Source organism: Aeromonas enterica, from assembly GCF_054052465.1.
Genome location: NZ_JBSTYL010000009.1, coordinates 114447 through 159028 on the forward strand (window position 1 = coordinate 114447; position 44582 = coordinate 159028).

Annotated in this window: 50 protein-coding genes and 4 tRNA genes (1 of these 54 only partly in view); 38 read left to right on the forward strand and 16 right to left on the reverse strand. The window is 58.2% G+C overall.

Features of this window, described 5'->3' with window-relative positions:
* A protein-coding gene (gene deoD, locus ACW5XD_RS12025; protein ID WP_043139789.1) for a purine-nucleoside phosphorylase crosses the window boundary here: on the forward strand, positions 1-521 show its 3' portion. Its footprint begins 193 nt before the window's first position; only the last 521 of its 714 coding nucleotides appear in the window; its start codon lies beyond the left edge, outside the window; its stop codon occupies positions 519-521.
* A 98-nt stretch (positions 522-619) separates the two neighbouring features.
* On the opposite strand, the gene ACW5XD_RS12030 is transcribed toward deoD, so the two are convergent.
* The gene (locus tag ACW5XD_RS12030) at positions 620-1237 is read right to left on the reverse strand and encodes a YtjB family periplasmic protein (protein ID WP_456495079.1); all 618 of its coding nucleotides are present in this window, start codon (positions 1235-1237) and stop codon (positions 620-622) included.
* Between the two features lie 120 nt (positions 1238-1357).
* On the opposite strand from ACW5XD_RS12030, the gene serB reads away from it, so the two are divergent.
* Positions 1358-2374, forward strand: coding sequence for a phosphoserine phosphatase SerB (serB, locus tag ACW5XD_RS12035; protein WP_456495080.1), 1017 nt, complete (start codon positions 1358-1360; stop codon positions 2372-2374).
* A gap of 35 nt (positions 2375-2409) precedes the next feature.
* Entirely contained in the window at positions 2410-3315 is a 906-nt protein-coding gene (locus ACW5XD_RS12040) for an alpha/beta fold hydrolase (RefSeq protein ID WP_456495081.1), read from the forward strand.
* Between the two features lie 146 nt (positions 3316-3461).
* Here the strand turns inward: ACW5XD_RS12040 and ACW5XD_RS12045 are convergent, their stop codons facing one another.
* Entirely contained in the window at positions 3462-5840 is a 2379-nt protein-coding gene (locus tag ACW5XD_RS12045) for a PilZ domain-containing protein (protein WP_456495082.1), read from the reverse strand.
* Positions 5841-5940: 100 nt separating this feature from the next.
* Here ACW5XD_RS12045 and radA point away from each other — a divergent pair, with 100 nt between their 5' ends.
* A complete protein-coding gene (gene radA / locus ACW5XD_RS12050; protein WP_456495083.1) occupies positions 5941-7305 on the forward strand; it encodes a DNA repair protein RadA in 1365 nt (454 codons plus the stop codon).
* Between the two features lie 97 nt (positions 7306-7402).
* Here radA and ACW5XD_RS12055 read toward each other — a convergent pair whose 3' ends face one another.
* Together ACW5XD_RS12055 and rsd are read right to left on the reverse strand one after the other, a co-directional pair.
* A complete protein-coding gene (locus tag ACW5XD_RS12055) occupies positions 7403-7783 on the reverse strand; it encodes a PilZ domain-containing protein (RefSeq protein WP_456495084.1) in 381 nt (126 codons plus the stop codon).
* Positions 7784-7884: 101 nt separating this feature from the next.
* Positions 7885-8367, reverse strand: a complete 483-nt coding sequence (rsd, locus tag ACW5XD_RS12060) for a sigma D regulator (protein ID WP_456495085.1) — start codon at positions 8365-8367, stop codon at positions 7885-7887.
* Between the two features lie 98 nt (positions 8368-8465).
* Here rsd and ACW5XD_RS12065 point away from each other — a divergent pair, with 98 nt between their 5' ends.
* The 3 genes from ACW5XD_RS12065 to ACW5XD_RS12075 all read left to right on the forward strand — a co-directional run bounded on the left by ACW5XD_RS12065 (position 8466) and on the right by ACW5XD_RS12075 (position 9509).
* A complete protein-coding gene (locus tag ACW5XD_RS12065; RefSeq protein WP_456495086.1) occupies positions 8466-8651 on the forward strand; it encodes a hypothetical protein in 186 nt (61 codons plus the stop codon).
* 58 nt (positions 8652-8709) lie between these two features.
* Positions 8710-8982 carry a nucleoid-associated protein HU-alpha gene (gene hupA, locus ACW5XD_RS12070; RefSeq protein ID WP_005305063.1) on the forward strand — a complete coding sequence of 91 codons (273 nt, stop codon included), beginning with the start codon at positions 8710-8712 and terminating at the stop codon, positions 8980-8982.
* A 101-nt stretch (positions 8983-9083) separates the two neighbouring features.
* The gene (locus tag ACW5XD_RS12075) at positions 9084-9509 is read left to right on the forward strand and encodes a hypothetical protein (RefSeq protein WP_456495087.1); all 426 of its coding nucleotides are present in this window, start codon (positions 9084-9086) and stop codon (positions 9507-9509) included.
* Between the two features lie 80 nt (positions 9510-9589).
* On the opposite strand, the gene ACW5XD_RS12080 is transcribed toward ACW5XD_RS12075, so the two are convergent.
* On the reverse strand, positions 9590-9739 hold the full coding sequence (locus ACW5XD_RS12080) for a hypothetical protein (RefSeq protein ID WP_456495088.1): 150 nt from the start codon (positions 9737-9739) through the stop codon (positions 9590-9592).
* A gap of 2 nt (positions 9740-9741) precedes the next feature.
* Complete coding sequence (dusA, locus tag ACW5XD_RS12085) at positions 9742-10728, reverse strand: tRNA dihydrouridine(20/20a) synthase DusA (protein ID WP_456495089.1); 987 nt, start codon at positions 10726-10728, stop codon at positions 9742-9744.
* A gap of 137 nt (positions 10729-10865) precedes the next feature.
* On the opposite strand from dusA, the gene zur reads away from it, so the two are divergent.
* From zur to ACW5XD_RS12100, 3 genes are read left to right on the forward strand one after another with little or no spacing between them, the layout of a single operon-like run.
* The gene (zur, locus tag ACW5XD_RS12090) at positions 10866-11324 is read left to right on the forward strand and encodes a zinc uptake transcriptional repressor Zur (RefSeq protein ID WP_456495090.1); all 459 of its coding nucleotides are present in this window, start codon (positions 10866-10868) and stop codon (positions 11322-11324) included.
* Positions 11314-11775 carry a chemotaxis protein CheX gene (locus tag ACW5XD_RS12095; RefSeq protein ID WP_016351979.1) on the forward strand — a complete coding sequence of 154 codons (462 nt, stop codon included), beginning with the start codon at positions 11314-11316 and terminating at the stop codon, positions 11773-11775. Before zur ends, ACW5XD_RS12095 begins: the two co-directional genes overlap by 11 nt.
* Before the next feature lie 4 nt (positions 11776-11779).
* A complete protein-coding gene (locus ACW5XD_RS12100) occupies positions 11780-12010 on the forward strand; it encodes a hypothetical protein (protein ID WP_456495091.1) in 231 nt (76 codons plus the stop codon).
* A 71-nt stretch (positions 12011-12081) separates the two neighbouring features.
* Here ACW5XD_RS12100 and brnQ read toward each other — a convergent pair whose 3' ends face one another.
* Positions 12082-13344, reverse strand: coding sequence for a branched-chain amino acid transport system II carrier protein (gene brnQ / locus ACW5XD_RS12105; RefSeq protein WP_456495120.1), 1263 nt, complete (start codon positions 13342-13344; stop codon positions 12082-12084).
* Positions 13345-13580: 236 nt separating this feature from the next.
* Positions 13581-14291, reverse strand: coding sequence for a tRNA1(Val) (adenine(37)-N6)-methyltransferase (locus ACW5XD_RS12110; RefSeq protein WP_456495092.1), 711 nt, complete (start codon positions 14289-14291; stop codon positions 13581-13583).
* 128 nt (positions 14292-14419) lie between these two features.
* Between ACW5XD_RS12110 and srmB the strand changes: the two genes are divergently transcribed.
* A complete protein-coding gene (gene srmB, locus ACW5XD_RS12115; RefSeq protein ID WP_098982293.1) occupies positions 14420-15643 on the forward strand; it encodes an ATP-dependent RNA helicase SrmB in 1224 nt (407 codons plus the stop codon).
* A 190-nt stretch (positions 15644-15833) separates the two neighbouring features.
* Here srmB and yaaA read toward each other — a convergent pair whose 3' ends face one another.
* From yaaA to tapT, 3 genes are read right to left on the reverse strand one after another with little or no spacing between them, the layout of a single operon-like run.
* Entirely contained in the window at positions 15834-16607 is a 774-nt protein-coding gene (gene yaaA, locus ACW5XD_RS12120; protein ID WP_456495093.1) for a peroxide stress protein YaaA, read from the reverse strand.
* 31 nt (positions 16608-16638) lie between these two features.
* Entirely contained in the window at positions 16639-17748 is a 1110-nt protein-coding gene (gene tapU, locus ACW5XD_RS12125) for a type IVa pilus ATPase TapU (RefSeq protein WP_456495094.1), read from the reverse strand.
* Positions 17749-17776: 28 nt separating this feature from the next.
* Complete coding sequence (gene tapT, locus ACW5XD_RS12130; RefSeq protein WP_456495095.1) at positions 17777-18811, reverse strand: type IVa pilus ATPase TapT; 1035 nt, start codon at positions 18809-18811, stop codon at positions 17777-17779.
* 39 nt (positions 18812-18850) lie between these two features.
* On the opposite strand from tapT, the gene ACW5XD_RS12135 reads away from it, so the two are divergent.
* From ACW5XD_RS12135 to ACW5XD_RS12155, 5 genes are all read left to right on the forward strand, one after another.
* Positions 18851-19552, forward strand: a complete 702-nt coding sequence (locus ACW5XD_RS12135; RefSeq protein ID WP_456495096.1) for a YggS family pyridoxal phosphate-dependent enzyme — start codon at positions 18851-18853, stop codon at positions 19550-19552.
* A 90-nt stretch (positions 19553-19642) separates the two neighbouring features.
* The gene (gene proC, locus ACW5XD_RS12140; protein ID WP_456495097.1) at positions 19643-20467 is read left to right on the forward strand and encodes a pyrroline-5-carboxylate reductase; all 825 of its coding nucleotides are present in this window, start codon (positions 19643-19645) and stop codon (positions 20465-20467) included.
* Positions 20468-20495: 28 nt separating this feature from the next.
* The gene (locus tag ACW5XD_RS12145; RefSeq protein ID WP_456495098.1) at positions 20496-21047 is read left to right on the forward strand and encodes a YggT family protein; all 552 of its coding nucleotides are present in this window, start codon (positions 20496-20498) and stop codon (positions 21045-21047) included.
* Positions 21047-21346 carry a DUF167 family protein YggU gene (gene yggU / locus ACW5XD_RS12150; RefSeq protein ID WP_456495099.1) on the forward strand — a complete coding sequence of 100 codons (300 nt, stop codon included), beginning with the start codon at positions 21047-21049 and terminating at the stop codon, positions 21344-21346. Before ACW5XD_RS12145 ends, yggU begins: the two co-directional genes overlap by 1 nt.
* Before the next feature lie 17 nt (positions 21347-21363).
* Entirely contained in the window at positions 21364-21783 is a 420-nt protein-coding gene (locus ACW5XD_RS12155) for a DUF4426 domain-containing protein (RefSeq protein ID WP_456495100.1), read from the forward strand.
* A 70-nt stretch (positions 21784-21853) separates the two neighbouring features.
* Here the strand turns inward: ACW5XD_RS12155 and ACW5XD_RS12160 are convergent, their stop codons facing one another.
* Both ACW5XD_RS12160 and ACW5XD_RS12165 read right to left on the reverse strand, forming a co-directional pair.
* Entirely contained in the window at positions 21854-22153 is a 300-nt protein-coding gene (locus ACW5XD_RS12160) for a hypothetical protein (RefSeq protein WP_456495101.1), read from the reverse strand.
* A gap of 115 nt (positions 22154-22268) precedes the next feature.
* A complete protein-coding gene (locus ACW5XD_RS12165) occupies positions 22269-23873 on the reverse strand; it encodes a peptide ABC transporter substrate-binding protein (RefSeq protein ID WP_456495102.1) in 1605 nt (534 codons plus the stop codon).
* A 181-nt stretch (positions 23874-24054) separates the two neighbouring features.
* Here ACW5XD_RS12165 and ACW5XD_RS12170 point away from each other — a divergent pair, with 181 nt between their 5' ends.
* Both ACW5XD_RS12170 and ACW5XD_RS12175 read left to right on the forward strand, forming a co-directional pair.
* Entirely contained in the window at positions 24055-24762 is a 708-nt protein-coding gene (locus tag ACW5XD_RS12170; protein ID WP_456495103.1) for a ParB-like protein, read from the forward strand.
* A gap of 534 nt (positions 24763-25296) precedes the next feature.
* Entirely contained in the window at positions 25297-25725 is a 429-nt protein-coding gene (locus ACW5XD_RS12175; RefSeq protein ID WP_456495104.1) for a DUF2753 family protein, read from the forward strand.
* 3 nt (positions 25726-25728) lie between these two features.
* Here ACW5XD_RS12175 and ACW5XD_RS12180 read toward each other — a convergent pair whose 3' ends face one another.
* On the reverse strand, positions 25729-26478 hold the full coding sequence (locus ACW5XD_RS12180; RefSeq protein WP_456495105.1) for an enoyl-CoA hydratase-related protein: 750 nt from the start codon (positions 26476-26478) through the stop codon (positions 25729-25731).
* A gap of 89 nt (positions 26479-26567) precedes the next feature.
* Between ACW5XD_RS12180 and ACW5XD_RS12185 the strand changes: the two genes are divergently transcribed.
* From ACW5XD_RS12185 to ACW5XD_RS12195, 3 genes are all read left to right on the forward strand, one after another.
* The gene (locus tag ACW5XD_RS12185; RefSeq protein WP_447827888.1) at positions 26568-27008 is read left to right on the forward strand and encodes a copper chaperone PCu(A)C; all 441 of its coding nucleotides are present in this window, start codon (positions 26568-26570) and stop codon (positions 27006-27008) included.
* A 92-nt stretch (positions 27009-27100) separates the two neighbouring features.
* Positions 27101-27730, forward strand: coding sequence for a TIGR04219 family outer membrane beta-barrel protein (locus ACW5XD_RS12190; RefSeq protein ID WP_456495121.1), 630 nt, complete (start codon positions 27101-27103; stop codon positions 27728-27730).
* A gap of 31 nt (positions 27731-27761) precedes the next feature.
* Positions 27762-28442: an SDR family oxidoreductase gene (locus tag ACW5XD_RS12195; RefSeq protein ID WP_456495106.1), complete on the forward strand. Its 681-nt coding sequence runs from the start codon at positions 27762-27764 to the stop codon at positions 28440-28442.
* 96 nt (positions 28443-28538) lie between these two features.
* Here the strand turns inward: ACW5XD_RS12195 and ACW5XD_RS12200 are convergent, their stop codons facing one another.
* Together ACW5XD_RS12200 and ACW5XD_RS12205 are read right to left on the reverse strand one after the other, a co-directional pair.
* Positions 28539-30263 (reverse strand): proline--tRNA ligase, encoded by a 1725-nt coding sequence (locus ACW5XD_RS12200; protein WP_456495107.1) that lies wholly within the window; start codon positions 30261-30263, stop codon positions 28539-28541.
* 136 nt (positions 30264-30399) lie between these two features.
* Positions 30400-32409, reverse strand: coding sequence for a methyl-accepting chemotaxis protein (locus tag ACW5XD_RS12205; protein WP_456495108.1), 2010 nt, complete (start codon positions 32407-32409; stop codon positions 30400-30402).
* Positions 32410-32648: 239 nt separating this feature from the next.
* Here ACW5XD_RS12205 and ruvA point away from each other — a divergent pair, with 239 nt between their 5' ends.
* The 17 genes from ruvA (at position 32649) to ACW5XD_RS12290 (ending at position 44572) form a co-directional block, all read left to right on the forward strand.
* Complete coding sequence (gene ruvA, locus ACW5XD_RS12210) at positions 32649-33263, forward strand: Holliday junction branch migration protein RuvA (protein WP_456495109.1); 615 nt, start codon at positions 32649-32651, stop codon at positions 33261-33263.
* Between the two features lie 8 nt (positions 33264-33271).
* Positions 33272-34282 carry a Holliday junction branch migration DNA helicase RuvB gene (gene ruvB, locus ACW5XD_RS12215; RefSeq protein WP_456495110.1) on the forward strand — a complete coding sequence of 337 codons (1011 nt, stop codon included), beginning with the start codon at positions 33272-33274 and terminating at the stop codon, positions 34280-34282.
* 935 nt (positions 34283-35217) lie between these two features.
* Positions 35218-36774 carry a cytochrome ubiquinol oxidase subunit I gene (cydA, locus tag ACW5XD_RS12220; RefSeq protein WP_456495111.1) on the forward strand — a complete coding sequence of 519 codons (1557 nt, stop codon included), beginning with the start codon at positions 35218-35220 and terminating at the stop codon, positions 36772-36774.
* A gap of 12 nt (positions 36775-36786) precedes the next feature.
* Complete coding sequence (gene cydB / locus ACW5XD_RS12225; RefSeq protein ID WP_456495112.1) at positions 36787-37923, forward strand: cytochrome d ubiquinol oxidase subunit II; 1137 nt, start codon at positions 36787-36789, stop codon at positions 37921-37923.
* A 14-nt stretch (positions 37924-37937) separates the two neighbouring features.
* On the forward strand, positions 37938-38054 hold the full coding sequence (cydX, locus tag ACW5XD_RS12230) for a cytochrome bd-I oxidase subunit CydX (protein WP_005304933.1): 117 nt from the start codon (positions 37938-37940) through the stop codon (positions 38052-38054).
* The gene (locus tag ACW5XD_RS12235) at positions 38041-38352 is read left to right on the forward strand and encodes a cyd operon YbgE family protein (protein ID WP_456495113.1); all 312 of its coding nucleotides are present in this window, start codon (positions 38041-38043) and stop codon (positions 38350-38352) included. The genes cydX and ACW5XD_RS12235 overlap by 14 nt, the downstream gene beginning before the upstream one ends.
* A gap of 105 nt (positions 38353-38457) precedes the next feature.
* Positions 38458-38865, forward strand: a complete 408-nt coding sequence (ybgC, locus tag ACW5XD_RS12240; protein WP_456495114.1) for a tol-pal system-associated acyl-CoA thioesterase — start codon at positions 38458-38460, stop codon at positions 38863-38865.
* Complete coding sequence (gene tolQ / locus ACW5XD_RS12245; RefSeq protein WP_042036136.1) at positions 38855-39544, forward strand: protein TolQ; 690 nt, start codon at positions 38855-38857, stop codon at positions 39542-39544. Before ybgC ends, tolQ begins: the two co-directional genes overlap by 11 nt.
* Complete coding sequence (gene tolR, locus ACW5XD_RS12250; protein WP_456495115.1) at positions 39544-39990, forward strand: protein TolR; 447 nt, start codon at positions 39544-39546, stop codon at positions 39988-39990. The genes tolQ and tolR overlap by 1 nt, the downstream gene beginning before the upstream one ends.
* Positions 39991-39995: 5 nt before the next feature.
* Positions 39996-41141 carry a cell envelope integrity protein TolA gene (gene tolA, locus ACW5XD_RS12255; protein WP_456495116.1) on the forward strand — a complete coding sequence of 382 codons (1146 nt, stop codon included), beginning with the start codon at positions 39996-39998 and terminating at the stop codon, positions 41139-41141.
* Between the two features lie 95 nt (positions 41142-41236).
* Positions 41237-42562, forward strand: a complete 1326-nt coding sequence (gene tolB, locus ACW5XD_RS12260) for a Tol-Pal system beta propeller repeat protein TolB (RefSeq protein WP_456495117.1) — start codon at positions 41237-41239, stop codon at positions 42560-42562.
* Positions 42563-42611: 49 nt separating this feature from the next.
* Entirely contained in the window at positions 42612-43136 is a 525-nt protein-coding gene (pal, locus tag ACW5XD_RS12265; protein ID WP_005304908.1) for a peptidoglycan-associated lipoprotein Pal, read from the forward strand.
* Positions 43137-43222: 86 nt separating this feature from the next.
* Positions 43223-44023, forward strand: a complete 801-nt coding sequence (gene ybgF / locus ACW5XD_RS12270; RefSeq protein WP_456495118.1) for a tol-pal system protein YbgF — start codon at positions 43223-43225, stop codon at positions 44021-44023.
* Positions 44024-44197: 174 nt separating this feature from the next.
* Positions 44198-44273 (forward strand) — tRNA-Lys (locus ACW5XD_RS12275).
* A 30-nt stretch (positions 44274-44303) separates the two neighbouring features.
* Positions 44304-44379: transfer RNA gene (locus ACW5XD_RS12280), tRNA-Val, on the forward strand.
* A 24-nt stretch (positions 44380-44403) separates the two neighbouring features.
* A tRNA-Lys gene (locus ACW5XD_RS12285) sits at positions 44404-44479 on the forward strand.
* Positions 44480-44496: 17 nt separating this feature from the next.
* Positions 44497-44572: transfer RNA gene (locus ACW5XD_RS12290), tRNA-Val, on the forward strand.
* Positions 44573-44582 lie beyond the last annotated feature (10 nt).

Here is a 44582-nt window from a genome sequence, read left to right on the forward strand (position 1 = left end):
TGGGCATCCCGTCCTGCTCCATCTATGCCAAAGAGCTGATCACCGACTACGGTGTGAAGACCCTGATCCGCGTGGGCTCCTGTGGCGCCGTGCGTGAAGACGTGAAACTGCGTGATGTGGTGATCGGCATGGGTGCCTGCACCGATTCCAAGGTCAACCGTCTGCGCTTCAAGGATCACGACTTCGCCGCCATCGCCGACTTCGGTCTGGTTGCCAATGCCGTGCAGGCCGCCAAGAACAAGGGCGTTGCCGTGCGCGTCGGCAACATCTTCTCCGCCGACCTGTTCTACACCCCGGACCCCTCCATGTTCGACGTCATGGAAAAGTACGGCATCCTGGGTGTCGAGATGGAAGCCGCCGGCATCTACGGCGTGGCCGCAGAGTACGGTGCCAAGGCACTGACCATCTGCACCGTCTCCGACCATATCCGTACCGGCGAGCAGACCACCTCCGAAGAGCGTCAGCTGACCTTCAACGACATGATCGAAATCGCACTGGACTCAGTGCTGCTGGGCGACTGATCCGCAGCCTGGACTCCATGCAAAACGGCGACCCCAGGGTCGCCGTTTTTTTATGGTTCGTGGCCGCAGCGCCGCAGCGGGCCTAGAACCCTATGGGATCAGGCGCTCGGTGCACCCGATGAGGGCGGGCTCTTCTTCTTGTGCTTGCGCACCCGCATGTAGTTGCGGCGCACACCGTAGGAGATGAGCAGGCCGGCCAGCAGCGCCACCAGCAGCATCAGCCGCTGTTTCTCCTGTATCACCTTGAGCCGGGTGTCCTTGTCCGCCAGCAGCTGCTGCTCTTCCAGAGTGATGCGCAAATACCCTAAGGTTTGTTCTCCATCCAGGATCTCCTGCACAAACTGGATGCGGCCCTTGCCCTGCTCCGGCACCGATTTGTTGTTGTCGCCGATGGGTAGCAGGCTGTCCAGTGGCACGGCGGAGTCCGATTGGGCGAGGGGGATGCCACGGGCGTCATAGAGGGTGGCATCGAGGATCTCGGGCTCGGCAGCCAGATCCTGGGCCAGCCGTTCCAGCTCGCTGTTCTTGTCCTCCTTGATCCAGCGCTTCATGTCGCGGGCGGCATAGGCGACCAGCGCCTGGGCACGGTTGCGCGCCTCGCTGTGTAGCGAGGCCTGGCTCTCGCCCTGCATATGGATGAGCACGGCGAGCACCCAGAGGCCGAGCAAGATGCCGGCACCCAGACTGAGAACACGTTTGATGGGAAGATGACGCAAGCGTTGAGCCTCCTGACGACGAGCGGTGGCGGGATCTTGGCGCTTGCCTGTACAAAAAGCAATACGCTACTCTGGGCCAGCTTTGTTAATCCCATGATCACCAAGGAAGGCTCTATCTCTATGCTGTTGTCCCAATTACCTGCGGCCTTGTCCGAGTGGCCAGAGTGCCTGCCCAGTGCCCCCTGGTGGCAATTGACGCCGCAGGCGTTGCTGCCCGTTGCCAAACCGCTGGATGGCGCCTGGCTGGTGCTGTTTGGCAAGTCCCTTGCCGCCCGCCATCTGGCGCGCCTGGCCGAGTCGCTGGCTGCGCAGGATATGCGGGCCCAGCTCTATCCGCCGAGCAGCCCGGCCGGGGTGCCCTTGCTGTTGTTGGGAACGGACAGGTTCTCCCCCGAGCTGGTGCAGTGGCTCAAGGCCGAGGAGTGGGACATCGACATCTGCCATCTGCCCGCGCTGCCTACCCTGAGCGAGCCCGGCTTGCTGGTGATGGACATGGACTCGACCGCCATCCAGATCGAGTGCATCGACGAGATCGCCCGTCTGGCGGGAGTGGGCGAGCAGGTGGCCGCCGTGACGGCCGCGGCCATGCAGGGCAAGCTGGAGTTTTCCGATAGCCTGTGCAATCGGGTCGCCCTGCTGGCGGGGGCGCCGGTCACCATTCTCGACGAGGTGGCGGCCCAGATACCCTGGATGCCGGGCCTGCAATTGATGGTCGATACCCTCAAGCAGTCAGGTTGGAAGATGGCGATCGCCTCGGGGGGCTTCACCCGTTTCGCCGGTGAGTTGCAGCAGGCGCTGGGGCTGGACGCCATCTTCGCCAACGAGCTGGCTGTCGAGGGGGGGCGGCTGACCGGCAAGGTGAGTGGCCGCATCGTGGACGCCAGCGTCAAGGCCGAGGTGCTGCAACAGCTGGCGAGTGACTTTGGTATCGCCGCTGACCAGACAGTGGCCATCGGCGATGGTGCCAATGATCTCAAGATGATGGCGGTGGCTGGCCTTGGTATCGCCATCCACGCCAAGCCGCTGGTACGGGCCCAGGCGGCTGCCACCCTCAACCATCATGATTTGGAAGGGGTGATCTGCCTGCTCGGCGCCCTTGCCTGTCGCGATCGCCGTTGGGATAGTCACGGATCCTGAGTTATCCACCCCACATCATGGAACCTTGCATAGCGATGGAACTGTTACAGCAATCCCTGTTTATTCCCTGTGGTGAGCACCAGCTGCACGTACGCCACATCCAGCCACGGGTCGCCGTACATGCAGAGCCGATCCTGATGGTGCACGGCGCCATCGAAAACGGCCGCATCTTCTACACCGAATCGGGCAAGGGGCTGGCCTGCTTTCTGGCACGCCACGGCTATCAGGTCTATGTGGCCGACCTGCGCGGCCGGGGCCTGAGCACCCCGGCCATCGCCATGCAAGCCGAGCATGGCCAGCACGAGCTGATCACCGAGGATTTGCCGGTCTTGCACCGCTGGATTGCAGCGCGCCATGCCGGCTTCAAGCTGCACTGGATGGCTCACTCCTGGGGCGGTGTCATCATGGCATCGACTCTGGTGCGTTTTCCGGAATTGGCCGGGCAGATCGCCAGCCTGGTGTTCTTTGGTACCAAGCGTGGCGTCTCGGTGCAGAACCCGGAGCGCTGGTTGAAGGTGGATCTCATCTGGAATCGGCTGGCGCCCTGGTTGGCGCGACACCGTGGTTTTCTGGCGGCCCGCCGCCTTAAAATGGGGGCAGATGACGAGCCGCTGCGCTACCTGCAGGAGACGATTCCCTGGGTCAAGTGCGGGCCCTGGCAGGATCCGCACGACGGCTTTGCCTATGACGAAGCGGCAGCCAGGGTCAACTGGCCGCCGCTCTGGATGATTTCAGCCAAGGCTGACAAGGTATTGGGGCACCCGACCGACGTGCGCCGCTTCAGTGCCGAGATGGGCTCCGCCACACGCCACACCCGGCTTGGCAAGGACAATGGCAACCGGCTCGATTACGATCACATCAACATGCTGACGGCGCCACAGGCACAGGAGGATCACTTCCCGCAGATCCTCGAATGGCTGCTCAACCCGCATGCCGCGTGATGGAGACAAGGTTGGCGGGTGATGCCCCTTATCCTGATGTGTTGATTTAGGGAGAAAATAATGGCGGGCCATGGCCCGCCATTATTTTCTTGCCGGTTTGCCGTCGACATCAGTGGTTGAGCCGGTTCGTTGGCATGAGTCGCCGCTCAGTTGATGGGCGGGGTTATGCCGAGCCGGAACAGGGTGGCCTGACTGGTATCGGTCAGCTCGCCCACCCCCACCACGCTCCACAGTTCCTCCTCCAGCTTCTTGGCCTTGTGAATGGCAAATTTGGCGATGTAATCCAGTTCGTTGGCGATGAAGTTGGTATCGGGTCGGCCGGTGCGGGAGATACCGACCAGCACCGAATAGAACTCGCCCTGACGCAGCGCTTGTTCAATGAAGCTGCGTTTTTCCGCCATGTCCTGAAAACTGCTGGCCAGTCGGCTGGAGAAGACGGGCAAGCCTGCCGGTGTGTGCAGGCTGGCGATGTAGACCTCCTCTTCTTGCGGCTTGTCTTCCCGTTCGATGGCACGCAGCGGGTTCATGATCAACTGCTTGAGCAGCTCTCCCTGGAACAGGGGATAGAGGTTGTCCTGATCTCCCAGCTCGGCGCAGGCTCGCAGCAGACGTGACAGGCTGCGATCCTGGGGGGCATGGCCGACCGAGGCCGGTTTTGGGGCCCCCTTCAGCTTGTTGATATAGACCGGGGTGCTGAAAATGTGGTGGGTGTAGATGTTGCGCAGCGCCCTGGCCATGCCGCGATAACGGCGCTGCTCCTGCGCCGCCTTGAGCTTGTTCTGGTTGCTCTCGATCAGCAGGCTGAAGAACTGGCGACCGGTGTGGCGCTCCGGATCCCCCTCGATGCACAGATGCAGCACGGTCCGGGTCAGGTTGATGCTGACCAGCCGGTAGGGGAGGCGTTGCAGATCCATGCTCTTGGAGAGCTCCTGCAGGCGGGGCAGTGCCAGAGTGACTATGTCATCCTTCTCCCCCTCGAACGCCTCTTCCAGCTCTATTTGCATGCCGTGGGCCGAGATGTCGCGGGTCCAGCCAAGCCAGGCCCGTCCGTTGTGCTTGATGGCAACGGCCGTCTTGTGGATGTAGCGTGCCTCTTTGCGCAACTGCACATAATGCAGCGTCTCTATCTCGAAGGGCGCGGCCCCGAGATCATGGCCGAAGCGCTGCAGCTCGTTGGCGTTGTGCTGCACGCTGGCATCGTAGTGAAACTCTTCCCGCTGGCTGTCGAGGCCGATATCTTGCAGCAGGCCGACGTAGTTTATCTGCTTGAGCCGCTCCTGCAGCAGCATGTCCTGCAACTGGAGGTTGTCCTGGCTCTGCTGGCTGGCGAGATCGGCCTCGTGCAGATCGCAGCGCTCCAGGCTGAACTTGTACACGCGCCAACTGGGGCGGCGGGCCCCAACCTGGAAAAAGAGGGACATCAGACCGCTCTGTTGCAACTCCTCCCGGGTGGCGGAGAAAAAGTAGAGATGGCTGCGCACCGAATGGGTGAAGCAGTAGATCAGGGTTTCCCGCAAGGTGCCCGGAGCCGGTAGCAAGGATTGCATGCGAGCCGCCGAGAACAGGCTGGCAAGCATGTCGCGGTTCTTGGCATCGCGCCAGTATTCGAGGATGTGCTGATTGTTCTCGGTACGCAGGGCTATCTCCAGGCTGGGGCTGTCTCCCGTGCCGAAGAACAGCGGCATGCCGGTCATGCGTGGCAGGTAGAACTGCTCGTACCCCTTGATGATGGCAGCAGACAGCAGATAATCCACACTGACCCGATAGCGGCTTTTGTTGCTTTCAATGAACTCGGCCAGAAAACGGTCAAAGTCGGTGTGCTCGCCGGTTTTGAGCAGCCTCAGCCAATACTTCCCCTCTTTGCTCTCTTCTCCCAAAATCTGGTAGCTGACCGAATGGTGCAATATGGGGTTGGGGTGGTCCCGCTCCAGCCCGGTGAAGAAGACTTCGACCTGGGCGCCGGTCTGGTAGTTGGGCAGATAGGGAACCGAGACCCGGATCCCGCCGAGAGAAAGGTCCGAACTCTTGGCAAAAAGTTTGTCCCCATCGGCAAATTTGATCACCACGGGAGAGCTGAAATGCATTCTCTCCTGGCGCCGGCCATAGTAGCTGGCGAAGGGGATCGGATTGACATCGTATTGGCGAAACGGACTGGCAGGGGGCTGAAGTGGACCATCGGCCCTGCTTTGGTGGTGTTTTTGCCAATATAGCAGCGCTTCATAGACTCCCAGTGTATAGGTATCTTTATAGAGATAGCACTGGGACTGGAACAGACCGATGGCTTCGGCTGGCATGAAGTGGGTGACCCCTTCAAACTCATGGATCAGGCACTCTTCCCCCTGGTCGTCGCGCATGTCGATGACTCGACGACAAGGGGTGCATTTGCGCTTGATCTCCATTTTGATCAGGAAACGGCTGTTGCTGTTTTCGTCCTGAGTCAGGCGATTGAAGAGGTCATCGAAATCCTTTTCTCTGAGCAGAGGAATAAGTTGTTCAATCAGGTGCTGTTGTTGTTCTGAATCCATGTGTTCCTGCCACGGAAAGTCACTTTTCCGATTCTGGGTTTGATCTGTCGGTCGCAAACAAGTATATCAAGCAGGAATTCATCCTGTCCCCGAGTTATCCATGGCCAAAAATAAAACTGCCTATGTTTGTACCGAATGTGGTGCCGACTTCACACGCTGGCAAGGTCAGTGCGGCGAATGCAAGGAGTGGAACACCATCACCGAGGTGCGGCTTGGCTCAGTGACGCCGGGCAAAAATGCCCGCTACACCGGCTATGCCGGCGCCGTCGGCAGTCAGGTTCAGACGCTCGCGGAGATCGCCACCACCGAGATCCCCCGCTTTTCCTCCGGTTTCAAGGAGCTGGATCGGGTGCTTGGCGGTGGTGTGGTGCCAGGTTCAGCCATTCTTATCGGCGGTAATCCGGGGGCGGGCAAGTCCACTCTGCTGCTGCAAACCATGTGCGGTCTGGCCGAGCGGATGAAGACCCTCTATGTTACGGGGGAAGAGTCGCTGCAGCAGGTGGCGATGCGTGCCAGCCGGCTGGGGCTGCCCACCGACAAGCTGCGGATGCTGTCCGAGACCAGCGTCGAGCAGATCTGCATCATAGCTCAGCAGGAGCAGCCGCAGATCATGGTCATCGACTCCATCCAGGTGATGCATGTGGCCGATGTGCAGTCATCTCCAGGCTCTGTCTCTCAGGTGCGGGAGGCCGCAGCCCTGTTGACCCGTTACGCCAAGCAGAATCATGTCGCCATCTTCATGGTGGGCCATGTCACCAAGGACGGCACTCTGGCGGGTCCCAAGGTGCTGGAGCACTGTGTCGACTGCTCAGTGCTGCTCGATGGTGCCAATGACTCGCGTTTTCGTACCCTGCGCTCCCACAAGAACCGCTTCGGTGCCGTCAACGAACTCGGTGTGTTTGCCATGACGGGGCAAGGCATGCGAGAGGTGAGCAACCCCTCTGCCATCTTCCTCAGTCGGGGTGAAGATCAAGCGCCAGGCTCCATCGTCATGGTGATCTGGGAGGGCACCCGGCCGCTGCTGGTGGAGTTGCAGGCGCTGGTAGATTACTCCCAGCTATCCAACCCACGTCGGGTGGCGGTGGGGATGGATCACAACCGGCTCGCCATGCTGCTGGCTGTGCTGCATCGTCACGGCGGGCTGCAGATGGCGGATCAGGATGTCTTCATCAACGTGGTGGGGGGCGTCAAGGTTGAAGAGACCAGTGCGGATCTGGCGCTGTTGCTGGCCATGGTTTCCAGCTTTAGAGATCAGGCCCTGCCCAAAGATCTGGTCGTGTTTGGCGAAGTGGGCCTGTCCGGCGAGATCCGTCCCGTGCCATCTGGGCAAGAACGGTTGCAGGAGGCCGCCAAGCATGGTTTCCGCCGGGCCATAGTGCCCCACGCCAACGCGCCCAAGCATCCCATAGAGGGAATGGAAGTGGTGCCGGTGAAAAAACTGGCCGATGCGCTGGAAGCCTTGTGATCATTGAGGCAGCTGCACTCTAAAACGTAGCTTTAACTGATTCCCGACAATAAAAGGAGCGCCATCGGCGCTCCTTTTATTGCATCTGGAGGGGGCCTCAGGGGTGAGGGTGTTCCAGATGTTCGTTCAGAAGTTGCTCCAGTTCACGGTGCAGCAAGTCTTCATCTCCGACGTTGAGCTCGATCATCCGTTTGAGATGGGTCGCGCTGTCAATATCTATGTGGTGACAGTAGAAACCCAGTTTCTTGCTGGCCTCATGGGTCAGTACAACTTGCATCTTGATCTCAATGTCGCTGCCGCTCAGGACAAAACCGAGCTCGTACTCCTTGTTATCATTGCTTTCCCAGTCATTGGGCCGGATCAACAGCGCGCCCTGCAGGGAGACATCGACCAGTTGGGTCCGCCATTTCTTATCGCCCTGGACGAGGTCGGCCATGGTCAAGTAGAGGATCCGTGAAAAACGGCGACGCTCGGACATTCTCATCTCCTGTCAGCAATAGAGTTTGATGCTAAAGGTCATGACATAGAGTGTAATGCACCTTGCGCATCAGGATCTTGAACTGGCTCCGAAATTGGTTATCAAACCTGTTGGGTGCTGAGTGACTCTACCACTTGCAACGCCTTGACCAGTCGATCCTCTTGTTTGAAGCGATCCTCCAGCACAGGGCCTAGTTGATTCAAGTCTTCGTCCAATAGCAGCAACTGAGCCTCATCAGCGTTGCTGTACTTGTCGTTGAATTCCAGAGCACATTCGGTGCATGCCCGAATATGGGGATAGATACGCTTGGCCAGTTCCAGTTTGTCGCCGCTGGCTTTTTCGAAGGCAGTAACGACATGGTTGTAGATCTCGAAGTGGCCGGCACTGACGTAGTCAACCAGCTGTTCACAGAAGCGTTGCAGTTCGACATGACCGGGGAGCGAACGTTGCTTGGTGCGGGCGGGAGTCAGGCCGGCCAGCCGCATGTATTCGACCAGCAGAGCCTGTCTGGCATCCAGCCAGTCATCGATAGCTCTGTGTTTTCCTGCCAATGCGCGTTTGGTTTGTTCCAGTTCAGTTAACATAATCCCTCCGTGGGGCATAGGCATGGAGTGCTATCGTTACAGGCCTCCGGCCTTTCTTATTGACTGACGACACCCTCCTATAACTAGGGAAAATCCAGTTGACCGTCAATAGGGGCGTGGGGATATTGTTATACCAGATGGTGTTTCGGCTACAAGACGCCATCATTTTCTTTTCTCTTCCTGTCAATCACGATAACGAAGGGACAAGATATGTGACTATTTCCGCAGATCTTGATGAAAACCCCAGCATTCAAGCCAATCTGGCTGATAAAGCCTTTGCCTGAGTGTTTTTTTTTGAATAGAGTGACCCAGTGCTAAATGCCCGATCATAAAGGAAATGTTATGAACAAAGCTCAACTTGTCGATGCAATCGCAGCCAAAGCAGATCTGAGCAAAGCTCAGGCCAAAGTTGCTCTGGAAGAGATCATCAATGGTATTACCCAGAGCCTGAAAGAAGGCGATGCTGTGCAGTTGGTGGGTTTTGGTACCTTCAAGGTGAACCATCGCGCTGGCCGTACCGGCCGTAACCCGCAAACTGGTAAAGAAATCCAGATTGCAGCCGCGAATGTGCCGTCCTTTGTGGCAGGCAAGGCGCTCAAAGACGCCGTCAAGTAATCCCCCAAAACCCGGCGCCAGCCGGGTTTTTTATTGCCATCGTCAGCGGAAATTGTTTCAGATACACTCAAGATATGGCGTGCGCCGTAGTGAGGTGGATGATGGAACAAAAAAATGCCATTCGGCAGGTTGCCGTACCTTGGGCTCCGTCCCGCCAACTCCCTCCAGGCCTGGTTGTGGCCGAACTTCATCAGGATATCTGGAGTGATTCCCTGACCGTCATGCTGGGTCGGGCGCGCAGCATAGATCTGCCGCCACAGATCCTGTGCCGGGTCTATTTTCGCCATATCTTCGCCGTGCGGGTGATGGAGGACTGTGATCTGTCGGAAGGCAAGGAGAGCCATTCTATCGAGGAGCAGATCCAGCTCATCACCCCGTCCCGTTTTGCCAGCTGGTTCCATCAAGAGTCGGAAGGTCTGCATCTGGATGAGGATCTGCAGCACTATCGCATCTCGACCTGGGACTACTGTGCCGACGTGTTGACTTCATTTGCGCCCGAACTGCAGTTTGTGGACAAGGGGGAGTAGCGTCAGCGCGATGACCACGCATAGAAAAGCCGGTAACACCTAGTGTTACCGGCTTTTTCATTGGTGAGCGGGGACAAGGATCAGCCCAGCAACTGTTCCCTGTGCAGGCCCAGCACGATCAGCAGCCCAATAAAGTAGAAGGCGCTGAGCTTGAGACCGAGGATAGCGAGCAAGCCCGCACAGAGCCGGACCAGCGCCTTGTGCAGCCATGAACCAGTGAAGCGATACATGATTACTCCACCGACTCGGCGTTGGCGAATTCCGGCACTTTGGCCATGGCATCCAGCACGACCTGAATGCCGGCACCCGGCTTGCAGGCATTCTCGCTCAGGTGACGACGCCAGGCGCGGGCACCCTGCATGTTCTGGAACAGCCCCAAAATGTGGCGGGTCATGTGGGAGAGGTAGTTGCCCTTGGCCAGCTCCTGCTCCATGTAGGGCAGCATCATCCGTATCACCTCATGACGGCTCGGAATGGCGTTGTTCTGGCTAAACACCAGATTGTCCACCTGCGCCAGAATGTAGGGGTTCTGATAGGCTTCGCGTCCCATCATGACGCCATCCACCTGCTGCAAATGCTCGAGGGTCTGCTCCATGGAGGTGACACCGCCGTTGAGGGCGATGGTCAGCTCGGGGTAATCCTGCTTGACCCGATAGACGCGGGGATAATCAAGGGGCGGGATTTCGCGGTTCTCTCGCGGGCTCAGACCGCTCAACCAGGCCTTGCGGGCATGAACGATAAAGGTATCGCAACCGGTATCGCGCACCTGCTCGATGAAGGCCTGCAGAAATTCGTAGGAGTCCTGATCGTCGATGCCGATGCGGGTCTTCACTGTCACCGGAATATCCACCACGTCGCGCATCGCCTTGACGCAGTCGGCCACCAATGCAGGTTCGCCCATCAGACAGGCGCCAAAGCGGCCGTTTTGTACCCGATCGGAGGGACAGCCGACATTGATGTTCACCTCGTCATAGCCGCGCTCCTGTGCCAGTCTGGCGCAGTGGGCGAGATCGGCCGGGTTGCTGCCACCCAGCTGCAGGGCGATAGGGTGCTCCTGCTCGCTATAACCCAGATAATCTCCCTTGCCGTGGATGATGGCACCCGTGGTCACCATCTCGGTATACAACAAGGTCTGGCGAGTCATCAGACGATGGAAATAACGACAATGCCGATCGGTCCAGTCCAGCATGGGGGCGATGGAAAAACGCTGCGCCTGCATAAAAATCATCCGGGTTGGCTAAACAAAGGGGGCGGATTTTACCACAACGTGAGGCAGCCCCAGAAAATGAATTTTGTCACCGCGCCAAAGGGGGCCCTGTGATAGTATCCGGCTAATAAAAAGGGTATCGCGTGATCATGAATCAAGACCAACTTTTACAACGAGCCGAGCGACTCTGCGAACAACGCGGGATCCGATTCACCCCTACTCGGCGCCAGGTATTCACTCTGCTGGCTGCCCACGGCAACGCCATCAGCGCCTATGATTTGTTAGCCCAGCTGCAGCAAACCGAGGCTCATGCCAAGCCGCCAACTGTCTATCGGGCGCTTGATTTTCTGCTCGAACAGGGTTTTGCCCACAAGGTGGAGTCGCTCAACGCCTTCATATTCTGTTGTCACTTTGACCATGCTCATCCCATGCAACTGCTGATCTGTGATCGATGTGGCGATGTGGTCGAACTCCATGACACGGCGATCGACAGCGCGTTTTCCGAGCAGGCCCATCAGCATGGTTTTACTATTACCAATAAGACGATAGAGGCACATGGCCAATGTGCGCGCTGTACGCCCACCGTAGGACATCAACATGAAGGCTGATTTTGTAAACCCGTTCCTGCTTTCCCTGCTCAATGTGCTCTCAACCATGGCGCAGTTGGAGCTGAAACCGGGTAAACCCAAGCGCAAGATGGATGAACTGGCGCGAGGCGATGTCTCCGGCCTCATCGGCATGGTGGGCCCGCAGACCCGTGGCTCGCTTTCCATCAGCTTCGAGAAGGGGTTGGCGCTGGAGATCATGCGTCGCATGCTGGGGGAGGCTCCCGCCACCATCAATGAAGAAGTGACCGACATGGTGGGCGAGATCACCAACATGGTCACCGGTGGTGCCAAGCGCATGCTGGGAGAGAAAGGTTACGAGTTCGACATGGCGACCCCCATCATAGTCTCGGGCCCTAACCACACCATCACCCACAGGGCCGATGGCACCAAGATCATGATGCCGTTTGAGTCAGATTACGGCCGGGCCACCATCGAAATCTGCTTCGAGTAACTCTATGTGGAAAGCGCTGAAGTGGTTCTTCATCGGCTGGGCTCTGTTGCTCATCCTGTCTGATATCCAGATCAACACCTCGCTCTACAAGTACAACGACAACAAGGTGGTGGTGAGCTTTCCACGCTGGCAGGCAGACAGACCCTGGTGCACCTTCCTGTGGCACGCCGGTCGGGTCGAGACCCACTGGTATGGCTTGGAAGGCAGACCCAAACCGGTAGAGTCCCTGCTGTGAAATCGACGACAAATCAAAGAAACAAAAGAGGCCAGCATATGCTGGCCTCTTTTTTATTGGTTTGAGAGTGGTCAGGCGGCTTCAACAGCCAGCTTCTCGCTGGAACGCACCACAACGCCAAGGCCACAGGCCAGCAGGGTTGGCAGCAACCAGGCCAGGCCCTTGTCAAACAGCGGCAGGAAGGCAAAGGCATCCATCTTCATGCCGGCAGCGCCCAGACCATCCAGGCAACCGAACAGGAATGCCACCATCAAGACGGAGCGGAACACCAGACGAGGACGACCGAAGTAACCTTTCAGGAAGGTGACCAGCACCAAAGCCACAGCGACCGGATAGATGGCGACCAGCACCGGAATGGAGAGGCTGATGAGCTGGCTCAGACCCACGTTGGCGACGACGGCACAGATGGCACCCAACAGCACGACCAGCTTCTTGTAAGCCACACCCGTGAGGTTGTGGAAGAAGTCGGAGCAGGCGGAGATGAGACCAACGGCCGTAGTGAAGCAGGCCAGGGTGATGATGGCCGCCAGGATGAACTGACCCGGCTGGCCGAACAGGCTCAGCACGTAGGCGTTGACGATGGCACCGCCATTGCTGACATCGGTGGCCACGCCGGCTGCGGTGTTACCCAGCTGGAACAGGGAGACATAGACCACGGACAGACCGATGGCCGAGATGATGCCGGCGATGGCCAGATATTTGAACTGGCTCTTGTAGTCGTGGATGCCTTTTTGACGCAGCAGATCGACGATCAGGGCGCCAAACATCAGAGATGCCAGGGTGTCCATGGTGTTGTAGCCTTCCAGGATCCCTTTCACGAAGGGACCATTCTGGTAGTCACCGGACGCGGCTGGCATGGTACCTTGCGGCGCGACGAACACACCCACGGCCAGGGTCAGCAGCAGCAGCATCAACACCGGGGTCAGGTACTTGCCGATGGCATCCATCAGCTTGCCCTGATTCATGGAGACCAGGATGGCCACACCGAAGAAGATCACAGTGTAGGCAGCCAGACCGGCCTGGCCCATGTCACCAATGAAGGGCTTGAGGCCCATCTCGTAGGCCACCAGGCCGGTACGGGGAGCCGCAAAGGCGGGGCCAATGATGATGTAGATGGCGACCGCCAGTGCGGTTGCCAATCCGGCAGGCAGCAACTTGGTCATGCCGGCCCAGCCATTGCCCGCCTTGGCGACGGCGAGGATGGTGATGAGGGGCAGGCCCACGGCGGTCACCAGGAAGCCCAGCATGGCCAGGGAGAGGTGCTCGCCTGCCATATAGCCAGCCAGCGGCGGGAAAATGATGTTACCGGCGCCCAAATAGAAGGCAAAGGTCATGAAGCCCAATCCGAGTACATCGGATAATGTGAGTGATTTCGTCAAGTTCAACCTCGTCTGTCTTGTAAACTATTGCTTGTTATAGTTTTTTATTGGTCAGTGACCGGCGTTGTTCAGGGGTAAAAAAAAGGAGCCCCGCGTGTTTTTTCATCATAACCAGTGGTTTGAGCTGGTCTGGAGCGGGCGCTCGTTTGAGAGTCAGCATAATGGCGTGAAAAAATAGTTCAAGACGAAATTTACATCTTCAAATAGAAGGGGTGGGTCAGTTGGATGTATCTGTCGGAATAGGCTCCATCAGCAGAATGGATCACAATCTCACCCTGCTCACACCTGTTTAATCCTCTGCCAAGTACCAATAAAACACGATTTGCCTCTTTACCTGCTCTGGTGATAACAGCTGTATAACAAACGCCATGCAGATCATAATCCGTCGAGGCGCATAAAATTTCATCGGCCATGGCGGTCGGAACGACCAGTGCGACCTGACCATCGGGGGCCAGCAGCCGGTCGCAGGCGGCCAGCAGATCCCGGCTGCCGAGTGATCCCGTATGGCGGGCCAGCGCCCTTGCCGGATCGCTGAATGACTGGCCCGCCACGAAATAGGGCGGGTTGGAGACGATGAGATCGTAGGGAGAGGCCTGATAATCCTGAATAGCGTTTTCCACTATGTTGACCCGTGAGGCCCAGGGGGAGGCCGCCACGTTCTCGCGCGCCTGCGTCGCTGCATCCATATCCAGTTCTACCCCATCGATGAGGCAGTCGGATCGGCTGCGCTGGGCCAGCATCAGGGCAATCAGGCCGCTGCCGCTGCCAATGTCCAGTACCCGGCGGGCGTCGGCAACCGGTGCCCAGGCACCCAGCAGTATGCCGTCCGTGCCGACTTTCATGGCGCAGCGGTCGTGCTCGACGTGAAACTGTTTGAAGGTAAAACCACTATTTCGTCCCATCTGACCCCCACCATATGCCGGCTACACAGAAAATGGTCGGCGATTATAGCGACTAAGCCACAGTCACCATAGGAGCCGACGACATAATCGCCTATAATCTGCCGTTTCCTTAATGACCGAGTATTGCCATGAGCCAGTCCTTTGATGATTTCGACCTGAATCCAGCCCTCAACCGGGCCTTGGCCGAGATGGGATTCACCCGCCCCACCACCATCCAGCAGATGGTGCTGGAGCCAGCCCTGGACGGCCGCGATATTCTGGCATCCGCTCCGACCGGTACCGGCAAGACGGCCGCCTTCCTGCTGCCCGCCCTGCAACATCTGCTGGACTTCCCGCGCCGCAAGCCAGGCCCGTGCCGCATGCTGATCCTGACTCCGACTCGCGAACTGGCCCTGCAGGTCACCGCCCACGCCAAGGCGCTGGCGGTGCACACCAACCTCAGCATCGAAACCATCATCGGCGGCGTCAGCCACGACGAGCAGCTGCCTGCTCTGACCAAGACCACTGACATAGTGGTGGCCACCCCGGGTCGTCTGCTTGAGTACATCGAGAAAGAGGAGTTCGAGAGCCACGACATCGAGGTGCTGGTGCTGGATGAAGCGGATCGCATGCTGGACATGGGTTTCATCAAGGACGTGAACCGCATCGTGGCCGAGGCGCGCTATCGCAAGCACACCATGCTGTTCTCCGCCACTCTGGAAGGAGCCGGCCTCGAGAAGTTTGCCAACGAGATCCTCAACGAGCCGGTGGAGCTGCATGCCGAACCGCCCCGCAGCGAGCGTCGTCCCATCACCCAGTGGGTGCATCTGGCCGATGACGCCGCCCACAAGCTGGCCCTGTTGGTGCATATCCTGAAAGATCCCGAGACCCAGAAGGCCATCGTCTTCGTCAGAACCCGTGAACGGCTGGCGGAGCTCTCCGGCCAGTTGCAGGCGGCCGGCGTTTCCTGCGCCTGGATCCGGGGCGAGATGGAGCAGAGCAAGCGCATCGAATCGATCCGCAAGTTCCACGCTGGAGAAGTGCCTTTCCTCATTGCCACCGACGTTGCCGCCCGTGGCATTGACCTGCCCAACGTCAGCCATGTCATCAACTACGACATGCCTTATGGCACCGACGTGTATGTGCACCGCATCGGTCGGACCGGCCGCGCGGGCAACCGTGGTTGTGCCATCAGCCTGGTGGAAGCGCACGACATGGGCATGGTCGCCAAGATAGAGCGTTACACCGAGGAGCGCCTCAAGCGTCGGGTGATCGACGAACTGCGTCCCAAGCACAAAGAGGCGCGGGTACCGGTGAAGAAGAAAAAGCCGAAGGATGGCAAGAAGAAGAGTGCCAAGAAGAAAAAGAAATAAGCTCATGCCTGCTGCAACGGCCATCCTCGGATGGCCGTTTTGCTTGCTACCTACGGCGAATGTGGCTGTGTTCGCGGATTGCGCGCAGAAAAAAGCCGACGCATAAACGTCGGCTGATAAAAAGTGCTTACAACAGAGGATTCACGTATTCAGACTCGGGGATCCTGAATTTGGTTCCCTCTTTCTGTAATTAATTTTCGGCGCGTTTAAACATCAGGGTCTGAGCATCAGACTCTTCTGGCACGAAGTAGTAACCCTCAACGTTGAAGCCGGTCAATTGTTCCACTTCGGTCAGCCGGTGCTTGATGATGTGACGGGCCATCATGCCGCGCGCCTTCTTGGCGTAGAAGCTGATGATCTTGAACTGGCCGTTCTTCTCATCCTTGAACACGGGGGTGACGATCCGCCCTTGCAGGCGCTTGGGTCGTACCGACTTGAAATATTCGTCGGAGGCCAGGTTGATCAGCACATCATCCCCTTGCGCCACCAGCGCCTGATTGAGCCGCTCCGTGATGATGTCGCCCCAGAACTGATAGAGATCCTTGCCACGGGCGTTATCGAGCCGGATCCCCATCTCCAGCCGATACGGCATCATGAGATCGAGCGGGCGCAGCATGCCGTAGAGGCCGGACAACATGCGCAGGTGCCCTTGGGCAAAATCGAGATCCGCTTCGCTGAAATCCTCCACTGCCAGACCCGTGTAGACATCCCCCTTGAAGGCCAGCAGCGCCTGACGAGCGTTGGCCGGAGTGAAATCCGGCTGCCAATCGGCAAACCGGGCGGCGTTGAGACCGGCCAGCTTGTCGCTGATCTTCATCAGGCTGGCGATCTGATCCGGCGTCAGCTGGCGGGCGCGGCCGATCAGTTCGGCGGAGTGGTCCAGCAGCTCGGGTTGGGTGAAACGGGAAGTCACCAGCGGCGACTCGTAGTCCAGCGTCTTGGCCGGGGAAACCACAATCAACATAACGATCCTTTATAGCGGTGACATACGCCCCTCATTCATCCAGGGTGACGTTGTCGAGTGTGCCTGCACCCATCTGCTCACGGCCGGACAGCTTGATCAGCAGTCTCAGGTCGTTGGCCGAGTCGGCATGGGCAAGGGCCTCACTGTAGCCAATTTGGCCGGCACAGAACAGGGTGAACAACGCCTGATCGAAGGTCTGCATGCCGAGCTCGGTGGACTTGGTCATCACCTCCTTGAGGCGATGCATCTCCCCCTTGCGGATGATGTCGGTGATGAGCGGGGTGTTGAGCAGCACCTCGAAGGCCGCGAAACGGCGGCGACCGTCCACGCTCGGCAGCAGTTGCTGGGCCACGATGGCGCGCAGGTTGAAGGAGAGATCGAACAGGAACTGGCGGTGCTTCTCCTGCGGCACCAGGTGAAGGATGCGATCCAGCGCCTGGTTGGCATTGTTGGCGTGCAGGGTGGCGAGACAGAGGTGACCCGTCTCGGCAAATTGCAGCGCAAACTCCATGGTCTCCTGGCTGCGGATCTCGCCGATCAGGATCACGTCCGGCGCCTGGCGCAACGAGCTCTTCAGCGCCACGTCGAACGACTCCGTGTCTATCCCCACCTCCCGCTGGGTGATCAGGCTGCGGCCGTGCTGGTGCACGAACTCCACCGGATCTTCCACCGTCAGGATATGTCCATCGGCGTGCTGGTTGCGAAACCCAATCATGGCTGCCTGGGTGGTGGACTTGCCAGCGCCGGTGGCGCCGACGAACAGCACAAGCCCGCGCTTGGCCATGGCCACCTCCTGCAAGATGGGGGGCAGGGTCAGCTCGTCGAAGGTCGGGATCCGGGTCTCGATACGTCGCAGCACCATGCCGGGCAGATCCTGCTGCCAGAAGGCGCTGACCCGAAACCGGCCAAGATCCTCGCGGTGGATGGCGTAGTTGGCTTCCTTGGTGCGGATGTAACGCTCGAAGTGCTCCTGGCTTAATGTCTCCTTGACCAGAGTCAGGGCGCTCTTCTTGTCGAGAGGTTCTGCCCCCAGAGACTGCAGATGGCCGTTCACCTTGAGGGTGGGGGGCGTACCGACCGTGATGAACAGATCCGAACCTTTGCGTGCGACCAGTTCGGTCAACAGAGCATCCAGACTCATAACGACTCCTTCCTTAGGTCCGTTGTGCTTAAACGCTATTGGGGTCGACCGCCTTGGCCTTGGCATCCAGCGAGGCCACCACACCACGGCTGACCAGCTGCTTGAGGCTCTGATCCATGGTCTGCATGCCGTGGGTCATCCCGGTCTGGATCACAGAGTAGAGCTGGGCGATCTTGTCTTCCCGAATGAGGTTGCGCACCGCGGGTATGCCCATCATGATCTCATGCGCCGCCACCCGGCCACCGCCGATCCGCTTGAGCAGGGTCTGGGAGATGACGGCCCGCAGCGATTCGGAAAGCATGGAGCGCACCATGTCTTTTTCCGCACCGGGGAAGACGTCGATGATACGGTCTATGGTCTTGGCCGCCGACGAGGTGTGCAGGGTGCCAAACACCAGGTGGCCCGTCTCGGCCGCCGTCATGGCCAGGCGTATGGTCTCGAGATCGCGCATCTCACCCACCAGAATGATGTCGGGGTCTTCCCGCAGTGCCGAGCGCAGGGCGTTGCTGAAGCTCTTGGTGTCGCGGTGTACTTCCCGCTGGTTCACCAGGCAGCGCTTGTTCTCGTGCACGAATTCGATGGGGTCTTCGATGGTGAGTATGTGGTGGTGGAAGTTCTCGTTGATGTAGTTGACCATGGCCGCCAGTGTGGTCGACTTGCCCGAGCCGGTCGGGCCTGTCACCAGCACCAGGCCGCGGGGGTATTCGGCAATCTTGCGAAAGATCTCGGGGGCATCGAGATCCTCCAGACTCAGCACAGTGCTGGGGATGGTACGAAACACGGCGCCCGAGCCGCGCGCCTGCTGGAAGGCGTTGACCCGGAAGCGGGCCAGGTTGGGTACCTCGAACGAGAAGTCCACCTCGAAGTTCTCCTCCAGCTCCTTGCGCTGGTGGTCGTTCATAATGTCGTAAATGAGGGCATGCACTTCCCTGTGCTCCAGGGCGGGCAAATTGATCTTGCGAACCTCGCCATCAACCCGGATCATCGGGGGAACCCCGGCCGAGAGGTGTAGATCCGAGGCTTTATGCTTTACACTGAAAGCCAATAACTCTGTGATATCCATAGATTTGTCATTCTCCCATCACAAGATCACTAACGAAATATGAGCCAGATTGCCGAGCACCTGCTTCAGGTCAAGGAACGTATTGTACAAGCCGCGAGCCAGTCGGGTCGTTGTGTCGATCACATCCACCTGCTTGCGGTCAGCAAAACCAAGCCACTTGAGGCCATTCGTGAGGCCTATGTCGCCGGCCAGCGCCGCTTCGGTGAATCTTATGCCCAGGAAGCGGCCACCAAGATAGATCTCCTGCGCGAACAGGCCGTCTGTGCAGACATAGAGTGGCACTTTATCGGTCCGCTGCAATCAAACAAATCCCGGCTGGTTGCCGAGCGGTTCGACTGGGTACAGAGCGTGGACAGAGACAAGCTGATCGAGCGCCTCAACCACCAGCGTCCTGCCGGGTTGGCACCGCTAAATGTCTGTCTGCAAATCAATATTAGCGGAGAGAGCAGCAAATCCGGAACGACTGAGCAAGAGATTTTCCGCCTCGCCGCGCTGGTCTCCCACAGCGAACGGCTGGTATTGCGGGGGCTGATGGCCATCCCGGAGCATACCAGTGACGAAGTTGTATTGGCCGCCCAGATGGTGCGCATGCAGACTCTGTTCACCGAGCTTGCGCGACAATACCCGAGTGTCGATACCCTTTCGATGGGCATGACTGAGGATCTTGAGCTGGCGATCGCCCATGGCAGTACTATGGTGCGGGTCGGTACCGCCATCTTCGGTGCCCGTGACTATTCATAGGCAAGACCACCTGATGCAATATGGAACCCGCGCCGTTATCGGCGCAGGCAGTGCAGGTGTTTGCAGCCATTTCATCCACAGGAGTGTTTGATGCAGCAGAGAATCCTCGCCTTTATCGGCGCAGGCAACATGAGCCGCAGTATCATTGCCGGCCTGATCCAGGCGGGTTATCCGGCCGAACGTATCATAGCCGCCAATCCCAGCCGTCCCAAGCTGGATGCGCTGGCGAGCGACTACGGTATTCGCATCACCCAGAATAATGCCGAGGCGGCCCGTGAGGCTGACGTCATAGTGCTGGCGGTCAAGCCTCAGTTGATGGCTGGCATGCTGAGTGCGCTGGTTGATGAGTTGGGGTTGCTGGCGGGCAAGCTGCTCATTTCCATCGCCGCCGGCATCAAGGTGGCACGCCTTGCCGAGATGGCGGGCGGTCACGCGCGCATCATTCGCACCATGCCCAATACCCCCTCGCTGCTGGGGCTGGGCATGACGGGTCTCTACGCCCCTGAGCATATTACCGCCAGTGATCGTGACGTTGCCGAGCAGATGATGCAGGCCGTTGGCAAAACCCTCTGGGTAGAGCAGGAGTCTGGCATCAACGGCGTCATCGCCGCAGCGGGCAGTGCTCCGGCTTACTTCTTCCTGTTTATGCAGGCGATCGCGGAGGAGGCGCAAGCCATGGGCTTCAGTCCGGAGCAGGCGCGCCTGCTGGTGCAGCAGACGGCGCTGGGTGCCGCTGCCATGGTGGAGCAGAATCCTGATCTGTCGCTGCAAACCCTGCGTGAGCAGGTGACCAGCAAGGGTGGCACCACAGCCGAGGCCATCAAGACATTCCAGGAACAGGGGCTGATGCCGCTGACCGCTCACGCCATGCAGGCGGCCGTCACACGGGCCGCCGAGATGGAAACTCTTTTCTGAACACTCTCTTCGTAGACCAGGAGCTCAGATGAATACCGCTTACTTTCTGATTAACACTATTTTTGATCTCTACCTGATGGTGGTGCTGTTGCGCGTCTGGTTGCAGTGGGCCCGCGCCGACTTCTACAACCCCATGAGCCAGATGGTGGTTAAGGTGACCAATCCGCTGGTGATACCGCTGCGCCGGGTCATTCCGGGCTTCGGCGGGCTGGACATGGCCTCGGTGCTGCTGGCGCTGATCATCGCCTTCGCCAAGCTGGCGCTGCTCAAGAGCATGAACGTGCTGCTGGCCGACTGGCTCACCCTCAGCCTGTTTGCCGCCTTGACCGTGCTGAAGAAAGCGGGCTCCATGATCTTCTGGGTGCTGCTGGTTCGCGCCATTCTGAGCTGGGTCAGCCAGGGGCGCAATCCCATCGAATACGTGATGCACCAGCTGACCGAGCCCTTCCTGGCCCCAATTCGTCGTATCCTGCCGGCATTGGGCGGACTGGATCTTTCCGTGCTGGTCGCCTTTATCGGGCTGCAGGCCATAAACTATCTGTTGGGTGATCTGTTCGGCCAGCTGTGGTGGATGATTTGATGGCAGCCGTCGTGCTGGAAGGGGATGAGCTGATATTGCATCTGATGATCCAGCCCAAGGCGAGTCGGGATCAGATCGTCGGTCTGCACGGAGAGGAATTGAAAGTGGCCATCACGGCACCGCCGGTGGATGGTCAGGCCAACAGCCACTTGATCAAGTATCTGGCCAAGCAGTTCAAGGTGGCCAAGGGGCAGGTTCGCATCGTGCGCGGGGAGCTGGGACGGCACAAGACGGTCGCCATCGAGGCGCCCAGGCAGATCCCCGCCGAGGTCAGTGCTCTGCTGGAAACTCTGGGTTAATAGGGAAGGATGACACCATGAAAACAGCCTGGATAAGCTGCCTGCTGGCATTGTTGATGACCTTGCCGCTGCGGGCGGAACAGATGAAGGCGTTGGGGCCCTGGCAGGTGCACTACAGCGCCTTCAATTCCAGCTTCCTCACCCCGGATGTTGCCAAGGCCTATGGCCTGGAACGCAGTCGCTACAACGGCATCGTCAATATTGCCGTGCAAAACAAGCAGGGTGTGGCGCAGGCCGTTGGCATCACTGGCGAGGCCAAGAACCTTATCGGTACGATCCGTACCTTGACCTTCCAGGAGGTCAAGGAGGGAAATGCCATCTACTATCTGGCAGTGTTGCCTTATCGCAACGAGGATACCTACCAGTTCACCCTGAAGATCATGGGGGAGGGACAACAGCAGACGCTGACCTTCCAGCAGACCTTCTACGTCGACTGAGGCGGTTGCCCTGCTTGCCGAATGAAAAAAGCCCCGAACTCAGGTTCGGGGCTTTTTTCATGGCGTGGCGTCAGCTGGCCGGGGCGAAGTCGTGGATCTCGCCCGATCGCGGAGTGAAGCGAGGATCCTGATCCCGGTTGTGCTCCACCCACTCCATGGCCTGGCAGAAGCTCTCCTGCCTGGCAAACTCGTCGCGCACCTGATCGATAGCCCGCTCGGCACTGCGCCGCTCCATCTTGCTTGCCTTGCGATCGCTGAACTGTTTTTGCTGGGCCAGCATCCAGTCCGTGAATGCCTGACGGCATTGCGACTCGTTGGCCGCCCGGGTTGGCAACACGACTAGCAGAAGGATCATCAATAAATAACGCATAACAAACCGGCTATGGGGGAGTGGGGGTTGATGGCAGGGGCGGCATTTTATGCCGAAAACATGAGCATGAACAGAGGGGAAAGCGGGGCCGACGAGTGGCCGGCCCCGGGCAGGATCAGTGTTTGACGAGGTAGATCTGGCGGCTGTAGGCCACGTCTTCCGGATTGTTGATGGGATATCCCTTGAGCCAGGGTTTGATCAGTCGGGCGTTGGTGTATTGATAGATGGGAGCGATCGGCGCCTCATCCTGCAATATGGTTTCGGCCTGATCGAACAGCCGGGCCCGCTCGCGGGGATCCTGACTGCTGACCGCCTTGGTCAGCAGGGCATCGTAGCTGGCGTTGGCGAAGTGGGCCATGTTGCCGCTGTGGTGGGAACCCCACAGACCGAGAAAAGCGGAGGGGTCGTTGTAATCGGCCACCCAGGAGGAGCGGATCACCTCGAACTGGCCGCTCTGGCGGCTGTCGAGATAGGTTTTCCACTCCTGGTTGGTGAGCTCGACCTGGGCGCCCAGCTTCTGCTTCCAGAGGTTGGCGATGGCCAGCGCCATCTTCTTGTGAATTTCCGCCGTGTTGTAGAGCAGAGTCAGCTTGAGTGGCTTGCCCGGGCCGTAACCGGCCTCCTTGAGCAGCGCCTTGGCCTTCTCATCCAGCGCCTGCTGGCTGCTGCTGGAGAGCAGGTTGGCCTTGGGCTCGAAACCGGCCACCACGTCCGGGGTGAAGTGATAGGCCGGTTTCTCGCCTGTGCCCAGCACCTTGGCGGCGATGAGGCTGCGGTCGATGGTGTAGGAGAGCGCCTTGCGCACCCGCACATCGTTCAGCGGCGGCTGTTGGGTGTTGAAGGCGTAGTAATAGGTGCCGAGTTGATCCGGGGTATGGACCTCACCCGGGATCTGCTGCATCAGCTTGTGATACTGCTCCTTGGGGAAGGACTCGGTGATGTGCAGGTCACCGGCCAGGTAGCGGTTGGTGGCGGCGGTTTCCTGGTTGATGGGCACGAAGGTAACTTTGGTCAACACGGTATGGGCGCGATCCCAGTAATAGGGATTGGGGGTCAGCTCCAGCTTCTCGTTCACCACCCGATGGCTCAGTACGAAGGCGCCGTTGCCAACCAGCTTGCCGGGCTGCGTCCACTGGTTGCCATATTGCTCCATGCTGGCCTGGTGCAGCGGTGACAGGCTGGGGTGGGTCAGCAGGCTCAGGAAATAGGGCACTGGCTGGGAGAGGGTCACTTGCAGTGTGTGCTCGTCGAGCGCCTTGACCCCAAGCTCGCTGGGGGCCAGCTTGCCGGCCACTATCTCGTCCACCTTGTCGAAGCGGGCCAGCTGGGCAAACCAGGCGAAGGTCGCGGCCTCTTTCGGATCGACCAGTTTGCGCCAGCCGTAGACGAAGTCGGCTGCCTTGACCTTGTCACCGTTGGACCAGCGCGCATCCGGTCGCAGATGGAAGGTAAACTGCTGATTATCCTTGTTGTCCCAGCTGGCGGCCACGCCAGGCAGCACCTTGCCGTCAGGCCCCTGAGTCAGCAGTCCCTCGTAGAGATCCCGCAATACCTGCAGCTCGGGCAGGCCGACCAGTTTGAGCGGGCTCAGGCTTGCCGGTTCATCTTTCAGATGACGTACGACGGCTTGTTCGGCGGCGAGTTGAGTGCCGGGCGGAACATCGGCTGCCTGGACACAGGCGCAGCCCAGCAGGGCCAGCAAGGGACTCCATCCTTTCATGGCTAATCCTTCAAATAGTGTGAAGCGGGGAGAAAACTCGGCGAGAAATGATCGCCGGCAGACGGGAAATCATGATATCCCGTTTGCTGGTCAGACCGCCAGTATGAGTCCCGTGATTTCAGGGACGCGATGGAACCTTAGTTGACCCGCTGATCCGCTGTCAGGGGGAGAGGAGTGAACGATGAGAGCATGGATCCTGTTGGCCCTGTCCATCAGTCAGGGCGCCTGGGCGCTGGCGCCTTGTGAGCGTGGGAGTCCGGTCGGCAGCTGGTGCGAGGTGAACATAGATCTGTTGCACCCGACCCAGGGCGGTGTCGGCCAGATCCAGGTCGACAATACTCAGGCAGAGCTGGCGGGAAAGAGCGGGTCGCAGCTAGACAAGTTGATGAAAAAGAAAGAGATCCCCATTGTCATCGCCCCCGATGGCGGTTACTGGCTGGTGGACAGGCATCACCTCACCAAGGCGCTATGGCAGGAGGGGGTGAAGCAGGCCAGGGTCAAGGTGATCGGCCGCCTGCAGGACAAGTCCAGCTTCTGGAGCCAGATGCAGGGCAATCACTGGGCCTGGCTCAAGGACGAGAAGGGGCTGCCGCTGACCCCTGAGCAGTTGCCCGCCCATATCGGCGAGCTGCCTGACTACCCCTATCGCACTCTGGCCGGGTTGCTGCAGGATGCGGGCTATGTCGACAAGCAGGATCAGGTCTATTTCGTCGAGTTTTCCTGGGCCAGCTGGCTCGGTCAGCAGATGGACTGGTTGCCGGTCGATGGTACCAATCTGGCGGATCGTCTCTATCAGGCCAAGCGGCTGGCGTGCAGCAGCAAGGCGGCGACGCTGCCCGGCTATCCCGGCAAGCAGTGTCGGGTCAACCAGTCGCGCAGCGGCAACTGAGCGGATATCTGAAGCAAAAGTGGGGGGCAGTGCTCCCCACTCCATGTTTATGGCTATAGAGCCTGCGGGCGGCGATTTGCACATAGTCACCGATGTGGAGTGTGTTATGTGCCAGAGCAGCTCCCAGCCACTGTCCGGGCTGTGTCTAACGCTGTCGCGGGAGCGATGGCGCACGGCTTTCTTCCTCGTCCCGACCTCTAGTCGTCGCTGTGCCGCTCCTTGAAGCAGATATCGGGATGGTTTATGCGATCAGCTACCTGTGTAGGCCGGGAGTTATGGCTGTGTTTCTCGTTGCATGGATAAGGGATGAATGGCACGAGGAGCACAGCCTAGCGCCTGGGGTAAACGGGGTCGTCACATGAACACTGAGTCCTGACAGTGGAGGCCAGATGAGGGGCCTGGATGGTAAGGCATGGGGGGACGATGCCAACCCGTTGGCACAGAAATGGTACAAATCCTGTACAAACGGTCAGGTTGATATTCATTCTCGACTGGGCATTATGAGGGTCTCACCAATCGATCTGGGAGAGCGTCATGACGAATCATGTCTGGCAGCGTTACATGCTGGAGGCCGAGAGCGCATTTGGGGCAGGTGCGTTTGGCACTGCGGTGTGCCTTTATCAGCAGGCTCTTGCCGAAGTGTACGAACTGACCGATAGGAATCTGGACGAGCTGGCCAGTATGCGGGTGGCCACCTGTCATCGCCTGGCCGACTTCTGGCGTGCCATGGAGGAGCCCGCCTACGAGTTGCGCTACCTCAAGCTGGCTTCCGAGCTGGTGACGGCATTGGTGCCCCAGTGCCCGAATCGGGGATGTGAAGCTATCATCAACGAGCTGGGCTGCTGCCGGGCGGCGCTTATCTCTTTCCTCAAACGCCACCCCAATCCAGAGATTGCCAAATTGATCCGTATGCAGGACAAGGTACAGGGCTACGAATTGAACGGTCGTCTTCGTCTCAACTGAGGATTAGCCTCTGGGTTTGAGCCTTTGCGCGATCCGCTGCTGCGCCTCTTCCCCCTGCAAGGCGAGAGAGAAGGCGCGCGCCTCCAGATCGATGATGAAGTGCACCGCCTGCCTGAGCTCCTGCTTGAGCAGCGCCTTGCTCTTCTGTAGCGCCTTTGGCGGTTTGGCCGCCAGTTTCAACCCCTGTTCACGGGCCAGCGTCAACAGCACATCGGTGGTAACCACCCGGTTGGCGAGGCCCAGACGCAGCGCCTCTTCGGCATCAATGGCTTCGGCCAGCAGCAATAGCTCCGCCGCCTTCAGATGGCCCACGGCGCGTGGCAAGAGCAGGCTGGAGGCAAACTCCGGCACCAGCCCCAGTTCGACGAAAGGCAGTTGTAGCCGGGCATTGTCCGCCAGGTAGACCAGATCGCAGTGCAGCAGCAGCGTGGTGCCTATGCCGACGGCAGGTCCGCCGACTGCAGCCATGATGGGTTTGGGGAAATCGGCCAGGGTATGCAGGAACAGCAAAATGGGGTCGTCCGCCTCCAGCGTGTTCTTGCCCATAAAGTCGGCCAGATCATTGCCGGCAGTGAAGCAATCGCTCTGCCCCTGTATCAGCAATACATGCACGGCGTCATCTTGTGTCGCTTGGTGCAGTGCTTCGGTGAGGGCGAGATACATCTCGGTATTGAGCGCGTTACGCTTGTCGGGGCGATTGAGGGTCAGGGTGAGCAAGCCATCCTGCTGCTCGGCAACGATAATGGGGTCCATGTCTAAATCCTTGTTATCACAGGCTGTCAAAAGCTTACCGCTGCGGTAATCTTCACGGCGTTTAACAACATCATAAAAGGATTTCAACCATGTTTAAACGTACGTTTTATTCCCTGCTGGCGCTGGGACTGGCTGCGCCTGCTCTGGCCAAGGTCGAGGCCGTCGATGGCTATGTGCGGCTGTTGCCACCCGGTTCTCCCAATACCGCCGCTTTCCTGGTGCTGAAGAATGATGCCGACCAGCCGGTCAAGCTGGTGGCTGCCGCCTCGCCCGAAGTGGGCCGGGCCGAACTGCACACCCATCTGCACGAGAATGGAGTTATGAAGATGCGTCAGGTCGAGAGCATCGAGGTGCCGGCAAAAGGGGAAGTGGCGCTCAAACCCGGCAGCTTCCACATCATGCTGTTCGAGGTGCGCGAGCTTTCTCAGGGAACGCCCTTCCCGTTGACTCTGACCATGGATGACGGTCAGAAGCTGGAATTGAGCCTGCCAGTGAAGCCGATTGAACCCATGGCAGGCATGCAGCACTGACATTAATGGACGCTTGTTCAGTTTTTTACACTGTGTATTCCCGTCGCACTGGGTAAAATGATGGCCTTTCCAGTCCATAAGAGAGTGACATGATGAAGAAGACCTTGATTGCCGGTTGTGTGCTGGCCCTGTTCAGCCAGGCTGCCATGGCTGCTGATGACTGGCGTTTTGCGGCGGGTGCCGACGTATGGAACGCGCAAGGCAGCGGCCAGATCGACGGTATTGGCGCCAACGGCAGTTATGACGAGAACTATAACTGGAGCGGCTACTTGCAGCTGGAGCACGGCATCATACTGCTGCCCAACGCCAAGTTCGAAATCTCCGATTTTGGTAGCAGCGGCGGCGCTTTCAACAATGATCTGATGGCCTATGACCTGAGCCTCTACTATCGCCTGTTCAATAACGACCTGTTCCAGATCGATCTGGGTCTGACCGGTCGTCGTTACGATGGCGATTTCAATACTCAGCACTACTCCTATGACAAGGATGTGCTGATGGCTTACACCGGTGCCGAAGTGCGCATCCCGGGTACCGGCTTTGCCGCCTTTGGCGATGCCCGCGTGCAGGATGCCGACAACTATGACTACCGTCTGGGTGGCTCCTACAAGTTCGCTGCCGTCCCCCTCAAGGTACGTGCCGGCTGGCGTGATGCGAGCATGGACTTTGACCGCGTAGATCAGCGAGTTGACGGCTGGTTCATCGGTGGCGAATTCACTTTCTAATCTGGCTGTCAGCTGACGACGAGGAGCGATAATGGGCCACATCATAGTGACAGGGGCGGGATCCGGGCTGGGTCGCGCCCTGACGATAGGACTGGTTGAACGCGGTCATCGGGTCTCCATGATGGGGCGTCGTTATCAGCGGCTGCAGGAACAGGAGCGGCTGCTCGGCAGTGCCGTGATCGGCATCGCCGCCGATCTGGCGCATCACGAGGAAGTTGACGTAGCGTTTGCCGCTGCAGTGGAGTGGGGTGGCCTGCCCGATATGGTGATCCACTGCGCCGGGGTAGGCGAGTTTGGCCCGGTTGGTGTCTACACTGCCGAACAGATCCGCCGGGTGGTAGAGAGCAATCTCATCTCCACCATCCTGGTGGCTCAACAGACGGTGCGTCTCATCGGCGAGAGGGGCGGGGTGCTGGCCAACGTGCTCTCCTCCGCCGCTCAGGTAGGCAAGGCCAACGAGAGCCTCTACTGCGCCTCCAAATGGGGTATGCGCGGTTTTCTCGAGTCACTGCGGGCCGAGCTGAAAGGCTCGCCGCTGCGGCTGGTCAACCTCTACCCGAGCGGGATCCGCAGTGAATTCTGGGACAACTCGGAGCACGTGGATCCGAGCGGCTTCATGACCCCGGAAGATGCGGCGGCCTACATGCTGGATGCGCTGGAGGCCAGAAGCAGCTGCCACGTGACCGACCTCTTTATCGGCCGCAATCCCTGAGGCAGAGCCCTGCCATCCACTTTCTGTCGTCAGAGAAAGCAGAAACAAAAAGCGCGCCAGATGGCGCGCTTTTTTATGGTGGCTAAGGGGGCGTAATTAACGGCCCAGCTTGGCCTTGAGCAGGGCAACGATCTCGCTGATCGCCACTTCCTGCTTCTCGCCGGAGCGGCGGCACTTGTACTCCACCACACCGTTGTCCAGACCGCGATCGCCGATGACGATGGCGTGCGGCACACCCAGCAGCTCCATGTCGGCGAACATCACGCCCGGGCGCTCTTTACGGTCATCGAACAGCACATCCACACCGGCGGCTTTCAGCTCGGTGTAGAACTGCTGTGCCTGCTCGGCCACGCGCTCGGACTTATGCATGTTCATCGGCACTATGGCCACTTCGAACGGGGCGATGGCTTCCGGCCAGATGATGCCGTACTGGTCGTTGTTCTGCTCGATGGCAGCGGCCACCAGACGGGACACACCGATACCGTAGCAACCCATCTCCATGGTGACGGACTTGCCGCCTTCGTTCAGCACGCTCGCCTTCATGGCTTCGGAGTACTTGGTACCCAGCTGGAAGATATGGCCCACTTCGATGCCTCGCTTGAGCAGCAGCTTGCCCTGGCCACACGGGCTCGGGTCGCCTTCCACTACGTTGCGCAGGTCGGCAACGTCATAGGAGGCGATGTCGCGATCCCAGTTGGCACCGGTCAGGTGGAAACCGGTCTCGTTGGCGCCGCAGACGAAGTCCGCCAGATGGGCGGCGCTGCGATCGGCGATGATGCGACCGGCAAAGCCGACCGGGCCGATGGAGCCTGCGTCGCAACCGGCGGCAGCCTTGATCTGCTCGTCGTTGGCGAAGGTCAGCGGGTTGGCAACACCCGGCAGCTTCTCGGCCTTGATCTCGTTCAGCTCGTGGTCGCCACGCAGCACCAACGCGATGACGGCCTGCTTGCCGTGCTCGTCCGCTTCGGCCAGTACCAGCAGGGTCTTGGCGATGGCGGTCGGGACCACGTTCAGGAAGGCGGCGACTTCATCTATGGTGTGCACAGCCGGGGTGGCCACCTTGGTCAGGGCTTTGGTCGCGGCAGGGCGCTCGTCAGCCGGTGCCAGCGCTTCGGCCATCTCTATGTTGGCGGCGTAGTCGGAGCTGTCGGAGAAGGCGATCAGGTCTTCACCGCTCTCGGCCAGCACCTGGAATTCGTGGGAGCCGGTACCGCCGATGGAGCCGGTATCGGCTTGCACCGGACGGAAGTTCAGCCCCATGCGGGTGAAGGCGGCGCAGTAGGCGGCGTGCATCCGCTCGTAGGTCTCGATCAGCGAGGCCTTGTCGATGTGGAAGGAGTAGGCGTCCTTCATCAGGAACTCGCGACCACGCATCACACCGAAACGAGGGCGTACTTCATCGCGGAACTTGGTCTGGATCTGGTAGAGGTTGAGCGGCAGCTGCTTGTAGCTGTTCACTTCGTAACGCACCAGCGAGGTGATCACCTCTTCGTGGGTCGGGCCCAGCACGAAGGGACGGTTGTGACGGTCGGTCAGGCGGCACAGCTCGGGACCGTAATCATCCCAGCGGCCGGACTCCTGCCACAGCTCTGCGGGTTGCACCACCGGCATGGAGACTTCGATGGCACCAGCATTGTTCATCTCTTCGCGAACAATGTTCTCGATCTTTTTCAGTACCCGCAGGCCGGACGGCAGCCAGGCATACATGCCGGAGGCCAGTTTGCGGATCATGCCAGCGCGCAGCATCAGCTGATGGCTGACAACTTCGGCGTCGGACGGGGTTTCCTTGAGAGTGGAAAGCAGATATTGGCTGGTACGCATCGCTCGTGACCTTAGATAAGACGGGCCGCGGGGCCCTGGATAAATTCAAGAGCGGAATTTTAACAGGGAGGGCCCTGCGGCCCAAGGGCTAAATTTAGCGCAGCGGGAGAAAGCGGGGGCCTGGCCCCCGCCCGTGTCAGACCCGAAATTGCGACAGCAGTCGTTGTTGCAGCAGGCTGGCCTGATGCAGAGAGGAGGCCAGCTGCAGGCACTCCTGCGCCTCCTGCTCACCAGTCTGAGCCTGCAGACTGATACCGGAGACCTTGTCCGAGGTGTGGCTCAGGGTGTGGGAGAGCTGGCCTGTGGCATCCGCCACCTGCTGCACCATGTCGGCCAGATGGTCGATGGCTTCTTCCACCTTGAACAGGATCTGCTTGGTGTTGTCAGAATCCTGCATGCCTGACTCCACGGTTTTCAGGTTGCGCTGCATCATCAGGTAGGCCTTCTCGGTCTGCTGCTGAATGCTGTTGATCACCTCGGTGATCTCGGCACTGGAGGAGGCGGTACGGTTGGCCAGGGTGCGTACCTCGTCAGCCACCACGGCAAAACCCCGGCCCATCTCGCCAGCCCGGGCTGCCTCAATGGCGGCGTTGAGTGCCAGCAGGTTGGTCTGCTCCGAGATGCTGCTGATGGTGGAAATGATCTGACCAATCTGGCTCGCCTGCTCCTTGAGAGAGTTGATGGCGTTGGCACACTCGCCCACTTCCACCACCACCCGTTGCATGCCCGCGCTGGCCGACGCCACGTACTGGCTGCTCTCCGTGGTCAACTGACGTACCTCGTTGGCGTTTTGCGCCGCCAGGCTGCAATTATCAGAGATGGAGGTGGCGACCTGCACCATCTGCTCGCTGTCGTGGTGCAGCGCCTGGGCATGCTCGGCGGTCTGGCGGCTGCTCTGGCTGATGGCCTCGACCCGGTTGACCGAGGTGTGGACGTGATCGCTGATGTGCTGATTGTTGTCCATGGTGGAGCTGATCATCTTCTGCAACTTCTCGATGAAGCGGTCCACGTTGCCCGCTAGCGAGCCTATCTCATCATCCCGCTTGAGATTGATCCGTGCGTTGAGATCGCCGTCACCGGCGGCTATGTCCTGCATGCGTTGATTCACCTGCAGCAGGGGCCTGACGATGGCGCGAACCAGCCAGAACCCGCAGAAGGCAACTATCAGCAGACTTAGCACCAGGCCGCCCAGGATCAGATCCTTGGTATGGCTGATGATAGTGTTGAGCTGATTAACCTGATCTTCGACTGTGGCATCTCCCTTGGCTTCGACTTCGACAAGCTTTTGTTTGAGCTGATCGGCACTGCTTTCATAACTAGCCAGCTGATTCTGATAATCGCTCAGGGCCGTAATCCATTGGGTCATCTGGTTCTGAACTTCCGTTTGCAGCGTTCGGTATTGGGTCGTCAGCGGCTGGCCGGCAAACTCCCCTTCGCCGGGGACATCAAACAACCCGCTGCCCAGCATGGCGTCGACTGCCTCCCGGTAAAAGCGGGTCGCTTCCTTGATCTCGGCCTGAATGGCGGGGGTGGGGCCTTCGCTCTGCATCTTTTCCAGAGCATAGAGCTGGCGCAGGAAACCGATGTTGGCCTCCATGCCGCCATCGGCGGCATGCCACCGGGTAGCCAGGCCGCCGTTCCAGCTGATGGCTTGATCCGGTGACTGGGTGAGGCTCTCGACCGCGCCATCACCGACCACCTCCAACTGGGTTGAGAGGCGAGACATGCGTTCCGAGCTGGCGCGCAGTGCCTGATCGATGCGGGTGAAGGTGTTGTAGAGCATCAACAGCTTGTCCTGCTGTTGTTGATATGCCTGATGTTGCTGATTCATTGTGCTTATCGCTGTCTCATCGATGAGCTTGCCTTCACCCACCCGGTGCATGGCATCGGCGGTAGCCAGTCTGGCACGCTGTAATTCCGAATTGTCGAGCGGCATGCCCCTGAGCATCTTCTGGATATAGAGCGACTGGTTGCCAAGCTCAATGGATCCCTCCATGGCGCCATCGGCGGTCTGCCAAGCCGCTCCCAATACATAGGAGAGCAGGTCAGCCAGACGCTGGCTGCCATACCAGCCGATCGCCCCCATGCCCAGTGTGCAGCCGAGCAGGATAGTCAGCCCCAGATTCGATGTAGTGACAATTTTCATGATGCAGGACCTTCCTTGGTTCCGAACAAACCCAGTTCAGTGTTCTCTCAATGGCAAACATTCGCCATTCCCGGTGGAAAATAATGTTACTGCCCAGATCCGATCCAAGCATGGCTCCGAAAGCGCCAGAATGCCGAGAATCCTCTGTCATCCATCGCCGCCCTATGCTGGATACTTATCCAGTTATTCTTTATGCTATGAGCCAATTTACAGAGAGATGGTTTGGTGAGGAGAGAGCCGTGATCGGTCGCTTGAGAGGCGTAGTCATTGAGAAACAACCCCCCGAGGTGCTGCTGGAAGTCGGGGGCGTGGGCTATGAGGTACAGATGCCCATGAGCTGCTTCTATGATCTGCCCGAGATCGGCAAGGAAGCGACCATTCACATCCACTTCGTGGTGCGTGAGGATGCCCAGCTGCTGTATGGCTTCAACCACAAGCAGGAGCGGGCGCTGTTTCGCGAGCTGATCAAGACCAACGGCGTCGGCCCCAAGCTGGCACTGGCCATCCTCTCCGGCATGACGGCCACTCAATTTGTGCTGAGTGTCGAGCGCGAAGAGATAAGCTCCCTGGTCAAATTGCCGGGGGTGGGCAAGAAGACCGCCGAGCGGCTGGTGGTGGAGATGAAGGACAGGCTCAAGGGCTGGGTCAGTCACGATCTCTTCTCGCCGGCCGAGATCACCCTGCCGGCCAAGGAGAGCCAGTTGCGGGCGCCCGATGCTAGCGAAGAGGCGGCCAGCGCGCTGGTGGCTCTGGGCTACAAGCCGCAGCAGGCCAGCCAGATCGTCAGCAAGATAGCCATAGATGGGATGTCGGTGGAAGATATCATCCGTGAATCCCTGCGTAGTCTGGTGTGAGGTAGGCAATGATTGAAGCGGACCGTCTCATTTCCGCCACCGGCGTGCGTGAGGATGAGATCATCGATCGGGCCATACGGCCAAAGATGCTGGCCGATTACACCGGTCAGGATCCCGTCTGCGAGCAGATGGAGATCTTCATCGAGGCAGCGCGTCAGCGCGGTGAGGCACTCGATCACTTGCTGATCTTCGGCCCGCCGGGTCTGGGCAAGACCACGCTCGCGAACATAGTGGCCAACGAGATGGGGGTCAACATCAAGACCACCTCGGGTCCTGTGCTGGAAAAGGCCGGCGATCTGGCGGCGCTGCTCACCAACCTCGAACCCAATGATGTTCTGTTTATCGACGAAATCCACCGCTTGAGCCCAGTGGTGGAGGAGGTGCTCTATCCGGCGATGGAGGATTACCAGCTCGACATCATGATAGGGGAGGGCCCCGCCGCCCGCTCCATCAAGCTCGACTTGCCTCCCTTTACCCTGATCGGCGCCACTACCCGGGCCGGCTCCCTGACCAGCCCGCTGCGGGATCGTTTCGGCATAGTGCAGCGGCTGGAGTTCTACAACGTCAAGGATTTGACCGACATCGTCTCCCGCAGCGCCCGTTGCCTGGGGCTGGAGATGACCAATGACGGCGCCCTGGAATTGGCCCGTCGTTCCCGCGGTACACCGCGGATTGCCAACCGTTTGTTGCGCCGCGTGCGCGACTTTGCCCAGGTCAAGTCTGATGGCCGGATAGACGGACCCATAGCGGCCCGAGCCATGGACATGCTGGACGTGGACAATGAAGGTTTCGACTTCATGGACCGCAAGCTATTGTTGGCTGTGATAGACAAGTTTCTGGGGGGCCCTGTGGGTCTTGATAACCTGGCGGCCGCCATAGGTGAAGAGAAAGACACTATCGAGGATGTGCTGGAACCCTATCTGATCCAGCAGGGCTATCTGCAACGTACACCCAGAGGGCGGATGGCGACACCGAGAGCATATGCGCATTTTGGCTTGCAACGGCCAGATGAAAGGTGAAAACAGCTGTTTGAACAAAAAACCGCCACCAAGGGCGGTTTTTTGTTATCCGGACAAAAAAAAGCCCACGGCGGATGCAGTGGGCAAAGACAATTCAGGATGGATGTTCACAGACAGTGAGTGCGTCTGGACACAGACCGGAAAAAACAGAGGAGCCGTCGCGAGGCCTCAGAGTCGGTTCATTTGGTAGAGCTGAACGAAGGAAAGCTTGTAGTAACGGATGGTTTTAGCAACAAACTTTTTCATCTTAAATTCCCATAGACAGGTTCGAAATGTTCATCGAATACGTACCGGGAACCCAGATTGACCGGCCTGTATCCAAGGGTATGCCCTCACTGCGAGGCGCATTGTAGGAGCTCTGCCTGATGTGGACAAACAAGAAAAATTACCTATGTCAGATTAGATTAACTAATCATTTGGCGGGCTTGTGGAATTAGCATGAACATGCGTTTTTACTGGTTTTTAATCGGGTTTATTGGATGATAGACCAAGTCAGGAAAACATTATGAAAATCACATTGTCAGTTTTTTTTAAACAGAACCTTCACTTATTTAACTTAACGCTTAAGTTGTTTTAAATCAGTGGTTTATCTTTTCATTGTTTTTGTGATGCAGTTCTAAAAATAAAATGGAATATACATATAAAAATGCCTTTAAAAGGCATGTATCCATGATGGTTTTACATTGATTTCAATCAAATAAAGGTGATATAAAACACAGGTCATTATAGGTTGGAATAAAGCGGGCTGGATTGTTTTGAAAATGTTAAACATTAGCTTTTTTTGTTCCAGAGTATTGCCTTGTTGTTAATGCTGGTAGCAGTCGAATCCGGTCGCTAGTGCAAGTTGTAACATGACCGAGAATTCGGGGACTTCCAACGGAAGCTTTGTCCTTAAAACTTAAAATAGCCGTGCCAATAATCGGTGAGGAAACATCATGATTGCTGAGCATGTGGTAGACCTATCGCGGTTCCAATTCGCTGCGACGGCCCTTTATCACTTCCTGTTTGTGCCCCTGACGCTCGGAATGGCCTTCATTCTGGCGATCATGGAATCTGTCTATGTGATGACCAACAACACTATCTACCGGGACATGACTAAGTTCTGGGGCAAGTTGTTCGGTATTAACTTCGCCCTCGGGGTTACCACAGGGCTGACCATGGAGTTTCAGTTCGGTACCAACTGGGCCTATTACTCCCACTATGTTGGCGATATCTTCGGGGCCCCGTTGGCCATCGAAGGCTTGATGGCCTTCTTCCTGGAATCCACCTTCGTCGGCATGTTCTTCTTTGGCTGGGATCGTCTGACCAAACGCCAGCACCTCGCTGCAACCTGGTTGATGGCGTTGGGAACCAACCTCTCCGCCCTCTGGATCCTGGTGGCCAACGGCTGGATGCAGAACCCGGTCGGTGCAGAGTTCAACTTCGAGTCCATGCGGATGGAGATGGTGAGCTTCGCCGAACTGGTGTTCAACCCGGTTGCCCAGGTCAAATTTGTCCACACAGTCGCGGCCGGCTATACCACGGGCGCCATGTTCGTGCTGGGCATTTCCTCCTATTACCTGCTGAAGAATCGTGATGTGGCCTTCGCCCGTCGCTCCTTCGCCATCGCAGCGGCCTTCGGTATGGCCTCCATCCTCTCCGTGCTGATCCTCGGTGACGAGTCCGGCTACGAGACGGGTGAAGTGCAGAAGGTGAAGCTGGCGGCCATCGAAGCCGAGTGGAACACCGAGCCGGCACCTGCCTCCTTTACCCTGTTCGGCATTCCGAATCAGGAAGAGATGCGTACCGATTACGCCATCAAGATCCCCTATGCGCTTGGCATCATTGCCACCCGTTCCCTCGATGGTCAGGTCACCGGCCTCAAGGATCTGAAGAGCGAGCACGAGCTGCGCGTGCGTAACGGCATGACCGCCTACGATCTGCTGACCAAGCTGCAATCCGGCGACAAGTCCGACGATACCCGTGCCCGCTTCGATGAAGTGAAGCAGGATCTGGGCTACGGTCTGCTGCTCAAGCGTTACACCAATAATGTGACCGACGCGACCGATGAACAGATCAAGGCTGCTGTGGATGACTCCATCCCGCAGGTTGCACCACTGTTCTTCGCCTTCCGCATCATGGTTGCCTGCGGCATGCTGATGCTGGTCCTGATCGGCCTGGCCTTCTATGACAGTACCCGTCACAAGATCGGTGAGCGCAAGTGGCTGCTCAAGGCGCTGCTGTACGGTATCCCGCTGCCCTGGATCGCCATCGAGTGTGGCTGGTTCGTTGCGGAATATGGCCGTCAGCCCTGGACCATAGCCGAAGTGCTGCCGACCTCCGTCTCCGCATCCAACGTGCCGGCGTCCGAGATCTGGTTCTCCCTGATCGGGATCTGTCTGTTCTATACCGTACTGCTGATCATCGAGATGTACCTGATGTTCAAGTATGCGCGTCTGGGCCCAAGCAGCCTGAAGACGGGCAAGTACCACTTCGAACAGAGCAAGGCATAAGGAGAGTAACCCATGTTTGATTACGAAATGTTGCGTCTGGTCTGGTGGGTGCTGGTCGGTGTCTTGCTGATCGGTTTCGCCATCACCGACGGCTTCGATATGGGGGTGGGCGCACTGCTCCCCTTCGTCGGCAAGAAGGATGTCGAGCGTCGGGTGATGCTCAACACCATGGGACCGCACTGGGAAGGCAATCAGGTATGGCTGGTGACTGCCGGTGGCGCCCTGTTTGCCGCCTGGCCAATGGTCTATGCGGCGGCCTTCTCCGGCTTCTACATCGCCATGATCCTGACGCTGATGGCGTTGTTCTTCCGCCCGGTCGGCTTCAAGTACCGTTCCCTGCGTGAAGACGCCAAGTGGCGCAGCAACTGGGACTGGGCGCTGTTCATCGGCAGTGCTGTGCCGCCCATTGTGTTTGGCGTGGCATTCGGCAACCTGCTGCAGGGCGTACCGTTCGACTTCAACCAGTTCATGATGCTGACCTATCACGGCAACTTCTTCGGTCTGCTCAATCCGTTCGGCCTGCTGGCCGGCCTGGTGAGCCTGTTCATGCTGGTCACTCAAGGGGCGACTTGGCTGATGATGAAGACCGACGGTGAAGTGCTGGCCCGCTCCCGCACTGCCGCCATGATCTGCTCGCTGCTGACCCTGGTACTGTTCGGTCTGGCCGGATTCTGGGTCAGTGGCATGGAAGGCTATGTGGTGGTCAAGGCGGCCGCGACCGATGCCGTTTCCAATCCGATGAACAAGGAAGTGGTACGTCAGGCCGGAGCCTGGATGAACAACTACAGCCTCTATCCCTGGATGGTAGCCGCGCCGGTATTGGGTCTGGCCATGAGCCTGCTGACCGCGCTGTTCGCCAAACTGAACAAGGGCTGGCTGGCGTTTACCAGCTCCTCTCTGGCGGTTGCCGGCGTGATCCTGACTGCGGGCTTCTCCATGTTCCCGTTCGTGATGCCTTCCAGTCTTGAGCCGTCACTGAGCCTGACCATGTGGGATGCCACTGCCTCCTTCAACACCCTCAAGGTGATGACGGTGGCGGCTGCCATCTTCGTACCGATTGTGCTGGGTTATACCCTGTGGACTTACATCAAGATGTTCGGCCGGGTGACCAGCAAGCACATCGAAGACAACCAACAATCGCTCTACTAAGAAGGTGCCCTGATATGTGGTATTTCACCTGGATCCTGGGTCTGTTGCTGGCTTGCGCATTTGGCATCATCAATGCGCTCTGGCTGGAGCACACCGAGAACATGGATCGCCAGATCGATGAGAACAAGTGATCGACTCGCCCGGTTGGCCGCTCCTCTGGTGCGCCAACCCTGGCAGGGGTTGATATTGGTAGCGGCGGCCCTGTTGGCCGTCGCTATTTTGCAGGCCCCCAATCTGGTGGCCGCCAACACCAGTGAGCACGGCCTCTGGCTCGCTCCCTGGCTGATGTGGGCGGTCTGCTGCGGCGTGATGCACGGGCTGGGATTTCATCCCCGCAGCCTCCTCGGTCGCGTACTGTTTTGCCCTTGGCTCGCCTGGCCCAGCTTGTTATATGGGCTCTGGTTGACTCAAGGCTATTTCCTTTCATAAAAAACGGGGGGAGGCAGGATTTCCCTGCCTCCCCCTGCTTCTTTCCTATTCAGCCCTGCGCTATGATAGCCCCCCATCTGACTGTCGAATGGATCACAGATTGTTATGGGGGAAGTCTCTGAGTTTCCGGTGCGTGTCTACTACGAAGACACGGACGCCGGGGGCATCGTCTACAACGCCAATTATCTCAAGTTTATGGAACGTGCTCGCACCGAGTTTCTGCGCGCTGGTGGCATCGAACAAGATGCCCTGCTGCGTGACGGACACGCGTTTGTGGTGAGTCGAACAGAGATCGATTTCCGCTCGGCGGCCCGTTTTAATGAACTTTTGACCGTGTTAACGCAAGTGACTGAAGTGAAACGCGCCTCCATGCGCTTCTCACAACGGATACTGGCGGCTGATGGACGACTGATCACCCAGGCCATGGTACAGATAGCCTGTGTCAGTCATCCGCATATGAAACCTGTTGCAATACCTGAAAATGTGAAGGGAGTGCTGTTAAGTGCACGCTGAAATTTCGTTTATTGGCCTGTTTTGGCAAGCCAGCCTGTTGGTAAAACTGGTCATGATGACCCTGATGGGGATGTCTGTGGTCTCTTGGGCGCTGATCTTCCAACGCTCCAAGGTCATCAAGGCGGCCAACATCGCATCGGAGCAGTTTGAGGACCGATTCTGGTCCGGGGTCGACCTCAACCGTCTCTACCAAGAGTCCTCTTCCCGCCGCGACGACATCGAAGGCATGGAAGACATCTTCTATTCCGGCTTCAAGGAATATGCCCGCCTGCTCAAGGCCGGTGCTCGTGGCCAGGATGCGGTGATGGACGGTACTTATCGTGCCATGCGGGTATCTCTTTCCCGTGCGGTAGACGAGCTGGAGTCCAACCTGCCAGTGTTGGCGACTGTCGGCTCCATCAGTCCTTATATCGGTCTGTTTGGTACCGTATGGGGCATCATGAACGCCTTTATTGCCCTGGGTCAGGTGCAGCAGGCCACCCTGCAGATGGTGGCACCGGGTATCGCGGAGGCACTGATCGCCACCGCCATGGGCCTGTTCGCGGCCATTCCCGCAGTTATTTTCTACAACCGGTTTACCAACAAGGTAGAGAAGCTGGAGAACGCCTACGCCAACTTCATGGACGAGTTCACCACCATACTGAACCGTCAGATTGCACAGCAGCAGGGTGATCAGTAATGCAAACCTATCAGCGGATCCGGCGCAAGAAGGTGTGCGAGATCAACGTGGTTCCCTATATCGACGTCATGCTGGTGCTGCTTATCATCTTCATGGCGGTGACGCCGGTGATCACGCAAGGGGTCAAGGTTGACCTGCCACAGGCGGAGTCCGAACAGTTGCCGGAAGATGCAAAACCGCCCTTCATCGTCAGCGTCAACACCGAAGGTGAGTACGTCATCAAGGCCGGTGAGGCCGATGATGAGCCAGTGCCGAGCGGCACGCCGGAGGCGATGCAGCAGTACATCACCGAGAAGGCCATGGGTTACCTGGCCATCAACCAGAATGCGCCTGTGGTGGTCGCGGGTGATAAGGCTGTGCGCTACGAAGAGGTGATCCTGCTGATGGTGGCCCTCAAGAAAGCGGGTGTGCCTCAGGTTGGTCTGATGACAGATCCGGTGAACTAACGGAGATGGATGTGAAGCGTGGTATTTCCGGTTATCTCATTGCGTCGCTTCTGCTGCACCTGATCATCGGCATCATCCTGTTTGTCGGGCTCGACTTCAGTAAACCGAAGCGACCCGAGTCGAAGGGAGAGATCGTCAATGCCGTTATGCTCGACGAAAATTTCCTCAATGAACAGGCCAAGCAGATCCAGCAGCAAAAGTCTCAGCCCAAGCCTCAGAAGGTAGAGAAAGAGAAGGATAAGGAAGACACGGATCTCGCCAAGCGTGAGCTGGCCCAGCAGCAGGAACGGTTGCGCATTGCCGAAACCAAGCGCAAGGAGGCCGAAGAGGCCACCCGCAAGGCAGAGGCTGAAAAGCAGAAGAAAGTAGCCGAGCAGAAGCAGGCGGAGGAGAAGGCCCAGAAAGCCGAGGAAGCCCGCAAGCTGGAAGAGCAGAAAACCAAGACGGCGGAAGCCGAGCGCAAGGCTGCAGAAGCAGAGAGCAAGGCGCTGGCGCTGAAGAAGAAAAAGGAACAAGAGAAGAAAGAGGCTGAGGAAAAGCAGGCCAAGGCGGCAGAAGCCAAGGCCAAGAAAGCAGAGGCTGACAAGAAGGCCAAAGCCGAAGCCGAGAAGAAAGCCAAGGCAGAAGCTGAGAAACAAGCCAAGGCTGAAGCAGACAAGAAAGCCAAAGAGGCCAAGGAAGAGGCTGCCAAGCAGGCAAAAGCTGACGCAGAGAAGAAAGCCAAGGCCGAGGCCGACAAGCAGGCCAAGATAGCGGCAGAGCGCAAGCGCAAGGCAGCTGAGGAAGCCAAACTGCAAAAAGAGATGGAAGACATGATGCAGCAGCAGCTGGCGGCTGAGGCCAATGCTCGCAGTCAGGCGGCGTCTGCCGCAGCGAAAGGCGAGGTCGATAAATACGCTGCACTCATCAAGGCAACTGTTGAGCGATATATGATTTTGGATCCCACCATGCGGGGCAAAACATGTACTATCGGCGTACGTCTTGCGAGCTCTGGTTTTGTCATATCGGTAGATAACGGTCAGGGTGACCCGGCAGTCTGTCGTTCCGGCAAGGCGGCCGTATTGAAGGCAAATCAACTGCCGGTGCCGAAAGATCCTGCGGCATTTGAGATGTTGAAGGAGTTCAATCTCAAGCTGGAGCCGAACATCTAGACCTGATGGAAGAGGTATTGTTTAGCGTGGTTGGCAGCATCTTGCCGAGAAAGGAAGTTAATCTCTCATTTTTATTGGAACCGAGTATTTAAGCCATGATAAGAAAAGTGTTTTTTGCTTTGGTTGGCTGCTTGTTGCTGGGCCAGAGTGCCCAGGCGGCCTTGGACATCGTCATCACTGGTGGTATCGACAGTGCACGGCCTATTGCTGTTGCTCCCTTCAAGTGGGAAGGCAATGGTCAGTTGCCGCAGGATATTGCGGAAGTGGTCTCCAACGATCTGATGCGCAGTGGCAAGTTCAAACCGCTGGCTCGTGGCCAGATGCCACAGACACCGAGCAGCAGTGGCGAGATCAACTTCGCTCCCTGGGCATCTCAAGGGGTCGAAGCTGTGGTGGTCGGTTCCATTGCAGCCGTCAGTGACGGTACTTACAAGATCAACTTCGAGCTGGTCGACGTACTGAAGGGCCAGCTGGCCAAGACTCAGGGCGGCGAGAGCAACGGCTACATCCTGGACAGCCGCATGGCGACCATCCCGGGTGCCCAGATGCGCCAGTTTGCCCACCGTATCTCCGACATCGTCTATGAGCGTCTGACCGGCGAGCGTGGTGCCTTCCTGACTCGTCTGGCGTACGTTTCCGTGCAACAGGGAACCCAGTTCCCGTACCAGCTGCGGATCGCCGACTATGACGGTTACAACGAGAAGACACTGCTGCGCTCCCGCGAGCCGCTGATGTCACCGGCCTGGTCGCCGGATGGCAGCAAGCTGGCCTACGTGAGCTTCGAGAACCAGAAGTCCGAAATCTACGTGCAGGACATCTACACCCAGCAGCGCAGTCTGATCAGCAGTTTCCGTGGTATCAACGGGGCGCCGGAATGGTCTCCGGATGGTCGTCGCTTGGCTATCGTTCTCTCCAAAGATGGCTCACCGAACCTCTATGTGATTGATGTCGCTAGCAAGCAGCTGACCAGGGTCACCACCAGCCGAGTGATCGACACCGAACCCTCCTGGATGCCGGACGGGCAAAGTTTGTTGTTCACCTCTGAACGTGGTGGCAAACCCCAGATTTATAGCGTAAATTTGGCGACTGGTATGACTCACCGGATGACGTGGGAAGGTGAATCCAACCAGGGTGCATCCATTACTCCTGATGGCAAAATCATGGTGATGGTAACCCGTGTTCAGGGACAATACCGTATTGCCCGTCAGGACATGGAAAACAATGCCCTGTTGGTCCTTACCCAGAGTGCTCTGGATGAGTCGCCAAGTGTGGCTCCCAATGGCAGCATGATCATTTATGCCACCATCTATCAAGGTCGCAAGAGCCTGGCGTTGGTATCGACCGATGGTCGCTTCAAGGCTGTGCTTCCGACCAGTAGCGGTGAAATTCGTGCACCAGCTTGGTCGCCCTTCTTGAATTGATAAAAATTCGATTGTTTTTTGTTTTGTTATAAAGGTTTAAGGAAATAGCATGCAACTCAATAAACTGCTCAAGGGTTTGGCCATCGCACTGCCACTGTTCACCCTGGCCGCTTGTAGCTCCTCTTCTGATTCCGACGCCGCAGGCGCCGAGTCAGGCATGACCGACGGCATGGGCGGTGTACAAACCGGTGGCGCAAACGGCATGTTGTCCCCGGAAGAGCAGATGCGTCAGAAGTTCGAAGCACTGCAGCGCGACAACGTAATCTACTTCCCGTTTGATGGTTATGACATTCAGGGTCAGTACGCTGATCTGCTGGATGCACACGCCAGCTACCTGCGTGAGCGTCCGTCCGTCAAGGTGTTGATCGAAGGCCACGCCGATGAGCGCGGTACTCCGGAATACAACATTGCACTGGGCGAGCGTCGCGCTAAGGCTGTAGCCAAGTATCTGCAAACCCTGGGTGTGCAGGCTGAGCAGCTTTCTATCGTCAGCTATGGCGAAGAGAAGCCGCTGGATATGTCTCATACCGAGGATGCCTTTGCCAAAAACCGCCGTGCGGTTCTGGTTTACTAAGGTTTGACTCGAATGAAATTCGTGTATAAGCAAGCGGCCATTTCGATGGCCGTTTTATTTGCACTAAACGCTAAGGTTTATTCCGAATGAAGCTCGTGTACAAGCAAGCGACTATTGTGATGGCCGTTTTATTTGCACTGAGCGCTCAGGCGGCTGCGCCCGTGAGCGATCTCAGTGGCGGTGGTGGCGTGGCCCTTAGCGGCAACAATGGCGCCATCATGCCCACAGGCAGCCTGGAAGACAGGGTCGCCTTGCTGGAGCGTACCCTCAATGCCCGTCTGCGCCTGCAAGCCGAGTTGCAGCAACAGGTGGATTCCCTGCAAGGGGAGGTCTCCGAACTGCGCGGCCAGCTGGAACAGCAAACCTACCAGATGGCTCAGTCGCAAGAGCGTCAGCGCCAGCTCTACCAGGAGCTCGACAAGGTGGCCAACAGCCAGCCTGCTGCTGCCCCCGCCACACCGGCGGCCGGTGCGAGCGCAGCTCCTGCTGCTGCGGCCAACTACTCCGCCAATCTGGATGAAAATCAGGCCTATGATGCGGCCGTGAACATGGTGCTGAAGGACAAGAACTACGACAAGGCCATCCCCGCCTTCGAAGGATTCATCAAACAGTACCCAAGTTCGGGCTATGTGCCGAATGCCCACTACTGGCTCGGCCAACTGCTGTTCAACAAGGGTGACAGAACCGGTGCTGCTGCCCAGTTCTCTACCGTGGCGAACAAGTTCAGCAAGTCTCCCAAGCGGGCCGATGCCCTGCTGAAGCTGGGCATGCTGGCACAGCTTGATGGCAAGAAAGCGGAAGCCAAGACCTTCTATGAGCAGGTGATCAAGGGCTATCCCAACACCTCGCCGGCCCAATTGGCCAAGCAGAGTCTGAGCAAGTTGTAGCATTGCCGTATGTCACTGTTTTCGTAACGGTCTTGTAAATATGGTCCTGCTTTGTATGCGCAGTGAACAATCAGATTTAATTTAAGATTTTTCTATTGCGCCAGGATGATAAATCCGTAATATAGGCCGCCGTCAGAGCCGGTGCAGTATTGCAGTCGGTTATGGTCGTGGTGAGGGTCGTTAGCTCAGTCGGTAGAGCAGTTGACTTTTAATCAATTGGTCGCTGGTTCGAATCCAGCACGACCCACCATTTCTCCACCAGGTGGAGACAGAATTCCCAGGTCGTTTAGCTCAGCTGGGAGAGCACCTCCCTTACAAGGAGGGGGTCACTGGTTCGATCCCAGTAACGACCACCAGTTTGTAAGTAAAATGATTTAGATGGGTCGTTAGCTCAGTCGGTAGAGCAGTTGACTTTTAATCAATTGGTCGCTGGTTCGAATCCAGCACGACCCACCATCATTTCAAGAATCCCAGGTCGTTTAGCTCAGCTGGGAGAGCACCTCCCTTACAAGGAGGGGGTCACTGGTTCGATCCCAGTAACGACCACCAGTTTGTAAGT

Excerpts from the sequence above, each read along its gene's own strand:
- dusA (WP_456495089.1), bottom strand. The coding sequence starts at position 10,728 with ATGCAGGCGCAGCGTTTTTCCATCGCCCCCATGCTGGACTGGACCGAT.
- yggU (WP_456495099.1), top strand. The coding sequence starts at position 21,047 with ATGGCAGCCGTCGTGCTGGAAGGGGATGAGCTGATATTGCATCTGATG.
- ACW5XD_RS12160 (WP_456495101.1), bottom strand. The coding sequence starts at position 22,153 with ATGCGTTATTTATTGATGATCCTTCTGCTAGTCGTGTTGCCAACCCGG.
- tapT (WP_456495095.1), bottom strand. The coding sequence starts at position 18,811 with ATGGATATCACAGAGTTATTGGCTTTCAGTGTAAAGCATAAAGCCTCG.
- zur (WP_456495090.1), top strand. The coding sequence starts at position 10,866 with ATGAATCAAGACCAACTTTTACAACGAGCCGAGCGACTCTGCGAACAA.
- tolB (WP_456495117.1), top strand. The coding sequence starts at position 41,237 with ATGATAAGAAAAGTGTTTTTTGCTTTGGTTGGCTGCTTGTTGCTGGGC.
- ACW5XD_RS12135 (WP_456495096.1), top strand. The coding sequence starts at position 18,851 with ATGAGCCAGATTGCCGAGCACCTGCTTCAGGTCAAGGAACGTATTGTA.
- ybgF (WP_456495118.1), top strand. The coding sequence starts at position 43,223 with ATGAAGCTCGTGTACAAGCAAGCGACTATTGTGATGGCCGTTTTATTT.
- proC (WP_456495097.1), top strand. The coding sequence starts at position 19,643 with ATGCAGCAGAGAATCCTCGCCTTTATCGGCGCAGGCAACATGAGCCGC.
- tapU (WP_456495094.1), bottom strand. The coding sequence starts at position 17,748 with ATGAGTCTGGATGCTCTGTTGACCGAACTGGTCGCACGCAAAGGTTCG.
- brnQ (WP_456495120.1), bottom strand. The coding sequence starts at position 13,344 with ATGACCTTTGCCTTCTATTTGGGCGCCGGTAACATCATTTTCCCGCCG.
- ACW5XD_RS12045 (WP_456495082.1), bottom strand. The coding sequence starts at position 5,840 with ATGGATTCAGAACAACAACAGCACCTGATTGAACAACTTATTCCTCTG.
- ACW5XD_RS12235 (WP_456495113.1), top strand. The coding sequence starts at position 38,041 with ATGAGAACAAGTGATCGACTCGCCCGGTTGGCCGCTCCTCTGGTGCGC.
- tolR (WP_456495115.1), top strand. The coding sequence starts at position 39,544 with ATGCAAACCTATCAGCGGATCCGGCGCAAGAAGGTGTGCGAGATCAAC.
- pal (WP_005304908.1), top strand. The coding sequence starts at position 42,612 with ATGCAACTCAATAAACTGCTCAAGGGTTTGGCCATCGCACTGCCACTG.
- ACW5XD_RS12080 (WP_456495088.1), bottom strand. The coding sequence starts at position 9,739 with ATGTATCGCTTCACTGGTTCATGGCTGCACAAGGCGCTGGTCCGGCTC.
- radA (WP_456495083.1), top strand. The coding sequence starts at position 5,941 with ATGGCCAAAAATAAAACTGCCTATGTTTGTACCGAATGTGGTGCCGAC.
- rsd (WP_456495085.1), bottom strand. The coding sequence starts at position 8,367 with ATGTTAACTGAACTGGAACAAACCAAACGCGCATTGGCAGGAAAACAC.
- cydX (WP_005304933.1), top strand. The coding sequence starts at position 37,938 with ATGTGGTATTTCACCTGGATCCTGGGTCTGTTGCTGGCTTGCGCATTT.
- ACW5XD_RS12100 (WP_456495091.1), top strand. The coding sequence starts at position 11,780 with ATGTGGAAAGCGCTGAAGTGGTTCTTCATCGGCTGGGCTCTGTTGCTC.
- ACW5XD_RS12165 (WP_456495102.1), bottom strand. The coding sequence starts at position 23,873 with ATGAAAGGATGGAGTCCCTTGCTGGCCCTGCTGGGCTGCGCCTGTGTC.
- ACW5XD_RS12195 (WP_456495106.1), top strand. The coding sequence starts at position 27,762 with ATGGGCCACATCATAGTGACAGGGGCGGGATCCGGGCTGGGTCGCGCC.
- ACW5XD_RS12040 (WP_456495081.1), top strand. The coding sequence starts at position 2,410 with ATGGAACTGTTACAGCAATCCCTGTTTATTCCCTGTGGTGAGCACCAG.
- hupA (WP_005305063.1), top strand. The coding sequence starts at position 8,710 with ATGAACAAAGCTCAACTTGTCGATGCAATCGCAGCCAAAGCAGATCTG.
- ACW5XD_RS12155 (WP_456495100.1), top strand. The coding sequence starts at position 21,364 with ATGAAAACAGCCTGGATAAGCTGCCTGCTGGCATTGTTGATGACCTTG.
- ACW5XD_RS12185 (WP_447827888.1), top strand. The coding sequence starts at position 26,568 with ATGTTTAAACGTACGTTTTATTCCCTGCTGGCGCTGGGACTGGCTGCG.
- ACW5XD_RS12075 (WP_456495087.1), top strand. The coding sequence starts at position 9,084 with ATGGAACAAAAAAATGCCATTCGGCAGGTTGCCGTACCTTGGGCTCCG.
- cydA (WP_456495111.1), top strand. The coding sequence starts at position 35,218 with ATGATTGCTGAGCATGTGGTAGACCTATCGCGGTTCCAATTCGCTGCG.
- ACW5XD_RS12175 (WP_456495104.1), top strand. The coding sequence starts at position 25,297 with ATGACGAATCATGTCTGGCAGCGTTACATGCTGGAGGCCGAGAGCGCA.
- ACW5XD_RS12095 (WP_016351979.1), top strand. The coding sequence starts at position 11,314 with ATGAAGGCTGATTTTGTAAACCCGTTCCTGCTTTCCCTGCTCAATGTG.
- ACW5XD_RS12145 (WP_456495098.1), top strand. The coding sequence starts at position 20,496 with ATGAATACCGCTTACTTTCTGATTAACACTATTTTTGATCTCTACCTG.
- ACW5XD_RS12200 (WP_456495107.1), bottom strand. The coding sequence starts at position 30,263 with ATGCGTACCAGCCAATATCTGCTTTCCACTCTCAAGGAAACCCCGTCC.
- ACW5XD_RS12205 (WP_456495108.1), bottom strand. The coding sequence starts at position 32,409 with ATGAAAATTGTCACTACATCGAATCTGGGGCTGACTATCCTGCTCGGC.
- cydB (WP_456495112.1), top strand. The coding sequence starts at position 36,787 with ATGTTTGATTACGAAATGTTGCGTCTGGTCTGGTGGGTGCTGGTCGGT.
- ruvB (WP_456495110.1), top strand. The coding sequence starts at position 33,272 with ATGATTGAAGCGGACCGTCTCATTTCCGCCACCGGCGTGCGTGAGGAT.
- ybgC (WP_456495114.1), top strand. The coding sequence starts at position 38,458 with ATGGGGGAAGTCTCTGAGTTTCCGGTGCGTGTCTACTACGAAGACACG.
- ACW5XD_RS12170 (WP_456495103.1), top strand. The coding sequence starts at position 24,055 with ATGAGAGCATGGATCCTGTTGGCCCTGTCCATCAGTCAGGGCGCCTGG.
- tolA (WP_456495116.1), top strand. The coding sequence starts at position 39,996 with ATGGATGTGAAGCGTGGTATTTCCGGTTATCTCATTGCGTCGCTTCTG.
- ACW5XD_RS12110 (WP_456495092.1), bottom strand. The coding sequence starts at position 14,291 with ATGGGACGAAATAGTGGTTTTACCTTCAAACAGTTTCACGTCGAGCAC.
- serB (WP_456495080.1), top strand. The coding sequence starts at position 1,358 with ATGCTGTTGTCCCAATTACCTGCGGCCTTGTCCGAGTGGCCAGAGTGC.
- ACW5XD_RS12180 (WP_456495105.1), bottom strand. The coding sequence starts at position 26,478 with ATGGACCCCATTATCGTTGCCGAGCAGCAGGATGGCTTGCTCACCCTG.
- ACW5XD_RS12055 (WP_456495084.1), bottom strand. The coding sequence starts at position 7,783 with ATGTCCGAGCGTCGCCGTTTTTCACGGATCCTCTACTTGACCATGGCC.
- yaaA (WP_456495093.1), bottom strand. The coding sequence starts at position 16,607 with ATGTTGATTGTGGTTTCCCCGGCCAAGACGCTGGACTACGAGTCGCCG.
- srmB (WP_098982293.1), top strand. The coding sequence starts at position 14,420 with ATGAGCCAGTCCTTTGATGATTTCGACCTGAATCCAGCCCTCAACCGG.
- ACW5XD_RS12190 (WP_456495121.1), top strand. The coding sequence starts at position 27,101 with ATGAAGAAGACCTTGATTGCCGGTTGTGTGCTGGCCCTGTTCAGCCAG.